59 protein-coding genes and 2 tRNA genes (1 of these 61 cut by a window edge) are annotated in these 54847 nt (G+C 66.9%); 29 read left to right on the top strand and 32 right to left on the bottom strand.

Annotated elements, in window-relative coordinates; genetic code table 11:
• The 5 genes from QZH52_RS27965 to QZH52_RS27945 all read left to right on the top strand — a co-directional run.
• Window positions 1–1352 carry the 3' portion of a PhoH family protein gene (locus tag QZH52_RS27965; RefSeq protein ID WP_301814077.1) on the top strand. 388 nt of this gene lie to the left of the window's left edge, so the window shows 1352 of its 1740 coding nt (coding positions 389–1740); its start codon lies off the left edge, out of view; it ends in the stop codon at window positions 1350–1352.
• A 216-nt stretch (window positions 1353–1568) separates the two neighbouring features.
• The gene (locus QZH52_RS27960) at window positions 1569–1943 is read left to right on the top strand and encodes a VOC family protein (RefSeq protein WP_301814076.1); all 375 of its coding nucleotides are present in this window, start codon (window positions 1569–1571) and stop codon (window positions 1941–1943) included.
• A gap of 4 nt (window positions 1944–1947) precedes the next feature.
• Window positions 1948–2412 carry an EVE domain-containing protein gene (locus QZH52_RS27955; RefSeq protein ID WP_301814075.1) on the top strand — a complete coding sequence of 155 codons (465 nt, stop codon included), beginning with the start codon at window positions 1948–1950 and terminating at the stop codon, window positions 2410–2412.
• 20 nt (window positions 2413–2432) lie between these two features.
• A complete protein-coding gene (locus QZH52_RS27950; RefSeq protein ID WP_301814074.1) occupies window positions 2433–2924 on the top strand; it encodes a GyrI-like domain-containing protein in 492 nt (163 codons plus the stop codon).
• A 49-nt stretch (window positions 2925–2973) separates the two neighbouring features.
• Window positions 2974–3657, top strand: a complete 684-nt coding sequence (locus QZH52_RS27945; protein WP_286532697.1) for a helix-turn-helix transcriptional regulator — start codon at window positions 2974–2976, stop codon at window positions 3655–3657.
• Window positions 3658–3723: 66 nt separating this feature from the next.
• On the opposite strand, the gene dnaB is transcribed toward QZH52_RS27945, so the two are convergent.
• The 7 genes from dnaB to ppsA all read right to left on the bottom strand — a co-directional run bounded on the left by dnaB (window position 3724) and on the right by ppsA (window position 9926).
• Window positions 3724–5127 (bottom strand): replicative DNA helicase, encoded by a 1404-nt coding sequence (gene dnaB / locus QZH52_RS27940; RefSeq protein WP_286507457.1) that lies wholly within the window; start codon window positions 5125–5127, stop codon window positions 3724–3726.
• Between the two features lie 171 nt (window positions 5128–5298).
• Complete coding sequence (gene rplI, locus QZH52_RS27935) at window positions 5299–5751, bottom strand: 50S ribosomal protein L9 (protein ID WP_286532695.1); 453 nt, start codon at window positions 5749–5751, stop codon at window positions 5299–5301.
• Window positions 5752–5764: 13 nt separating this feature from the next.
• The gene (gene rpsR / locus QZH52_RS27930) at window positions 5765–6046 is read right to left on the bottom strand and encodes a 30S ribosomal protein S18 (RefSeq protein WP_007830781.1); all 282 of its coding nucleotides are present in this window, start codon (window positions 6044–6046) and stop codon (window positions 5765–5767) included.
• 18 nt (window positions 6047–6064) lie between these two features.
• Window positions 6065–6367 carry a primosomal replication protein N gene (gene priB, locus QZH52_RS27925; RefSeq protein WP_286524444.1) on the bottom strand — a complete coding sequence of 101 codons (303 nt, stop codon included), beginning with the start codon at window positions 6365–6367 and terminating at the stop codon, window positions 6065–6067.
• A gap of 4 nt (window positions 6368–6371) precedes the next feature.
• On the bottom strand, window positions 6372–6746 hold the full coding sequence (gene rpsF / locus QZH52_RS27920; protein WP_286507454.1) for a 30S ribosomal protein S6: 375 nt from the start codon (window positions 6744–6746) through the stop codon (window positions 6372–6374).
• Window positions 6747–6855: 109 nt separating this feature from the next.
• Window positions 6856–7347, bottom strand: a complete 492-nt coding sequence (locus tag QZH52_RS27915; RefSeq protein WP_301814056.1) for a hypothetical protein — start codon at window positions 7345–7347, stop codon at window positions 6856–6858.
• Between the two features lie 185 nt (window positions 7348–7532).
• A complete protein-coding gene (gene ppsA, locus QZH52_RS27910) occupies window positions 7533–9926 on the bottom strand; it encodes a phosphoenolpyruvate synthase (protein WP_301814054.1) in 2394 nt (797 codons plus the stop codon).
• Window positions 9927–10114: 188 nt separating this feature from the next.
• Here ppsA and ppsR point away from each other — a divergent pair, with 188 nt between their 5' ends.
• The gene (gene ppsR, locus QZH52_RS27905) at window positions 10115–10936 is read left to right on the top strand and encodes a posphoenolpyruvate synthetase regulatory kinase/phosphorylase PpsR (RefSeq protein ID WP_301814052.1); all 822 of its coding nucleotides are present in this window, start codon (window positions 10115–10117) and stop codon (window positions 10934–10936) included.
• Between the two features lie 55 nt (window positions 10937–10991).
• On the opposite strand, the gene ahpF is transcribed toward ppsR, so the two are convergent.
• A complete protein-coding gene (gene ahpF / locus QZH52_RS27900; protein ID WP_301814051.1) occupies window positions 10992–12569 on the bottom strand; it encodes an alkyl hydroperoxide reductase subunit F in 1578 nt (525 codons plus the stop codon).
• Window positions 12570–12650: 81 nt separating this feature from the next.
• A complete protein-coding gene (gene ahpC, locus QZH52_RS27895) occupies window positions 12651–13223 on the bottom strand; it encodes an alkyl hydroperoxide reductase subunit C (protein WP_286507442.1) in 573 nt (190 codons plus the stop codon).
• Between the two features lie 214 nt (window positions 13224–13437).
• On the opposite strand from ahpC, the gene bfr reads away from it, so the two are divergent.
• The 13 genes from bfr (at window position 13438) to hemP (ending at window position 24568) form a co-directional block, all read left to right on the top strand.
• Window positions 13438–13914 (top strand): bacterioferritin, encoded by a 477-nt coding sequence (gene bfr, locus QZH52_RS27890; protein WP_301814048.1) that lies wholly within the window; start codon window positions 13438–13440, stop codon window positions 13912–13914.
• Between the two features lie 194 nt (window positions 13915–14108).
• Window positions 14109–14753, top strand: coding sequence for a PepSY-associated TM helix domain-containing protein (locus tag QZH52_RS27885; protein ID WP_301814047.1), 645 nt, complete (start codon window positions 14109–14111; stop codon window positions 14751–14753).
• 19 nt (window positions 14754–14772) lie between these two features.
• Complete coding sequence (locus QZH52_RS27880; RefSeq protein WP_286532683.1) at window positions 14773–15294, top strand: DUF2271 domain-containing protein; 522 nt, start codon at window positions 14773–14775, stop codon at window positions 15292–15294.
• A 34-nt stretch (window positions 15295–15328) separates the two neighbouring features.
• The gene (locus QZH52_RS27875; RefSeq protein WP_301814044.1) at window positions 15329–16132 is read left to right on the top strand and encodes a DUF4198 domain-containing protein; all 804 of its coding nucleotides are present in this window, start codon (window positions 15329–15331) and stop codon (window positions 16130–16132) included.
• Between the two features lie 41 nt (window positions 16133–16173).
• The gene (locus QZH52_RS27870; protein ID WP_301814042.1) at window positions 16174–17154 is read left to right on the top strand and encodes an FAD:protein FMN transferase; all 981 of its coding nucleotides are present in this window, start codon (window positions 16174–16176) and stop codon (window positions 17152–17154) included.
• Entirely contained in the window at window positions 17151–18527 is a 1377-nt protein-coding gene (locus QZH52_RS27865; protein WP_301814041.1) for a sulfite reductase subunit alpha, read from the top strand. Before QZH52_RS27870 ends, QZH52_RS27865 begins: the two co-directional genes overlap by 4 nt.
• A gap of 218 nt (window positions 18528–18745) precedes the next feature.
• The gene (locus QZH52_RS27860; RefSeq protein WP_301814040.1) at window positions 18746–21139 is read left to right on the top strand and encodes a catecholate siderophore receptor Fiu; all 2394 of its coding nucleotides are present in this window, start codon (window positions 18746–18748) and stop codon (window positions 21137–21139) included.
• An 82-nt stretch (window positions 21140–21221) separates the two neighbouring features.
• On the top strand, window positions 21222–21902 hold the full coding sequence (locus QZH52_RS27855) for a Fe2+-dependent dioxygenase (RefSeq protein ID WP_301814038.1): 681 nt from the start codon (window positions 21222–21224) through the stop codon (window positions 21900–21902).
• 115 nt (window positions 21903–22017) lie between these two features.
• Complete coding sequence (locus QZH52_RS27850) at window positions 22018–22290, top strand: (2Fe-2S)-binding protein (protein WP_301814037.1); 273 nt, start codon at window positions 22018–22020, stop codon at window positions 22288–22290.
• A 111-nt stretch (window positions 22291–22401) separates the two neighbouring features.
• The gene (locus QZH52_RS27845) at window positions 22402–23094 is read left to right on the top strand and encodes an energy transducer TonB (RefSeq protein ID WP_436411642.1); all 693 of its coding nucleotides are present in this window, start codon (window positions 22402–22404) and stop codon (window positions 23092–23094) included.
• 20 nt (window positions 23095–23114) lie between these two features.
• A complete protein-coding gene (locus tag QZH52_RS27840; RefSeq protein ID WP_286524490.1) occupies window positions 23115–23831 on the top strand; it encodes a MotA/TolQ/ExbB proton channel family protein in 717 nt (238 codons plus the stop codon).
• A gap of 5 nt (window positions 23832–23836) precedes the next feature.
• Window positions 23837–24250 carry an ExbD/TolR family protein gene (locus QZH52_RS27835; RefSeq protein ID WP_301814034.1) on the top strand — a complete coding sequence of 138 codons (414 nt, stop codon included), beginning with the start codon at window positions 23837–23839 and terminating at the stop codon, window positions 24248–24250.
• Between the two features lie 105 nt (window positions 24251–24355).
• Window positions 24356–24568, top strand: a complete 213-nt coding sequence (gene hemP / locus QZH52_RS27830; protein WP_301814033.1) for a hemin uptake protein HemP — start codon at window positions 24356–24358, stop codon at window positions 24566–24568.
• A 174-nt stretch (window positions 24569–24742) separates the two neighbouring features.
• Here the strand turns inward: hemP and QZH52_RS27825 are convergent, their stop codons facing one another.
• Window positions 24743–25150: a GlcG/HbpS family heme-binding protein gene (locus tag QZH52_RS27825; protein WP_286532665.1), complete on the bottom strand. Its 408-nt coding sequence runs from the start codon at window positions 25148–25150 to the stop codon at window positions 24743–24745.
• Window positions 25151–25316: 166 nt separating this feature from the next.
• Between QZH52_RS27825 and QZH52_RS27820 the strand changes: the two genes are divergently transcribed.
• Window positions 25317–26018: a Bax inhibitor-1/YccA family protein gene (locus QZH52_RS27820; protein WP_301814030.1), complete on the top strand. Its 702-nt coding sequence runs from the start codon at window positions 25317–25319 to the stop codon at window positions 26016–26018.
• A gap of 46 nt (window positions 26019–26064) precedes the next feature.
• Here QZH52_RS27820 and rlmD read toward each other — a convergent pair whose 3' ends face one another.
• From rlmD to surE, 5 genes are read right to left on the bottom strand one after another with little or no spacing between them, the layout of a single operon-like run.
• Window positions 26065–27498 (bottom strand): 23S rRNA (uracil(1939)-C(5))-methyltransferase RlmD, encoded by a 1434-nt coding sequence (gene rlmD, locus QZH52_RS27815; RefSeq protein WP_301814029.1) that lies wholly within the window; start codon window positions 27496–27498, stop codon window positions 26065–26067.
• Between the two features lie 43 nt (window positions 27499–27541).
• On the bottom strand, window positions 27542–28528 hold the full coding sequence (locus QZH52_RS27810) for a sigma-70 family RNA polymerase sigma factor (RefSeq protein ID WP_301814028.1): 987 nt from the start codon (window positions 28526–28528) through the stop codon (window positions 27542–27544).
• A 4-nt stretch (window positions 28529–28532) separates the two neighbouring features.
• Window positions 28533–29477 carry a peptidoglycan DD-metalloendopeptidase family protein gene (locus tag QZH52_RS27805; protein WP_301814027.1) on the bottom strand — a complete coding sequence of 315 codons (945 nt, stop codon included), beginning with the start codon at window positions 29475–29477 and terminating at the stop codon, window positions 28533–28535.
• A gap of 14 nt (window positions 29478–29491) precedes the next feature.
• Entirely contained in the window at window positions 29492–30265 is a 774-nt protein-coding gene (locus QZH52_RS27800; RefSeq protein ID WP_301814025.1) for a protein-L-isoaspartate(D-aspartate) O-methyltransferase, read from the bottom strand.
• A 2-nt stretch (window positions 30266–30267) separates the two neighbouring features.
• A complete protein-coding gene (gene surE, locus QZH52_RS27795) occupies window positions 30268–31041 on the bottom strand; it encodes a 5'/3'-nucleotidase SurE (RefSeq protein ID WP_301814024.1) in 774 nt (257 codons plus the stop codon).
• 131 nt (window positions 31042–31172) lie between these two features.
• On the opposite strand from surE, the gene QZH52_RS27790 reads away from it, so the two are divergent.
• Window positions 31173–32159, top strand: coding sequence for an NADPH:quinone oxidoreductase family protein (locus tag QZH52_RS27790; RefSeq protein WP_301814160.1), 987 nt, complete (start codon window positions 31173–31175; stop codon window positions 32157–32159).
• Window positions 32160–32260: 101 nt separating this feature from the next.
• Here the strand turns inward: QZH52_RS27790 and QZH52_RS27785 are convergent, their stop codons facing one another.
• The 7 genes from QZH52_RS27785 to QZH52_RS27755 form a co-directional block, all read right to left on the bottom strand.
• Window positions 32261–32599: an H-NS histone family protein gene (locus QZH52_RS27785; RefSeq protein ID WP_286532644.1), complete on the bottom strand. Its 339-nt coding sequence runs from the start codon at window positions 32597–32599 to the stop codon at window positions 32261–32263.
• 219 nt (window positions 32600–32818) lie between these two features.
• Window positions 32819–32894: transfer RNA gene (locus tag QZH52_RS27780), tRNA-His, on the bottom strand.
• A 31-nt stretch (window positions 32895–32925) separates the two neighbouring features.
• On the bottom strand, window positions 32926–34839 hold the full coding sequence (locus tag QZH52_RS27775) for a SurA N-terminal domain-containing protein (RefSeq protein WP_301814022.1): 1914 nt from the start codon (window positions 34837–34839) through the stop codon (window positions 32926–32928).
• Window positions 34840–34913: 74 nt separating this feature from the next.
• Window positions 34914–34989 (bottom strand) — tRNA-Val (locus QZH52_RS27770).
• A gap of 18 nt (window positions 34990–35007) precedes the next feature.
• Window positions 35008–35280 (bottom strand): HU family DNA-binding protein, encoded by a 273-nt coding sequence (locus tag QZH52_RS27765; protein ID WP_007830705.1) that lies wholly within the window; start codon window positions 35278–35280, stop codon window positions 35008–35010.
• Between the two features lie 223 nt (window positions 35281–35503).
• Window positions 35504–36589, bottom strand: a complete 1086-nt coding sequence (locus tag QZH52_RS27760) for a tartrate dehydrogenase (RefSeq protein WP_301813986.1) — start codon at window positions 36587–36589, stop codon at window positions 35504–35506.
• A complete protein-coding gene (locus QZH52_RS27755; RefSeq protein ID WP_301813984.1) occupies window positions 36586–37482 on the bottom strand; it encodes an alpha/beta fold hydrolase in 897 nt (298 codons plus the stop codon). Before QZH52_RS27755 ends, QZH52_RS27760 begins: the two co-directional genes overlap by 4 nt.
• A gap of 74 nt (window positions 37483–37556) precedes the next feature.
• On the opposite strand from QZH52_RS27755, the gene QZH52_RS27750 reads away from it, so the two are divergent.
• Complete coding sequence (locus QZH52_RS27750) at window positions 37557–38495, top strand: LysR family transcriptional regulator (RefSeq protein ID WP_301813982.1); 939 nt, start codon at window positions 37557–37559, stop codon at window positions 38493–38495.
• Here the strand turns inward: QZH52_RS27750 and QZH52_RS27745 are convergent.
• The 4 genes from QZH52_RS27745 to QZH52_RS27730 all read right to left on the bottom strand — a co-directional run bounded on the left by QZH52_RS27745 (window position 38488) and on the right by QZH52_RS27730 (window position 42613).
• Window positions 38488–39360 (bottom strand): DMT family transporter, encoded by an 873-nt coding sequence (locus QZH52_RS27745; protein ID WP_286524521.1) that lies wholly within the window; start codon window positions 39358–39360, stop codon window positions 38488–38490. The genes QZH52_RS27750 and QZH52_RS27745 overlap by 8 nt on opposite strands.
• Window positions 39357–39923 (bottom strand): CDP-diacylglycerol--glycerol-3-phosphate 3-phosphatidyltransferase, encoded by a 567-nt coding sequence (pgsA, locus tag QZH52_RS27740; RefSeq protein WP_301813979.1) that lies wholly within the window; start codon window positions 39921–39923, stop codon window positions 39357–39359. Before pgsA ends, QZH52_RS27745 begins: the two co-directional genes overlap by 4 nt.
• Before the next feature lie 234 nt (window positions 39924–40157).
• Entirely contained in the window at window positions 40158–42125 is a 1968-nt protein-coding gene (uvrC, locus tag QZH52_RS27735; RefSeq protein WP_301813977.1) for an excinuclease ABC subunit UvrC, read from the bottom strand.
• Between the two features lie 5 nt (window positions 42126–42130).
• Window positions 42131–42613 carry an OsmC family protein gene (locus tag QZH52_RS27730; RefSeq protein WP_301813975.1) on the bottom strand — a complete coding sequence of 161 codons (483 nt, stop codon included), beginning with the start codon at window positions 42611–42613 and terminating at the stop codon, window positions 42131–42133.
• 49 nt (window positions 42614–42662) lie between these two features.
• Here QZH52_RS27730 and earP point away from each other — a divergent pair, with 49 nt between their 5' ends.
• From earP to QZH52_RS27715, 3 genes are all read left to right on the top strand, one after another.
• Window positions 42663–43730, top strand: coding sequence for an elongation factor P maturation arginine rhamnosyltransferase EarP (earP, locus tag QZH52_RS27725; RefSeq protein ID WP_301813973.1), 1068 nt, complete (start codon window positions 42663–42665; stop codon window positions 43728–43730).
• Window positions 43731–43884: 154 nt separating this feature from the next.
• Window positions 43885–44439 carry an elongation factor P gene (gene efp, locus QZH52_RS27720; protein WP_286367245.1) on the top strand — a complete coding sequence of 185 codons (555 nt, stop codon included), beginning with the start codon at window positions 43885–43887 and terminating at the stop codon, window positions 44437–44439.
• Between the two features lie 126 nt (window positions 44440–44565).
• Complete coding sequence (locus QZH52_RS27715; protein WP_301813968.1) at window positions 44566–45435, top strand: LOG family protein; 870 nt, start codon at window positions 44566–44568, stop codon at window positions 45433–45435.
• Here the strand turns inward: QZH52_RS27715 and QZH52_RS27710 are convergent, their stop codons facing one another.
• The 5 genes from QZH52_RS27710 to pncB are packed head-to-tail and all read right to left on the bottom strand — an operon-like array spanning window position 45436 to window position 51580.
• Entirely contained in the window at window positions 45436–46611 is a 1176-nt protein-coding gene (locus QZH52_RS27710) for an MFS transporter (protein WP_301813967.1), read from the bottom strand.
• Window positions 46608–47942 carry a DNA recombination protein RmuC gene (locus QZH52_RS27705; protein WP_301813966.1) on the bottom strand — a complete coding sequence of 445 codons (1335 nt, stop codon included), beginning with the start codon at window positions 47940–47942 and terminating at the stop codon, window positions 46608–46610. Before QZH52_RS27705 ends, QZH52_RS27710 begins: the two co-directional genes overlap by 4 nt.
• Window positions 47943–47946: 4 nt before the next feature.
• Window positions 47947–48933 carry a 2-hydroxyacid dehydrogenase gene (locus QZH52_RS27700; RefSeq protein ID WP_301813965.1) on the bottom strand — a complete coding sequence of 329 codons (987 nt, stop codon included), beginning with the start codon at window positions 48931–48933 and terminating at the stop codon, window positions 47947–47949.
• Window positions 48934–48935: 2 nt separating this feature from the next.
• Window positions 48936–50366 (bottom strand): sodium:proton antiporter, encoded by a 1431-nt coding sequence (locus tag QZH52_RS27695; protein WP_301813964.1) that lies wholly within the window; start codon window positions 50364–50366, stop codon window positions 48936–48938.
• Window positions 50363–51580: a nicotinate phosphoribosyltransferase gene (pncB, locus tag QZH52_RS27690; RefSeq protein ID WP_286507398.1), complete on the bottom strand. Its 1218-nt coding sequence runs from the start codon at window positions 51578–51580 to the stop codon at window positions 50363–50365. Before pncB ends, QZH52_RS27695 begins: the two co-directional genes overlap by 4 nt.
• 187 nt (window positions 51581–51767) lie before the next feature.
• Between pncB and QZH52_RS27685 the strand changes: the two genes are divergently transcribed.
• Both QZH52_RS27685 and QZH52_RS27680 read left to right on the top strand, forming a co-directional pair.
• Window positions 51768–52001: a CsbD family protein gene (locus QZH52_RS27685; RefSeq protein ID WP_301813963.1), complete on the top strand. Its 234-nt coding sequence runs from the start codon at window positions 51768–51770 to the stop codon at window positions 51999–52001.
• Window positions 52002–52044: 43 nt separating this feature from the next.
• Complete coding sequence (locus QZH52_RS27680) at window positions 52045–52446, top strand: hypothetical protein (protein WP_301813962.1); 402 nt, start codon at window positions 52045–52047, stop codon at window positions 52444–52446.
• 69 nt (window positions 52447–52515) lie between these two features.
• On the opposite strand, the gene QZH52_RS27675 is transcribed toward QZH52_RS27680, so the two are convergent.
• Window positions 52516–52953 (bottom strand): acyl-CoA thioesterase, encoded by a 438-nt coding sequence (locus tag QZH52_RS27675; protein WP_301813961.1) that lies wholly within the window; start codon window positions 52951–52953, stop codon window positions 52516–52518.
• A 236-nt stretch (window positions 52954–53189) separates the two neighbouring features.
• Here QZH52_RS27675 and QZH52_RS27670 point away from each other — a divergent pair, with 236 nt between their 5' ends.
• Window positions 53190–53747 carry a phasin family protein gene (locus QZH52_RS27670; protein WP_286524543.1) on the top strand — a complete coding sequence of 186 codons (558 nt, stop codon included), beginning with the start codon at window positions 53190–53192 and terminating at the stop codon, window positions 53745–53747.
• A 142-nt stretch (window positions 53748–53889) separates the two neighbouring features.
• Window positions 53890–54648 carry a 3-hydroxyacyl-CoA dehydrogenase gene (locus QZH52_RS27665; protein ID WP_301813960.1) on the top strand — a complete coding sequence of 253 codons (759 nt, stop codon included), beginning with the start codon at window positions 53890–53892 and terminating at the stop codon, window positions 54646–54648.
• The last annotated feature ends 199 nt before the right edge of the window (window positions 54649–54847 follow it).

The raw sequence follows: 54847 nt of genomic DNA, 5'->3' as shown, positions 1-54847 counted from the left end.
TCCGCTTCGAGGAGCACGACATCTTCCTGCCGATGATCGTGCTGGAAGAGCTCGACGGCCACAAGAAGGGCACCACCGAAGTCGCGCGCAACGGCCGCCAGACCAGCCGCACGCTCGACGCGCTGGCCGGCGCGCAAGGTGCCGACATCGGCAAGGGCCTGAAACTCGACACCACCGGCCACCGCGAGGCCGGCGGCAAGCTGTTCTTCCAGACCGCGCCGCTCGACTACACGCTGCCGACCAGCCTGCCGCAGGGCAAGGCCGACAACCAGATCCTGGGCGTGGTGCAGGCGCTGCGCGACCTCTACGCCGAGGACGCGCCCAGCCGGCCGAAGCAGGAAGTGGTGCTGGTGTCGAAGGACATCAACATGCGCGTCAAGGCACGCGCGCTGGGGCTTGCCGCCGACGACTACCAGAACGACAAGACGCTCGAGGACGGCGACCTGCTCTACGCCGGCTCGCTCGCCCTGCCGGCCGACTTCTGGACCCGCCAGAGCAAGACGGTCGAGAGCTGGCAGAGCGGCAGCAGCACCTTCTACCGCATCAGCGGCCCGATCGTGCCGAACCTCTACATCAACCAGTTCGTGTATTTCGAGGCGCCCGGCGAGCCCAGCATGTATGCGCGCGTGACCGAGATCCGCGACAAGACCGCGGTGCTCAAGACTCTGAAGGACTACGGCTCGGTCAAGAACGCGGTGTGGGGCGTGAACACCCGCAACCGCGAGCAGAACTTCGCGATGAACCTGCTGATGGACCCGGACGTCGACTTCGTCACGCTGACCGGCACCGCCGGCACCGGCAAGACCCTGATGGCGCTGGCCTCGGGCCTGACGCAGGTGCTCGACGACCGCCGCTACACCGAGATCATCATGACCCGCGCCACCGTCAGCGTCGGCGAGGACATCGGCTTCCTGCCCGGCACCGAGGAAGAGAAGATGGGCCCCTGGATGGGCGCGCTCGACGACAACCTCGAGTTCCTGGCCAAGGGCGACGGCGGCGGCGCCGGCGAATGGGGCCGCGCGGCCACCAACGAGCTGATCCGCAGCCGCATCAAGATCAAGAGCATGAACTTCATGCGCGGGCGTACCTTCCTGAACAAGTACGTGATCATCGACGAGGCGCAGAACCTGACGCCCAAGCAGATGAAAACGCTGGTGACGCGGGCCGGCCCGGGCACCAAGATCATCTGCATGGGCAACCTGGCCCAGATCGATACGCCCTACCTCACCGAGGGCTCTTCCGGCCTGACCTTCGCGGTCGACAAGTTCAAGGGCTGGCCGCACAGCGGACATATCACGCTGGCGCGCGGCGAACGCTCCAGACTCGCCGACTTCGCGAGCGAAGTTCTTTAGCTCGCCCCCAGGTTGCCCGGCACTTCGTGTCCGGGCGCCCACCCCCTACCGGGGGCAACACCAGCGGCCTGGCAAAGCTAGTCCGCGGTGTTTCCCGAACGGGCCTGCGCTGCGCGCGGCCGCCCTTCTCTTCACCCTGCTGAAGCCTGCTGACACTACGTTGTCAGCAGGCGGCGCGCAGCATGAGGCCTTCAATCACTGACTGAGGAGAGCTCCATGACTGCCACCACCATCAACTGGTTCGAAATCCCCGTTGCCGACCTGGATCGCGCCCAGGCCTTCTACGAGAAGGTGCTCGGCCGCGCGCTCAAGCGCGAGGACATGGGCGGCGCGGCGATGGCGATCTTCGCCTACGAAGAACCGGCCACCGGCGGCTGCCTGGTGGCCGGCGGGCCGCGCGCCGCCGCCGCGGGCAGCGGCGTTCGGATCTATCTCGACTGCATGCCGAGCATCGACGCCGCGCTGTCGCGCGTGGCGCCGGCGGGCGGGCAGGTCGTGACGCCGAAGACGGCGCTGCCGGGCGACATGGGCTCTTTCGCGGTGCTGCGCGACACCGAGGGCAACGAAGTCGGGCTGCACGCCCTGGCCTGACGCCATGACCGCCCCCACCCGGCACAGGAACTGGATCGCCGTCGCCAGCGCGGAGCATGCGCGGCGCGGCCGCGACGATCCCGCGGGCGGCTTCATGCAGGTCGGCCACGGCAAGCTGGCGCCGCTCAAGCGCATCCGGGCTGGCGACCATGTCGCCTACTACGCGCCGACCACTACCCTGGGCCACGCCGACCGGCTGCAGAGCTTCGTGTCGATCGGCGTGGTCCACGGCGACAACCCCTACGAGGCCGACATGGGCAATGGCTTCGTTCCCTGGCGGCGCGACGTCCGCTACGCCTCGGCGGCCCGGGAAGCGCCGATCCTGCCGCTGATCGAGCAGTTCGATTTCGTCGACGACCCGAAGCACTGGGGCGGCAAGTTCCGCTTCGGCCTGTTCGAGGTCAACGACCACGATTTCGGACTGATCGCGGCCGCCATGCAGGCCGAGCTGCAAGGCCTCGGCCCTTGAAACCGATGATGGAGAAAACCATGCAATCCCAATCCCAATCCCAATCCCAATCTCAACCCCAACCCCAACGTCAACGTCTCGAACCCTTCCGCGTCGCGGGGCTGACCGCGCGCACCACCAACCGCGACGAGAGCGATCCGCAGGCCGCCCGCATCGGCACCCTGTGGGACCGCTTCTTCGGCGAGCGGGTCTACGAGAAGACGCCGCACCGCGTCGACGACATGCGGCTGTTCGGCGTCTACTCGGACTACGAGGCCGATGCCCATGGGGCCTTCGACATCACGACCGGCGTCGCCGTGGCGGACGGCCCCGCGAGCGTGCGGATCGAGGGCGGCGACTACCTCGTCTTCCACGGCCACGGCGAGATGCCGCAGATGGTGCTCGCGGTGTGGCAGGCGATCTGGCACTATTTCGATGCGCACCCCGAGATCAAGCGTCGCTACAAGACCGACTTCGAGGCCTACAGCGGCCCCGACCAGGTCGCCATCCACATCGGAATCCTGACGGAATGACATGAGCGAAGATTTCGCTACCCGAATCATCGGAGCCTGACCCCTCTTCATGCGCCGTGCCGACCGCCTGTTCCAGATCGTCCAGCTCATCCGCGGACGCCGCCTCACCACGGCCGCCTTCCTGGCGCAGCGGCTCGAGGTCTCGGAGCGCACGGTCTATCGTGATGTCGCCGACCTGCAACTCCAGGGCGTGCCGATCGAAGGTGAAGCCGGCGTCGGCTACCGGCTCGGCTCCGGCTTCGACCTGCCGCCGCTGATGTTCACGCAGGACGAGGCGGCGGCATTGGTCGCCTCGGCGCGCCTGGCGCAGAGCTGGGTCGACGCCGCGATGGCGCGCGACATCGAATCGGCGCTCGGCAAGATCCTGTCGGTGCTGCCGCCGGCGGCGCGGGTGTCGGCCGAGAGCCTGGCGCTCTACGCGCCGGCCTACGTGCTCGACGCCGGCACGCGCGATCGACTGCAGACCCTGCGCGAGGCGGTGCAGTCACGCCACAAGCTGCGCATGGATTACCGCGATGTCGCCGGCGCTCCCAGCCAGCGCACGGTGCGTCCGCTGGGCTGCTTCTATTGGGGCAAGGTCTGGACCTTCTCGGCCTGGTGCGAGCTGCGCGACGACTTCCGCGGCTTTCGGATCGACCGCATCGACCGCATCGAAGTGATGCCGGAGCGTTTCAGGGACGAGCCGGGGAAGACCCTTGCGGACATGCTGCGCCGGCTCAAAGCGGATGCCTAGTCAGTTGAGGACAGAGCAAAAACTGCTGCGCAGTTTCTTGGTCTGTCCCGCAAGGTCTCAAAATTCTCAGAAGTCGTTGCCGCCCCCGGCAAGATTCTCGAACTTGGTCAGCGGCTTCAGGAAGGCCAGCTTGACGGTGCCGGTCGGGCCGTTGCGGTGCTTGCTGATGATCACCTCGGCGACGCCCGGTTCCTTGCTGTTCTTGTCGTAGTAGTCGTCGCGGTAGATGAACATGATGATGTCGGCGTCCTGCTCGATCGCGCCGGACTCGCGCAGGTCGCTCATCATCGGGCGCTTGTCGGTGCGGCTCTCGACGCCGCGGCTCAACTGCGACAGCGCGATCACCGGGCACTTGAGCTCCTTGGCCAGCATCTTCAGGCCGCGCGAGATTTCGCCCACGGCGGTGGCGCGGTTCTCGTCGTTCATGCTGCTCGAGACGCTCATGAGCTGCAGGTAGTCGACCACGATCAGGCCGAGCTTGCCGTACTGGCGCGCCAGCCGGCGCGCGTTGGCGCGCAGCTCGCTCGTGGTGAGGCCCGGCGTCTCGTCGATGTGCAGCGACACGTTGCGCAGCTTCTCGATGGCTTCGGTCAGGCGCGGCCATTCCTCGTCGGTCAGCTTGCCGGTGCGCAAGTGGCCCTGGTCGATGCGGCCGATCGAGCCGACGATACGCACCGCCAGCTGCGAGGCACCCATTTCCATCGAGAACACCGCCACCGGCAGGCCCTCGTTGAGGGCAACGTGCTCGGCGATGTTGATGGCCAGCGAGGTCTTGCCCATCGAGGGCCGCGCCGCCAGCACGATCATGTCGCCCGGCTGCAGGCCCGAGGTCATCTTGTCGAATTCGTAGAAGCCGGTCCGCACGCCCGTGATGTCGTTCGGGTTCTCGGCCATCTCGGTCACGCGGTCGAGCAGTTCGACCACCAGGGAATCCATGCCCTGGAAGCCCTGCTTCATGCGCGAGCCTTCCTCGCCGATGTTGAAGATCTTTTGCTCGGCTTCGTCGAGGATCTTGTCGACCGCCTTGCCTTGCGTGTTGAAGGCGTTGGTGGCGATCTCGTCGCTCGCGCTCACCAGTTTGCGCAGGATCGAGCGCTCGCGCACGATTTCGGCGTAGCGACGGATGTTGCTCGCGCTCGGCACGTACTGCGCCAGCGAGTTGAGGTAGGCCAGGCCGCCGATCTCGTCGGCCTTGCCGAGGTTCTGCAACTGCTCGTAGACCGTGATCACGTCGGCCGGTTTACTGGCGTTGATCAGCGTGCCGATCGCCGCGTAGATCAGCTTGTGCTCGTGGCGGTAGAAGTCGCCGTCGACCACCACGTCGCCCATCCGGTCCCAGGCGCCGTTGTCGAGCAGCAGGCCGCCCAGCACGCTCGATTCGGCCTCGATCGAATGCGGCGGGATGCGCAGTTGCGCGATCTGGCGGTCTGACGACGGGTCGTTATCGGCGTAGGAAAAGAGTGCGGACATGAAGTTCCTTGCAACCATGCATGCTAAGCCGGGCGGGGCGCGGCGTCACGTGGACAAGGCTGTGAATAAGCAGTGATCTTCCGGTGCAGCGTGCGGGACAACCCAGGCCGCCGGAAAAAGAAAAGCCGCCCGAAGGCGGCTCTTTCACGCGCACGAAGCGCGTGGGGCGTCTTAGGCGCTCTCGCCGTAGACCGTGACCGTGATGTCGACCACCACGTCGGTGTGCAGCGCGACGCTGACGGTGCTGTCGCCGACGACCTTGATCGGGCCGTTGGGCATGCGCACTTGCGCCTTCGCGACCTTGTAGCCTTGCTTGCCGAGCTCTTCGGCGATGTCGGCGTTGGTGACCGAGCCGAACAGGCGGCCGTCGACGCCGGCCTTCTGGGTCAGCTTGACGGTGGTGCCGCCGAGCTTTTCGCCCTGGGCTTGCGATTCGGCCAGCTTGGCGGCCGCAGCCTTTTCGAGCTCGACGCGCTTGGCTTCGAATTCGGCCTTGTTGGCTTCGGTGGCGCGGCGGGCGCGGCCCGACGGGATCAGGAAGTTGCGGGCGTAACCGTCCTTGACCTTGACGATTTCGCCGAGGACGCCGAGGTTGACGACTTTGTCCAGAAGAATTACTTGCATGGTGTGTCGCTCCTTAGACGCGGTGTTGGTCGCTGTACGGCACCATCGCGAGGAAGCGGGCACGCTTGATCGCGGTGTTGAGCTGGCGCTGGTAGATCGCGCGCGTGCCGGTCAGGCGTGCGGGGATGATCTTGCCGTTTTCGCTGATGAAGTCGCGCAGGGTGTCGATGTCCTTGTAGTCGATCTCTTCGACGCCGGCGACGGTGAAGCGGCAGAAGCGCTTGCGCTTGAACAGCAGCGACTGGGTGTTGCGCTTCGGACGCTTGTCCTTGTTGAATTTCTTGAACGTGGCCATGTTTGGACCTCTAGAAAATTAATCTTGCTGAAAGTTCTGGATGTGAAGCACTGGATGCTTGCCGTTGCCCGGTGTCGCGAGGAAGCCCTGGAATCGCCAGAGACTGCCCAGCTCCTGCCTTGCGAGCCGTTCGGCCACTGCGCCGAAGGCGACGGCCTTGATGGCCGCCTTGACCTGTCGGGGCTGGGACGCTTCGGTCACTGTCGACTCGTGTTCGAGTCGCAGGTCGACGGCGGGCAGACCGGCAGGCGTGAAACGCAGGGCTCCGAGTTCGGCGACGCAGGCAGTCAGCAACAGCTGATTGACCGCGGCAACGCTCACGCCATCAGTTGTTGTTGGCGGCGTATTCGGCCTGCTGGGCCTTGCGGGCCTCTTCGCGCTCGACCGTCTTCATCATCGACGAAGGACCAGTGTCGGCCTTCTTCTTGACCACGGTCAGGTGGCGCAGGACGGCGTCGTTGAACTTGAACGCGTGCTCGAGTTCGGCCATGACGGTCTGCTCGGCTTCGATGTTCACGCACAGGTAGTGCGCCTTGTTCAGCTTGTTGATCTGGTAGGCCAGCTGACGGCGGCCCCAGTCTTCGACGCGGTGGATCTTGCCGCCGCCGGCCGTGATCAGGCCCTTGTAGCGCTCCAGCATGGCCGGAACCTGCTCGCTCTGATCCGGGTGGATCAGCAAAATGATTTCATAGTGACGCATTGGCACTCCTTGTGGTCCGTTTGGATTCCCCGATGTTGGTCGAGGAAAGGGTTGAGCCACCCGCGGCGTCAGACGTGGTGTGGCAAGGCAAAGCCGTAAATTATAGCACTCAGGCGCCGCGCAGTGCCCGTTCGAGTGCGGCGGCCTTGTCAGGCCCCACCGCCGCCTGGATCTTCGGGAACAGCTCCAGCAGCTGTTCGTAGTTGGCGGTGCCCTCGACCGACAGGTTGAGCCTGAAGCCACGCAAGCCCAGGCTGCCCGTCAGCTGGGTCGCGATCGGATAGGCGTCCTTGTAGCGCTGCTGGTCGGAGCGGCCCGCAGTCGGCGCAGCAACCACGGGCGCGGGGGCGGGCGCCGGCGACGCAGCGCCTGCGGGAGCGGCGGGAATCGCAGGCGCGCTGGCCTCGCCGACCAGCGCCAGCAGGCCCTGCGCGATCATCTGGTCGATTTCCTCGCGGCTCACGCCCATCCCGGCCTCGAGCACGTCGCCGACGCTACGCTTGCCGTCGCAGAGGATGAACGCCGTGCGCTGGCGGGGAGTGAGCGCGACCGAACGATCCTTCAGGACGCGCTGACCGGCTTCAGTCTTGACAAGAATCATGGGTTCCTCGACACCAGGGCCAGGGAGCATGCGGGGCCGCAGTGCGGCCCCGATGCAACATGGTCATGAGTTTGACAGCAAAGATGCATTTGGTTGCAAATACACCAAGCTGACACGGGGATTACACCCAAGTCCGTGAAGAAAGTCGTTGCGCGACGGTGACACCCGTCGCGCCTCGCGGCCGGTCAGCGCTTGGCGAGTTGCTGCCAGGTCTCGATGACGCTGTCGGGATTCAGCGAAATCGACTCGATTCCCTGCTCCGCCAGCCAGAGAGCGAAGTCCGGATGGTCGCTGGGGCCCTGGCCGCAGATGCCGACGTACTTGCCCTGGGCCTTGCAGGCCTTGATGACCTTCTCCAGCAGGGCCTTGACCGCGGGATCGCGCTCGTCGAAGTCGGCGGCCAGCAATTCGAGGCCGGAATCGCGGTCCAGGCCCAGCGTGAGCTGGGTCAGGTCGTTGGAGCCGATCGAAAAGCCGTCGAAGAACTTCAGGAACTCCTCGGGCAGGATCGCGTTGCTCGGCACTTCGCACATCATGATCAGCTTGAGCTCGTTCTCGCCGCGCTTCAGGCCGTGCTCACCCAGCAGTTCAGTCACGCGCCGAGCCTGGCCCAGGGTGCGCACGAAGGGCACCATGATCTGCACGTTGGTGAGGCCCATCTCGTTGCGCACGCGCTTGAGCGCCTCGCATTCCATTGCGAAGGCCTCGCCGAACTCGCCGCTCAGGTAGCGCGCGGCACCCCGGAAGCCGAGCATCGGGTTCTCTTCCTCGGGCTCGTAGCGGCTGCCGCCGATCAGCTTGCGGTATTCGTTCGACTTGAAGTCCGACAGCCGCACGATCACCGGCTTGGGCCAGAAGGCGGCGCCGATGGTGGCGATGCCCTCGGCCACCTTGTCGACGTAGAAGGCGCGCGGCGAGGCGTGGCCGCGGGCCACCGATTCGACCGCCTTCTTGAGGTCGGCATCGACATTCGGGTAGTCGAGGATCGCCTTCGGATGGACGCCGATGTTGTTGTTGATGATGAACTCGAGCCGCGCCAGGCCGACGCCGTGGTTCGGCAGCTGGGCGAAGTCGAAGGCCAGCTGCGGATTGCCGACGTTCATCATGACCTTCAGGTCGATCGGGGGCATTTCGCCGCGCTGGACCTCGGTCACCTCGGTTTCGAGCAGGCCGTCGTAGATGAAGCCGGTGTCGCCTTCGGCGCAGCTCACGGTCACCAGGGTGCCGTCCTTGAGCAGGTCGGTGGCGTCGCCGCAGCCGACCACCGCCGGGATGCCCAGTTCGCGGGCGATGATCGCCGCATGGCAGGTGCGCCCGCCGCGATTGGTCACGATCGCCGCGGCCCGCTTCATCACCGGCTCCCAGTTGGGATCGGTCATGTCGGTGACCAGCACGTCGCCGGCCTGCACCTTGTCCATCTCGCTGATGTTGTGGACGAGGCGCACCGGTCCGGTGCCGATCTTCTGGCCGATCGCACGGCCTTCGGCCAGCACCGCGCCGCGCCCCAGCAGCTTGTAGCGCTGCTCGGCCTTGCCCTGCTGCTGGCTCTTCACGGTTTCAGGGCGCGCCTGCAGGATGTAGAGCTGGCCGTCGGTGCCGTCCTTGCCCCACTCGATGTCCATCGGGCGGCCATAGTGCTCCTCGATCACGAGGGCGTACCTGGCGAGCTGCTCGACGTCGGCGTCGGTCAGCGAATAGCGGTTGCGCTGCTCGGTCGGCACGTCGGTGGTCTTGACCAGCTTGCCGCTGGCCGCCTTTTCGGCCGCGCTCGCGAACTCCATCTGGATCAGCTTGGAGCCCAGGTTGCGGCGGATGACGGCCCGCTTGCCGGCGCGCAGCGTGGGCTTGTGGACATAGAACTCGTCGGGGTTCACGGCGCCCTGCACCACCGTCTCGCCGAGGCCGTAGCTCGAGGTGATGAACACCACGTCCTCGAAGCCGGATTCGGTGTCGATCGTGAACATCACGCCGGCGGCGCCGAGGTCGCTGCGGACCATGCGCTGGACGCCCGCCGACAGTGCCACCACGTCGTGGGCGAAGCCCTTGTGGACCCGGTAGCTGATCGCGCGGTCGTTGTAGAGGGAGGCGAACACCTCCTTCATCTTGTGCAGCACGTCCTCGATGCCGACCACGTTGAGGAAGGTCTCCTGCTGGCCGGCGAAGGAGGCGTCGGGCAGGTCTTCGGCGGTGGCCGAGGAGCGGACCGCGAAGCTGGCCTGGGGATTGCCGGCCGACAGGGTGGCGAAGGCGTCCGCGATCGCCTTCTGCAGATCGGCCGGGAAAGGCTGGGCCTCGACCATGGCGCGGATTTCGCCACCCACGGTGGCCAGGGCGCGCACGTCCTCGGTGTCCAGCGCGGCCAGCTTGGCGCTGATCTTGTCGGCCAGGCCGTCATGGGCCAGGAACTGGCGGAAGGCGTGGGCCGTGGTGGCGAAGCCGGTGGGCACCCGCACGCCCTGCGGCAGCTGGGAAATCATCTCGCCGAGACTGGCGTTCTTGCCGCCGACCGACTCGACGTCGGTCATTCTCAGGTTTTCGAACGGGACGACCAGGGCGGTCGCTTCGAAGAGGTCAGACATGGGAAAGCTCCAGAAGTTGAAACTGTGGCTGCATGCAGGCGGCACGGCGCGATCGTTCTTCTTGCTCTGGGCATCGGCGGGGGGTGCATGCTGGAATTCGAAGGGGAAAAGCGCTCGGCTTTCCCGATAATGGGGCGAATTGTAGGCGCGGCGGGGTTCGGCGTGCCGCAGGACAAGGTCGCCAATCCATGCACACGCGCACAGTTTTCTTCGTTTCCGACGGCACCGGCATCACTGCCGAAACCTTCGGCAATGCCGTCCTGGCCCAGTTCGAGATGAAGCCGCGCCACGTGCGCCTGCCCTTCACCGACACGGTCGACAAGGCGCACCAGGCGGTGCGAAAGATCAACCACACGGCCGAAATCGAGGGCGTCCGGCCGATCGTCTTCACGACGCTGGCCAACATGGAAGTGCTCGAGGTCATCGAAACCGGCTGCAGGGGCATGCTGCTCGACATGTTCGGCACCTTCGTGCGCCCGCTCGAGATCGAGCTGGCCATGAAATCGAACCATCGCATCGGCCGCTTCAGCGACGTCAGCAAGAGCAAGGAATACGACGCCCGCATCCAGGCCATCGATTTCAGCTTGGCGCACGACGACGGCCAGAGCAACCGCGACCTCGACGGCGCCGACGTGATCCTGGTCGGCGTCAGCCGCAGCGGCAAGACGCCGACCTCGCTTTACCTGGCCATGCAGCATGGCCTGAAAGCGGCCAACTATCCGCTGATCCCCGAGGATTTCGAGCGCCGCCAACTGCCGCCGGCGCTGATGCCGCACCGCAAGAAGATCTTCGGGCTCACCATCCAGCCCGAGCGGCTGAGCGAGATCCGCAACGAGCGACGGCCGAATTCCCGCTACGCGAGCCTCGAGAGCTGCCGCCAGGAGGTCAGCGAGGCCGAGGCCATGATGCGGCGGGCCGGCATCCGCTGGCTGTCGACCACCACCAAGTCGATCGAGGAGATCGCGACCACGATCCTGCAGGAACTTCGTCCCGAGCGACTCACCTACTAGTCGGTTCTCTCCAGCCGGCATCCCGGCGGCTTGTGCGGCAACCGCGCCGCCCCGCTCAGGCCGCGACCGCCTCTTCCGCCGGCGCCGAGGTGCGGATCAGGTGGTCGAACGCGCTCAACGCAGCCTTCGCGCCATCGCCGGCGGCGATGATGATCTGCTTGAACGGCACCGTCGTGGCGTCGCCCGCGGCGAACACGCCCGGCACCGAGGTCTGGCCCTTGGCGTCCACCACGATCTCGCCGTGCTTCGACAGTTCGACCGTTCCCTTGAGCCAGTCGGTGTTGGGCACCAGGCCGATCTGCACGAACACCCCTTCGAGCGGCACGCGGTGGCTCTCGCCGGTCGCGCGGTCCTTGTAGACCAGGCCGTCGACCTTCTGGCTGTCGCCGGTGATCTCGGTGGTCTGCGCGTTGAGGTGCACCGTGACGTTGGCGAGGCTGCGCAGCTTGCGCTGCAGCACCGCGTCGGCGCGCAGTTGCGTGTCGTACTCGATCAAGGTCACGTGGCCGACGATGCCGGCCAGGTCGATCGCCGCCTCGACGCCAGAGTTGCCGCCGCCGATCACCGCCACCCGCTTGCCCTTGAACAGCGGACCGTCGCAGTGCGGGCAGTAGGCCACGCCCTTGTTCTTGTACTCGTGCTCGCCGGGCACGTTGATGTTGCGCCAGCGCGCACCGGTCGAGATCACGACCGACCGGCTCTTCAGCGAGGCCCCGCTCTCGAGCTTGACCTCGATGAAGTCGTCCCCCGGCACCAGGCCGGCGGCACGCTGCAGATTCATGATGTCGACGTCGTAGTCGCGCACATGCTCCTCGAGCGCGAGGGCGAACTTGGGTCCTTCGGTCTCCTTGATCGAGATGAAATTCTCGATGCCCATGGTGTCGAGCACCTGGCCGCCGAAGCGCTCCGAGGCGACACCGGTGCGAATGCCCTTGCGCGCCGCATACACCGCGGCCGCCGCACCGGCAGGGCCGCCGCCGACGATCAGCACGTCGAAGGGTTCCTTGGCGGCGATCTTCTTCGCTTCGCGCTCGACGCCGCTGGTGTCGATCTTGGCCAGGATCTCCTCGAGGCTCATGCGGCCCTGGCCGAATTCCGTGCCGTTCAGGAAGACGGTCGGCACGGCCATGATCTGGCGTTCCTTGACCTCGTCCTGGAACAGCGAGCCGTCGATCATCGTGGTCTTGATGCGCGGGTTCTGGATCGCCATCAAGTTCAGCGCCTGGACCACGTCCGGGCAGTTGTGGCAGGTCAGCGAGATGTAGATCTCGAACTCGAAGTCGCCGTCGAGCGCGCGGATCTGCTGCAGCACCGCGTCGTCGACCTTGGGCGGGTAGCCGCCGACCTGCAGCAGCGCCAGCACGAGCGAAGTGAATTCGTGACCCATCGGCAGGCCCGCGAAACGCGGACCGTGGTTTTCACTGGGCCGGTTGATGGAAAAAGACGGCTTGCGATGCTGGTCGTCCCGGCTCTCGCTGACCTTCACCAGCGCGGACGACTCGGCCACATCCTTCAGCAGCGCCTGCAGGTCGCCCGACGCCTTGCTGTCATCGAGCGAAGCGACGATCTCGATCGGCTGCGTGATGCGGTCGAGGTAGCTTTTGAGTTGCGATTTGGTGCCGGCGTCGAGCATGGTGACTTTCTTTTTCAAATGCGGTGGAAACAAAAAAGCCCGGGTGCGAACGCGCCCGGGCTGTGGCGCGAGTCAGGCAGCTTAGATCTTGCCGACCAGGTCGAACGAAGGCTTGAGCGTTTCGGCGCCTTCGGTCCACTTGGCGGGGCAGACTTCGCCCGGGTGAGCGGCGACGTACTGGGCAGCCTTCACGCGGCGCAGCAGTTCGGCGGCGTCGCGGCCGATGCCGTTGTCGTGCACTTCGATGGTCTTGATCTTGCCTTCGGGGTCGATCACGAAGGTGCCGCGGTAGGCCAGGCCGGCGTCTTCGCCTTCTTCGATCAGGACCTGGAAGGCGCGCGCCAGTTGCTGGCTCGGGTCGCCGATCAGCGGGTACTGCACCTTGCCGATGGTCTCGGACGTGTCGTGCCAGGCCTTGTGCGTGAAGTGGGTGTCGGTCGACACGCCATACACCTCGACGCCGAGCTTCTGGAATTCGGCATAGTGATCGGCCAGGTCACCCAGTTCGGTCGGGCACACGAAGGTGAAGTCGGCCGGGTAGAACACGACGACGGACCACTTGCCCTTGAAGTTGTCGTTGCTGACAGGCACGAACTTGCCGTTGTGATACGCGGTGGCTTTGAACGGGATGATTTCTGTGTTGATCAGGGACATTGAGTTTCCTTGGAGGCTGATGAAAAGTGCGAGTGATTAGTATAACTACCAATATCGGCTTTCAGATAGCCATGGGCTATTGATTGCATTGCCCACCCCTATGAATGCGAACACCTATCACCCTCACCCGCATGCAGACCATTGGCGCATGGGTTTGCTTGCGCGGCCGCCCGGCGGACTCGCACAATCGCCTCTTTAAGAACAAGGAAAAACCATGAAGGGCGACCCCCAAGTCATCGACCATCTGCAGGCGCAACTCAAGAACGAGCTGACCGCGATCAACCAGTATTTCCTGCACTACCGGATGCTCAAGCACTGGGGCCTCGACAAGCTGGCCAAGAAGGAATACGACGAGTCGATCGGCGAGATGAAGCACGCCGACCGGATCATGGACCGGATCTTCATGCTCGACGGCCTGCCCAACCTGCAGGACCTGGCCAAGCTCCAGGTCGGCGAAGACGTCCCCGAGATCCTCGAATGCGACCTGCGCTCCGAGACCGGCGCGCAGGCGACCATCAAGGCCGGCATCGCCCACTGCGAAAGCGTGCGCGACTACGTCTCGCGCGACCTGCTGCAGGAGATCCTGGACGACACCGAGGAACACATCGATTTCCTCGAGACCCAGATCGACCTGGTCGGCAAGGTCGGCCTGCAGAACTACCTGCAGTCGCAGATGGGCGAGACCGAATAAGCCGGCGGGGCTTGCGGCGAGCGGGGCGATGCCCCGCTTTTTTTTCTTTACGAAACTTCATTGCTATCGAAAAAGGAGCGGCAATGCCATATTTGACGGGACCTTCCTGCGTATCTGGCTACCGCGCCGGGTGCAGCCAAGCAACCTGCAAATAGAATTCATTCGCATTTGAGCGGCTAGAATCGCCCGCTCCGATGACCGCCGCCTCCACCGACAACCGCCGCCGCGCCTACTGGCTCAAGACCCTGCACGAATGGCACTGGGTCAGCTCGGCGCTGTGCCTGATCGGGCTGCTGCTGTTCGGCATCACGGGCTTCACGCTCAACCATGCGGCCAGCATCGAGGCCAGGCCGAAGGTGACGAGCCGGACCGCCACCGTCGACGACGTCTTGCGCGCAGCCTTGCTGAAGGAACTCCCCGCCGCCAAGGCCCGCAAGGGCAAGGCCGAACTGCCCGCCGAACTGCAGGCCTGGATACAGGCGCAGTGGGCGGTCGACACCGCCGGCCGCGACGCCGAATGGTCGGACGACGAGATCTACCTGTCGCTGCCGCGCCCGGGCGGCGATGCCTGGCTGCGGCTGAGCTTGATCGACGGCGAAGCCGAGTACGAGCGGACCGACCGCGGCTGGCTCTCCTATTTCAACGACCTGCACAAGGGGCGCAGCACCGGCGCGGCCTGGAGCTGGTTCATCGACATCTTCGCGGCCGCCACGCTGGTGTTCTCGATCACCGGACTTTTCATTCTCAAGATGCACGCCGGCAGCCGGCCCTTCACCTGGCCGATGGTCGGCATGGGCCTGGTGATCCCGGTGCTGCTCGCGCTGCTGTTCATCCACTGATCCAGGAAAGAGGTCTTTCGTGCAAGTTCGCTATTCCCTCGCGCTCGCCGCACTGTTCGGCGCACCGGCCTTCGCCGCGGGGCTCACGGTCAACGTCGAAGTGCCGCGCCTCAACGTGGCCGAGTACCACCGCCCCTACGTGGCGGCCTGGATCGAGCGGCCCGACCAGTCGGTGGCCGGCACGCTGGCGGTCTGGTATGACGTCAAGAACAAGGGCAGCGCCGAGGGCGAAGGCACCAAGTGGCTGAAGGACCTGCGCCAGTGGTGGCGCCGCACCGGCCGCGAACTGCAGATGCCGACCGATGGCGTGAGCAGCGCGACGCGGCCGGCCGGCAAGCACCAGATCGCCGTGTCCGAGGGTTCAGTGGCGCTGCCCAAGCTGGCGCCCGGCGCCTACAAGCTGTATGTCGAGGCGGCGCGCGAGGTCGGCGGCCGCGAGATCGTGAGCATTCCCTTCCAGTGGCCGCCGGCCAAGGCCGAGCAATCGCAGGTCGCCGGCAACAGCGAGCTGGGCGAGGTCTCGCTCGAACTCAAGCCCTGATTCAACTTCGTCACCAACTTCCCGGGAACCCATCATGAAGCTCTCCTTGCGCACCCTCGCTCTCGGCATCGCCCTCTGCGCCGGCACAGCGGCCGTCCAGGCCCACAACGCCTGGTTGATGCCGTCGAGCACCGTGCTGTCGAAGGCCGACTGGATCACGGTCGACGCCGCGGTGTCGAACGACCTGTTCTTCTTCAACCACAACCCGCTGAACCTCGACAGCCTGGCGGTCACGGCGCCCGACGGCAGCACGGTCAAGCCCGAGAACATGTTCAAGGGCAAGCTTCGGGCCGGCTTCGACCTGAACCTCACGCAGCCAGGCACCTACCGCCTGGCCCTGGTCAACGAAGGCGTCTTCGCACGCTGGAAGGACAAGGCGACCGGCCAGACCAGGCGCGCCCGCGGCACGCCCGAGAACATCGCCAGCCAGATCCCGGCCGATGCGACCGAGGTCGAGGTCACGCAATCGGCGGGCCGCAACGAGACCTTCGTCACCGTCGGCAAGCCCAGCGCGCTGCGTGCCAGCGGCAAGGGCCTCGAACTGGTCACGGCCAACCCGACCGACCTGGTGAAGGGCGAGAAGACCGCCTTCACGCTGCAGCTCGACGGCCAGCCCGCCAAGGACCTCGAGGTCACGGTCACGCTGGGCAACACGCGCTATCGCGACAAGCTCGACGAGCTCAAGGTCAAGACCGATGCCAAGGGCCAGTTCAGCGTGACCTGGCCGGAAGCCGGCATGTACTGGCTCGACGCCAGCACCGCCGACAAGAAGACCTCGGTGCCGCAGGCCAAGGAACGGCGCCTGAGCTACGCCGCAACCCTGGAAGTGATGCCCTGAGTCCGATCGCGAAAGTCCCGGCGCCCCGGCGAGCGTCCTTCGTGTCCTGGGCTGCCGGCGGCTACGCCAACACGCCCCGGCCGCGCCCTGCCGATCCTGCCAGCCTGCAGGCGCTGGCCGGCCGCAGCATGGGCACGACCTGGTCGCTGCGCTTCGACAACCCGCGCATGGTCGCGCTCGAAGACGTGCGAACCGCCGCCCAGGCCGCGCTCGATCGCGTGGTCGCGCAGATGAGCACGTGGGAAGCAGGCTCGGACATCCGCCGTTTCAACCATGCCGAAGCCGGCAGCCGGCACGTGCTCGAACCCGAATTCGCCAAGGTGCTGGCCTGCGCCCTCCAATGGGCCGCGGCCAGTGACGGGGCGATCGATCCGAGCATCGGCCCGCTGGTCGCGCTTTGGGGTTTCGGTGCCGACGCCTCGAACGACGGGCCACCCTCCCCCGCTGCGATCGCGCAGGCGCGTGCACGCGTGCGCTGGCAGCGCCTGGCGCTGGACCCCGAAACCCGGACCGCCATCCAGCCGGGCGGCGCGGCGCTCGACCTGTCGGGCGTCGCCAAGGGCTTCGCGGTCGACCAGGTCGCCGCTGCGCTGCAGGCACTCGGAATCGGCGATTTCCTGGTCGAGGTCGGCGGCGAGCTGCGCGCGGCTGGCCGTCGCCCCGGCGGCGATCCGTGGCAGGTGCTGGTCGACGCGCTGCCCGGCCACACGCACCGGGTGCCGCTCGACGGCCTGGCGATCGCGACCTCGGGTGACCGCTGGCATGTCCGCGAGCACCAGGGACGGCGCTGGTCGCACACGCTCGATCCGCGCACCGGCGAGCCGGTCCGACATGCGCTGGCTTCGGTGACGGTGCTGCATCCCGAGTGCATGGAGGCCGACGCGCTGGCCACCGTGCTGACCGTGCTGGGTCCCGATGACGGCCTGGCCTTTGCCCGCCGCCGCGACGTGGCGGCGCTGTTCGTGTGCCGCGCAGAACAGGGCCCGCGCGCCTTCGCCAGCCCCGCCTGGCCAATCCAGTGACCGAGCCGACCCTGCGGGCGCTCGCCGCCAGCTTCACCGTGTTCGCCTATGCCGCGCTATGCGCCGCGATCTACTGGCGGCGGCGCCGGCAACGCGTCGCCAGCAAGCGGAGGGCCTCTGCGCTGGCCGGCAGCGGGGCCGGCGCCGCCACCCTGGTGCTGTATGCCAGCCAGACCGGCCAGGCCGAGGCCCTCGCATGGCAGACCGGCGGCTGGCTGCATGCGGCCGGGACACCGGCGCGGGTGATGCCGCTCAACGAGGTCGATATCGACCTGCTGCGGCGAGCGCCGAAGGCCCTCTTCATCGCCAGCACGTATGGCGAAGGCGATGCGCCCGACGGCGCCAGCCGGTTCGCCGAGCACGTGATGGGTGCGAAGGCCGAGCTGTCTTCGCTGCGCTATGCGGTGCTCGCGCTGGGCGACCGCCAGTACGCCAACTTCTGCCGCTTCGGCCGCCTGCTCGACGAATGGCTGCACGCGGCCGGCGCGACCCGCAGCTTCGACCGCATCGAGGTCGACAATGCCGAGCCCGCCACCCTGGCCGCCTGGCAGGCGCAGTGCGGCGGCGGCGCGGCGGCCGACGACACAACAGACGCCTCGGACGCCGCAGCGGCGGCCGCCATGCCGTGGCGACTGGCGTCGCGCTCGCTCCTCAATGAAGGCAGCGCCGGCGCGCCGGTGTACCGACTGGCCTTCACGCCGATGGCCGCACCGGCCGCTGGCTGGGAATCCGGCGACATCGCGCGGCTCGCCCTCGCCAGCGATCCCGGACGGCCGCGCGACTATTCGATCGCCTCGATCCCCGCCGACGGGAGCCTCGAGTTGCTGGTGCGCCAGGAGCAGCGCCCCGATGGCAGGCTCGGCGCCGCTTCCGGCTTGCTGACCTCGGCCCTTCGCCTGGGCGACACGGTCCAGCTGCAACTGCGTCCGCACCGCAATTTCCGGCTCGGCGAAAACCTCGAGCGTCCGCTGCTGCTGATCGGCAACGGCACCGGGCTGGCCGGGCTGCGCAGCCACCTGCGCGCCCGCGCAGCGCAGGGCCGGCACGACAACTGGCTGGTCTTCGGCGAACGCAACGCGCAGCACGATTTCCTTTGCCGTGCAGAGATCGAAGCCTGGCAGCAAGCCGGGGTGCTTCGGCGACTCGACATGGTGTTCTCGCGCGACCAGGCCGAACGGCTCTACGTCCAGCACCGCCTGCTGCAACGGCTCGACGAGGCGCGTGCCTGGATCGCAGGCGGTGCCGCGATCTATGTCTGCGGCAGCCTGCAAGGCATGGCCTCCGGCGTCGATGCCGCGCTGCGCCAGATTGCAGGCGACGCGCTCATGCGCGAACTCGCGGCCGCCGGCCGTTACCGCCGCGACGTCTATTGACACCAAATCGTTGCTCGCAAGCAACGAGAAATCGCTGGGCTCTCCGAATTTCCTCTCAATGTGAACGCCGTGTTAACAAGCGTATTGAGATTCATTATCATTCAGTCACTTCGCGATTCCGCGAAACAACTCACCCAGCCAATCCCGCCGCCGCGACGCCGAGGCCGCGCGGGACCCGCCAGTCGAGTTCCCGGTTTTCATTCCTCTCGGAGAATCTCATGGCCTACATCAAGAGCCGCAAGCACGCTGTCGCGCGCGCGCTCCCACCTTTCGGCAGCGCCGCTGCCGCCGCCACGCTGATCGCCCTGGCAGCGCCTGCCATTGCGCAGACTTCCAACAACACGCTGAAGGAAGTGCGCGTCGAGGACAGCACGGCGGACGAGTTCCGGGTCGAGAACTCGGCCAACCCGAAGTTCACCGCGCCGCTGGTCGACATCCCGCAGGTGATCCAGGTGATCCCTGAAGCGCTGATGCGCGAGCAAGGCGCCACCACCTTGACCGAGGCGCTGCGCAACACCCCGGGCGCCGGCGCCTTCTTCCTGGGCGAGAACGGCAACACCAGCACCGGCGACTCGATCTTCATGCGGGGCTTCGATGCTTCGAGCAGCATCTTCGTCGACGGCGTGCGCGACCTCGGCTCGATATCGCGCGACATGTTCAACATCGAGCAGGTCGAAGTGGTCAAGGGCCCCTCGGGCACCGACGTCGGCCGCACCTCGCCGACCGGCTACATCAACCTGATCAGCAAGAAGCCGAAGCTCGAGAACAGCTTCTCGGGCTCGCTCACCTACGGCAGTGCCGACTTCGGTCGCGGCACGCTCGACTGGAACCGCGTGATCGGCGCTGCCGACGGCTCGGCCACCGCCTTCCGCATCAATGCCGTCGCCGAAGACGGCGGTGTCGCCGGCCGCGACGAAGTCAAGAACAAGCGCTGGGGCTTCGCGCCCTCGATCGCCTTCGGCCTCAACACGCCGACGCGCGTGTACCTCGACTACCTGCACGTGAAGCAGGACAACGTGCCCGACGGCGGCGTGCCGACCATCGGCCTGCCGGGCTACACCACGCCGGACGCGCTGCTGATCAATTCGCCGATCCTGCGCCGGACCTTCCTCAACTACGCGCAGCCCGTCGATTCGAAGAACTTCTACGGCACCACGTCCGACTTCAACGACGTCACGGCCGACATGTTCACCGCGCGCGTCGAGCACGACATCACGCCCGACATGACGCTGCGCAACATCACGCGCTACGGCAAGACCCAGCAGGACTACATGCTGACCTCGTTCATGCTCGGCGGCCTCACGGCCACGCGCGTGGGCCAGACCAGTACCTACCGCGGCACGGTGCCCGCGGTCACGGCCGGCTTCATCAACACGCCGAACCCGAACAACCCGCTGGGCTGGACCGTCACGCGCAACCTGCCGACCAACAAGGATCAGGAAAACACCATCATCCTGAACCAGACCAGCCTGTCGTCCAAGTTCAACACCGGCGCCTTCAGCCATACCGCGAACTTCGGTCTCGAACTGCTGCGTGAGGAACAGACGCTCGGCAACTTCTACGCCCCGGGCTTCGCCTCGGTCAACACGACCTTCGCGCCGGCCGGTTCCTGGCCGGTCGCCAACCTGTACAACCCGAACCCGAACGTGACCGGCTACAACCGGATCTCCAACGGCACGGGCTCGTTCGGCAAGACCGACACGGTCAGCCTGTACGCCTTCGACACCATGAAGATCAATGAGCAATGGCAGCTCACGGGCGGCGTGCGCTACGACCACTACGACACCAGCTACTCGGCGACCGCGCTGACGCTGCCGTCGCGTGCCATCACCCCGACCGACCTGTCGACCTCGGGCGACCTCTGGAGCGGCAAGCTCGGCGTGGTGTACAAGCCGGCCGAGAACGGCAGCATCTACGCGGCCTGGGGCACCTCCTCCCAGCCGCCGGGCGGCGCCAACTTCGCCCTGGCGGCGGGCGGCACCGGCAGCAGCGCCTCGCGCGTCGACTTCAACCCGCAGGAAGCCACCACCTACGAGGTCGGTACCAAGTGGGACGTGCTGAACAAGCACCTGTCGCTGACTGCCGCGCTCTACCGCACCGAGGTCAAGAACGAAGTGGTGCAGGATCCGACCACGCTGCTGTACTACCAGACCGGCAAGAAGCGCGTGCAGGGTATCGAGCTCGGCGCCGCCGGAGCGATCACCGACAACTGGGGTGTCAGCGCCGGCTTCACCACCATGGACACGTCGGTCCAGAGCGGCCCGGCCGTGACCGCCGACGGCAGCGACGTGCTGGCCTACACCCCCAAGAACGCCTTCACGCTGTGGACCAGCTACCAGCTGCCCTTCGGCCTGACCATCGGCGGCGGTGCACGCTACAACGGCAAGCTGCATCGCGGCACCGACGGCGCCATCGGCACGCCGGCCTACACGGACGCCTACTGGGTATTCGACGCCATGGCCTCGTACCGCCTCAGCAAGAACGTCGAACTGCAGCTGAACGTCTACAACATCTTCGACGAGCAGTACGTGGCGGCGATCAACAAGAGCGGCTACCGCTACACGCCGGGCATTCCGCGTTCGGCACGCCTGACCGCCAACTTCGCGTTCTGACGCCGATCAACCCGCGCGCATCTTCGCGGTGCGACACTCGAGCCCCGGCCTGCCGGGGCTTTTTCTTTGAGGAATCCTGAAGATGATGCTGCACGTGCCCGATGTGCTGAGCGCCGAACAGGTGCACAAGATTCGAGCCACCCTGGACGCCACCGACTGGGTCGATGGCCGCGAGACCGTCGGCGACCAGGGCGCGCAGGTGAAGCGCAACCGGCAGTTGCCGGAGCAGTCGCCGGTCGGCCGCGAGCTCGGCCGGGTCATCCTGGCGGCGCTGTCGCGCAATCCGCTGTTCTTCGCCGCCGCCCTGCCGCTGCGCTTCGTGCCGCCGCTGTTCAATCGCTACGAAGGCGGCGAGCACTACGGCTTGCACGTCGACGGTTCGGTGCGCGCCGTCCCGGGCACCGGCGAGCAACTGCGCACCGACCTGTCATGCACCCTCTTCCTGTGCAACCCGGAGGACTACGAGGGCGGCGAACTGGAGGTGGTCGACACCTACGGAACGCATGAAGTCAAGCTGCCGGCCGGTGACCTGATCCTCTACCCGTCCAGCAGCCTGCACCGGGTCCACCCGGTGACCCGGGGCGCCCGCGTCTGTTCGTTCTTCTGGCTGCAGAGCATGGTGCGCGACGAGCGCCAACGCGCCATGCTGTTCGAACTCGACCAGGTCATCCAGAAGCTGCGCGGGCGGGTCGGCGAGTGCGAGGAATCAGTGGCGCTCACCGGCCAATATCACAACCTGCTTCGGATGTGGTCGGAACTCTAGGCAAAGCGGGCAACTTCCCGACCCCGCGGGCTGGATAGTTATTGCAAATGCGAAGAATTCGTATTTATAATCGAGTCCTCTTCAATCAAGCCAGCCACAAGCCGCCTTCACCGCCATGATCGTCTGCGTCTGCCGCCGAGTCTCCGACCGTGAAATCGCGCGCCATGCACGCGCCGGAATGACCTTTGACGAAGTGCAGTTCGAACTCGGCGTAGCCACCCAATGCGGCCAGTGCGAAGGCTGCGCGCGCGAAGTGGTCGCGCAGTGCAGCGCCTCGCATCCGGTCGCCGCGCTTCACCGCGACACCGGCGCCCAGGCGATCCAGCTTGCCAATTCCATCAAGGAAAGCAACGCATGGAACTCTTCGCAGCTGTCTGCGGCAGCCTGATCCTGGTCGCCAGCTCGGTCTGGTGGATTTTTCGCAAGTAGATTTTTCAGCGTAGCGTAGCGGTTCTGCTGCAACGGGGCACTCTTTGCGCCTCTCGTATTCGAATGGTTGATCGTGTCTGACCGCTTTTCCCCGCCTCCCTCGGCCCTTGGCCTGTCGCGCAATGCCATCATCGCGGGCAGCGTGGTGCTGTTCCACGTCGCGGCGCTTTGGGCCCTGCAAAGCGGCTTGCTGCGCCGCGCCGCCGAGGTGGTGATCCCGGTCGAGATCCTGAGCGAGTTCATCGAGCCGCCGAAGCCGAAGGAACTCCCCCCGCCTCCGCCGCCACCGCCCGCCCCCAAGCCCCAGATCGCCAAGACGCCGCCACCACCGCGTCCGCAGGCGATCCGCGAGCCCAAGCCGACGCCGGCGCCGAACGCGCCCACCGGCAGCATCGAACCGCCCCCGCCGCCTGCCCCGCCGGCCCCTCCCGCGCCGCCGGCCCCTCCCGCGCCGCCGCCGGCGCCGCCCGCACCGCCCTCGGTACAGCTGCCGTCGACTGATGCCGACTACCTGCAGAACCCCAAGCCGGTCTATCCCGCCATGAGCAAGCGGCTCGGCGAGCAGGGCAAGACGATCGTGCGGGTGCTGATCGGGGTCGACGGGCTTCCCAAGGAGGCCAGCATCCGGCAGTCGAGCGGCTATGAACGCCTCGACGAAGCGGCACGGCAGGCCGTGATGAGCTGGCGCTACCTGCCGGGCAAACGCAATGGGGTCGTCGAGCCGATGGAGTTCAACGTGCCGATCAACTGGGTTCTCAAATAGTTTTCTTGGAGTAGTTTCATATGGATTCCCAATTCGGCCTGATGAATGTCTGGCAGCAAGGCGACTTCGTCACCAAGGCTGTCGCGCTGCTGCTGATCGGCATGTCGCTTGCCTCCTGGATCGTGATCCTGATCAAGGCGATCGACGTCGTCCGGTACAAGCGCCTCGCGAAGCACTCGCAGGACTTCTGGCACAGCGAAGACTTCGCCACCGCGCTCGCCAAGCTCGGCAAGGACGACGCCAACCCCTTCCGGGCGCTGGCGCTCGAAGGCCGTGAAGCTGCCGCCCACCATCGCAACACCAAGGCCCACCTGCATGACGCGCTCGATGTCAGCGACTGGATCACCCGCGCGCTGCGCAACGGCATCGACGAGTTCACGGCACGGCTGCAGACCGGCTTGGCGGTGCTCGCATCGGTGGGCTCCACGGCGCCCTTCATCGGCCTGTTCGGCACTGTCTGGGGCATCTATCACGCGCTGATGAGCATCGGCTCCGCCGGCCAGGCGACCATCGACAAGGTGGCCGGCCCGATCGGCGAGGCGCTGATCATGACGGCCCTCGGCCTGGCGGTCGCGATTCCCGCGGTGCTGGGCTACAACGCCCTGGTGCGCGGCAACAAGTTCGTGCTGACCAAGCTCAACAGCTTCGCCCACGACCTGCACGCCTACTTCGTGACCGGCGCCCGGGTCCAGAGCGGCGGCGGCGAAGCCACGGTCGTGCCCCTCAAGAAGGTCTGACCGCCATGGCTTTCGGAACCCAGGACGAACCCGACGAGGTCATGAACGAGATCAACATGACGCCGCTGGTCGACGTCATGCTGGTGCTCTTGATCATCTTCATCATCACGGTGCCCGTGATGAAGCACGCCGTGAACATCGATCTGCCGCGCGCCAGCAGCGAGCCCGAGCAGACCAAGCCGCAGAACATCGTGTTCACTGTGGCGGCCGATGGCAGCTACTTCTGGAACGAACAGAAGATCGAAGACGCCGAACTGGTCGGCCGGCTGGCCGCCGAGGCGGCCAAGCAGCCGCAGCCCGAGCTCCACATCCGCGGCGACAAGGCGGTGCGTTACGAGCGCGTGGCGAAGGCGATGTCGGCGGCCCGGGAAGCCGGAGTGCGCAAGATCGGCTTCATCACCGAGCCCGATCCCAAGTAAGGGCGAACAAGCGCGGCGTGCAAGTCAAAAAAACCGATCGCCGCGATTGACTTTTAATTGAGAATGGTTATCATTAACAAACCGATTCGAAACAGGAGTCATCGAATGTCCGCAACACCCAACGCCTTCACCGTGCTGAACCATCCCTCGCTGGATCAGGCGGGCGGCGGTCGTGCTGCTGCCGAAACGGCCCGCCCCGCTCCCCTGCTCGAGAGCGCCGATCTCCTCAAGGGCGGCAAGGCCGTCGGGATCCTTCACAACGGCTCGCTTTACCGCCTGCAAGCCACCAAACTCGGCAAGCTGATCCTGACCAAATAGGATCGGCCTCGCCCCTCGCGCAAGTTTCATCGTGGGGCGACTCGAGGAGATTCTTCTCCGAAGGGTCGTTTTTTGCTAGCCAACGGTTCGCCGACCAGCCAAGCTTTTTTTTCACGTTGAGCCATGAAAAACGCCGTCCAAAAGGACGGCGTTTCTGTTTGGCGCGACGCCGTGTCAGAGGCCCAGCGCGGCGATGCCGGCCTTGGCGATCTGCGCATCCTCGTTCGACTTGACGCCGCTGACGCCGACGGCGCCGATGACCTGGCCGTCCTTGACGATCGGCACGCCGCCTTCGAGCAAGCCCTGCACGCCCGGCGCGGTCAGGAACGAAGTGCGGCCCCCGTTGATCATGTCCTCGTAGGTCTTGCTCTCGCGCCGCCCCATGGCCGCCGTATGGGCCTTGGCCGGCGCGATGTGGGACGACAAGGCCGCTGCGCCATCGAGGCGCTGCAGCCACAGCAGGTTGCCGCCGTCGTCGGCGATCGCGATCGTCACGGCCCAGTTGTTCTTGAGCGCCTCGGCCTCGGCTGCGGCGGCGATCGCCTTGAGGTCGGACAGTTCGAGAAAGGATTTGGTCTTCATGGTCTTGCAGGAAAGTTGAGCAACCCGCAAGCATAGCGTTCAGGATGGGGGCCGACCCCGGCGAAGGCAGGAATGTTCGATGTCGGGGTTTTTCTGCCGGCCCGGCCTTGCAGCCCCCTAGAATGCGCCCACCTGCAGCGTTGCAGCCAACCCAGGAGCTTCAGCAATGAACGACCGCCTCAACACCCTCGACACCTCCGTCGGCTACGGCCAGACGCTGCCGCAGGCGGAGCGCCAGCGCGTCCTGCGCAACACCTACTGGCTGCTGGCACTGAGCCTGCTGCCCACCGTGCTGGGCGCCTGGCTGGGCGTCGCCACCGGCATCACCCGCTCGCTGACCGGCGGCCTGGGCCTGATCGTCTTCATGGGCGGCGCCTTCGGCTTCATGTTCGCGATCGAGAAGACCAAGAATTCGGCGGCCGGCGTTCCTGTGCTGCTGGGCTTCACCTTCTTCATGGGCCTGATGCTGTCGCGCCTGATCGCGATGGTGCTGGGCTTCAAGAATGGCTCCGAGCTCATCATGACGGCCTTCGGCGGCACCGCCGGAGTGTTCTTCGTCATGGCCTCGCTCGCCACCGTGATCAAGCGCGACCTGTCGGGCATGGGCAAGTGGCTCTTCGTCGGCGCCCTGGTGCTGATGTTCGGCGCCATCATCAACATCTTCGTCGGCTCGAGCGCCGGCATGCTGGCCATCTCGGTGGCGGCCATCGGCATCTTCTCGGCCTACATGCTGTACGACCTGAAGCAGATCATCGACGGTGGCGAGACCAACTACATCAGTGCCACGCTGGCGCTGTACCTCGACGTCTTCAACGTGTTCCAGAGCCTGCTGGCCCTGCTCGGCATCTTCGGCGGCGAAAGGGACTGAGCCACTTTCTGCCGTCATCACAAAAGGGCCCCGAGGGGCCCTTTTTTCATGCCCGCTCGAAGACCGCGATGGACTCGACGTGCGCCGTGTGCGGGAACATGTTCACCACGCCCGCATGGGTGCAGCGGTAGCCAGCCTGGTGCACCAGCAGGCCGGCATCGCGCGCCAGCGTCGAGGGGTTGCAGCTGACATAGACGATGCGCTTCGGCGGCGTCCAGCCGCCGTCGTGCGGCTCGACCTGCTGGTGCAGGTCGGCGAGCGCCTTGGCCAGCGCGAAGGCGCCCTCGCGCGGCGGATCGACCAGCCATTTGTCGGCGGCACCGTCGGCCACCAGCATCGCCGGCGTCATGTCGAACAGGTTGCGGGCGACGAAGGTCGTCGGCGACAGCGCGCGGCGGCCGGGCACGGCGGCGCGGTTGCGCTCGTAGTTGGCGCCGGCGCGCCCCACCAGCGTGTCGCTGCCCTCGATGCCGAGCACCTCGCGGGCCCGGCTGGCGAGCGGCAGCGTGAAGTTGCCGAGGCCGCAGAACCAGTCGATCACGCGTTCGTCGGGCCGGACGTCGAGCAGGCGCAGCGCGCGCCCGACCAGCACCCGGTTGATGTGCGGATTGACCTGGGTGAAATCGGTCGGCTTGAAAGGCATCGTGACGCCGAACTCGGGCAGCGTGTAGGCCAGGGCCGGTCCGCCTTCTTCGAGCAGCTTGACGGTCTCGGGCCCCTTCGACTGCAGCCACCACTGCACGCCCTCGTTGCCCGCGGCGAAGTCCTTGAGGCGCGCCACGTCGGCCGCGGACAGCGGCTCAAGGTGTCGCAGCACCAGGGCGATCACGCCGAGGCCGGTCCCGCCCGGCGAATCGCCGCAGGCCAGCTCGATCTGCGGACAGGTCTCGCGCGCATCCATCGAGCCGATCAGCGCACGCAGCGGCATCAGCATGGCGCTGACCTGCGCCGGCAGCACCGGACACACCTGCATGTCGGCCAGGTAGCGGCTCTTGCGCTCGTGGAAGCCGATCAGCACGGTGCCCTTCTTGACCACGTGGCGCACCGACAGCCGGGCCCGGTAGCGGTAGTGCCAGGCCGGCCCCTCGAGCGGCCGCAGCACGTTCTCGGGCCGCACCTTGCCGAGATGCCAGAGGTTGTCCTCGAGCGAACGCTGCTTTACGGCGACCTGCGCGGCCGCATCGAGGTGCTGCATCTTGCAGCCGCCGCAGGCGCCCGCATGCAGGCCGAAATGCGGGCAGCCGGGGCGCACGCGCTGGGAGGACTCCTTGCGGATCGCGGTGACCGTGCCCTGGGCCCAGTTGTTCTTCTTGCGGTGCACGTTGAGGCGCACCTCCTCGAACGGCAAGGCGCCCTCGATGAACACCACCATGCCGTCGGCCTTGTGCGCCACGCCCTGGGCATCGAGGTCGAGCGACTCGACCCGCAGCCATTCATCGTACGCAGCGGGCGCTTCCTTTTTGTCTGTAGCTTCCGTCATCCCCGGATTGTCTCAGGGCGGCGGCGGACCTCCGGCCCCGCCCCTACAGAAGGGCATCGCGCTGCACGCCGGCGCGCGCCAGCTGCCGGCGCATCTTGGCCAGCGCCTCGTTCTGGATCTGCCGCACGCGTTCGCGCGTGAGGCCGAGGCGCAGGCTGAGCACCTCGAGCGTCTCGGGATCGCGGTCATGCAGCCCGAAGCGGCCTTCGAGCACTTCGCGTTCGCGCTCGCTCAACGCCAGGATCCAGCGACCCAGCAGCTGCTCGACCTCGTGCGTCTGCGTCACACCCGTGGGGTCGCCGCCCTCGTCGTCCGATGCCACGGTATCGGCCAGCGTGAAACTGTCGTCGCCGCGCTCGCTGCCGGCATCGAGCGAACGCGGCGCCTCCGCCAGCGCCAGCAGGTCGGCGACCTCCTGGACTTCGCGCCCCAGCAGTGCGGCCAGGTCTTCGACCCGCACGCCATCGGGCCGGCGGGACAGGAACTCGGCATCGCCCTCGAGCGTGCGGCGCGCCCGCATGACCTGGTGCAGTTCGCGCACCACGTGCACCGGCAGGCGGATGGCGCGGGCCTGCATCATGGCGGCACGCTCGATCGATTGCCGGATCCACCAGGTCGCGTAGGTGGAGAACCGGAAGCCTCGCTCGGGCTCGAACTTGTTGATCGCGTGCATCAGCCCGAGGTTGCCCTCCTCGATCAGGTCGGCCATCGGCACGCCACGGCCCAGGTAGCCCTTGGCGATGTTGACCACCAGGCGCAGGTTGTGCTCGATCATCGACTGCCGCGCCGCGAAGTCGCCGCTGCGCGCGGCGCAGGCGGTGCGGTATTCCTCGTCGGGCGTGAACAGCTCGGTGCGGCGGATCTCGCGCAGGTAGAGCGTCAGCGAGTCGCTGGCGCCCAGTTCGCCGGGCAGCGCCTCGCCGACCCTGTCGTCCGGATCGGATTCGGCGATCCGCGCCAGGGGAAGAACGCCGCCGTTGCCCGCCGCTCGCCGCACGTCCGCGGTGCGATGAGGGCGAGTGGCGGCCATGGCATCAGCGCACCGGCAGATAGCGGGCCGGATCGACCGGCTTGCCCTGGCGGCGGATCTCGAAGTGCAGCTTCACGCGATCGGCGTCGCTGTTGCCCATCTCGGCAATCTTCTGGCCCTTCTGCACCGACTGGTCTTCCTTCACGAGCAGGGTGCGGTTGTGCGCATACGCCGTGAGGTAGGTGTTGTTGTGCTTGAGGATGATCAGGTTGCCATAGCCGCGCAAGCCCGCGCCGGCATAGACGACGCGACCGTCCGCTGCCGCCAGCACCGAGTCGCCCGCCTTGCCGCTGATGTCGAGGCCCTTGTTCTTGGCTTCGTCGAAGCCGGCGATCAAGGAACCCTGCGCAGGCCAGATCCAGCCCACGTCCTCGTCCCCCGACGCCGCTGCCGGCGGCGTCGGCGATGCCGTGACGGTCGCTGGGGGCTTGGTGGCCGCGCCGGCGGCAGGGGCGGGTGTCGTGGCACCGGCCGGCGTCGACGACGCCGCCGCGGCCGCGGCCGCGGCCGACGTGGCCGGGGCGACGATTGGCTGGGTCACAGGCCGCGTGGTGGCATCAGTGGCCGACGCGCCGGTCGGCGGGATCACGCGCAGCACTTGGCCGACTTCGATCAGGTCCGGATTGTCGAGATTGTTCCAGCGCGCGATGTTCTGCCAAGTCTGACCGGTCTCGATGCCGATGCGGCGGATGGTGTCACCCGGGCGCACTGCGTAGTAGCCGGGCTTGCCGTAGTTCTCGATGCCCGGCAGCGGCTTGCCGGACGCATCGGTGGTGATCGGGGGCCCGCCCGGCACGCCCGAGCCGGGGGCCGCGGCACCCGGCGCCTGCGACATGGTGCCGCGGTCTTCGACCGGCACCGGACCGCGCGGTGCGCCACACCCCGCAATCACGAGCGCACCCGCCAGCATCACGCCGGCGAGCCAGCTCCGATTGCCAATACCCTGCATTGTGTTATTTCCCTTCAAGCAATTCCCGATTTTAGGGGGACAAAGTGGACCGCCTCAAGAATGCGGCGCTCGAGGCCGCGAGCGGTTTTGTCGATCACGACCAGCGCCTGGCCGCCGCTCGCGGAGTGGGTCGGCGCGACGATCCGGCCGCCGACCGCCAACTGCGCGACCCAGGCCTCGGGCACCGCCTCGCCACCCGCAGCGGCGATGATGCCGGCATAGGGCGCGCCCTTCGCATAGCCCACCATGCCATCGCCCAGCATCAGGTGGACCGTCGCCAGCCGGAACGGGCGCAGGTTGACCCGCGCCCTCTCGTGCAGGCCGCGCAGCCGCTCGATGCTGTAGACCTCGGCCGCGACGTGGCTCAGCACCGCCGCCTGGTAGCCGCAGCCGGTGCCGATCTCGAGCACGCGACCGAGGCGATCGACGGGCTTGTGGGCCAGCGCCGGGGCGCCCAGCAGCAGTTCGATCATTCGCGCCACCACGTTCGGCTTCGAGATTGTCTGGCCCAGCCCGATCGGCAGGCTGGTGTCTTCGTAGGCCTGGTTGACCAGCGCGCTGTCGACGAACAGGTGGCGCTCGACGGTGCCCATGGCGCGCAGCACGCGGGCGTCGGCGATGCCCTGGGCCGCGAGCCGCTGGACCATCCGCGCGCGCACCGCATCGGACGCCATCGAGGGCGTGGTCGGAACGAGCGGCTTGACCGGCACCGACGGCATTCGTCCGCGCGTTGCCGCGGAGGCCGTAGGCGTCAGGCGTACCGGAAAACCTGGCCGTTGACTTGCCAAGGTCAGCCTCCCGCCGCGCTGCGCGCGACACGCGCCATGGTGTCGCTCCAGTCCCCGAGATTCGCGTGGTCGGTGAGGTCGATCTGCAGCGGCGTCAGGGCCACATGGCCGGCCGCGGTGGCATGGAAATCGGTGCCTTCGCCGCTGTCCTTGGCACCGCCGGCGCCCGCGATCCAGTACATGGTCTCGCCGCGCGGGCTGTCCTGCGTGATGACCTTCTCGGCCGCATGGCGGCGGCCCAGCCGGCAGACCTTGACCGGCTTCAATTCAGCGAAGGGCAGGTTCGGTACGTTCACGTTGAGCAGGAACGGGTTGCCGCCGATCAGCTGCTCGCGTTCGATCTGCTGGACCAGGCGGCGTGCCACTTGCGCCGCGGCATCGACGTGCGCCCAGCCCTTCTCGATCTGCGAGAAGGCGATCGCCGGAATGCCGAAGAGATAGGCCTCCATGGCGGCCCCGACGGTGCCCGAATAGATGGTGTCGTCGCCCATGTTGGCGCCGTTGTTGATGCCGGACACCACCAGATCGGGCCGGTAGTCGAGCAGCCCCTTGAGCGCGATGTGCACGCAATCGGCGGGCGTGCCGGTCACGTAGCGAAAGCCGTTGTGCGCCTTGTGCACGTACAGCGGCGCCGCCAATGTCAACGCATTCGACTTGGCGCTGTTGTTGTGCTCGGGGGCCACGACCTCGACCTCGGCGATGTCCTTCAGCGCGTCGTGCAGGGCGACGAGGCCGGGCGCCTGGAAACCGTCGTCGTTCGAAATAAGTATCTTCATGGCGTCAGTCTGTGGCGGCGATTGTAGGCGGGGGGGTGGGGTCACGGCAGGGACATGCGGCGACCGGGACAGCCGCCTATCATGGCCCGGATTTTCCGTTGCCCCAAGACTCAATCACAGGAGAGACGAGCATGCACGCATGGCTCTGCGAGAACCCCGTCGGCGTCGAGGCGCTGACCTGGAAAGAACTGCCCACGCCCAGCCCGGGCCCGGGACAGGTGCTGATCGAAATCAAGGCCGCGAGCCTCAATTTCCCGGACCTGCTCATCGTGCAGAACAAATACCAGATGAAGCCGCCCCTGCCCTTCGTCCCCGGATCCGAATATGCCGGCGTGATCGCCGCGGTCGGCGAAGGCGTGACGCACCTGAAGGTAGGCCAGAACGTCGCCTGCCTGTCCGGCACCGGCGGTTTCGCCACCCACACGCTGGCCCCCGCAGCGCTGTGCATGCCATTGCCGGAAGGCTTCGGCCATGTCGACGCCGCCGCGTTCATCATGATCTACGCGACTTCGTGGCATGCATTGATGGACCGCGCCCAATTGAAGGTCGGCGAAACCGTATTGGTGCTGGGAGCCGCCGGCGGCGTCGGCACCGCGGCCATCCAAATTGCAAAGGCCGCTGGCGCCCGCGTCATTGCAGCCGCATCGACCGACGAGAAATGCGAGCTTTGCAAGTCGATTGGCGCCGATGCCACGATCAACTACACCACGCATGCGCTGCCCAATGCCTTCCGCGATGCCGTCAAGGCAGCGACGGACGGCAAGGGCCCGGATGTGATTTACGACCCGGTCGGCGGTGAATTCGCCGAGCCCGCATTCCGCTCCATCGGCTGGCGCGGCCGCTATCTGGTCGTCGGTTTCGCGGCCGGCCCGATTCCTTCGCTGCCGCTGAATTTGACGCTGCTCAAGGGCGCCTCGCTGGTCGGCGTGTTCTGGGGTGATTTCGCCCGTCGCGAGCCCAAGGCCAATGCGCAGATGATGGCCGAATTGGCCACCTGGTACGGCCAAGGCAAGATCAAGCCCGTGATCGACCAGACCATGCCGATGTCGGAACTCAAGGCGGCCTATGCGCACATGGGCTCAAGGGGCGTCAAGGGCAAGCTGGTCATGGTGAATTGAGCTCGCTCCGACCAACGGGCCGGCGCAGGCCGGCCCCTGGAAGCAAAAAGCCCCGCGACGCGGGGCTTTTTGATGGGCCTGGTGGGGAGGACCCGCCGGGCTTACTTGATCTCGAAATCGGACAGGGACTTGCCGGCAGTCAGAGCTTCGGTGATCCAGCGCGGCTTGCGGCCACGGCCGCCGGACCAGGTCTCGCCGGTCGGGCTGCGGTATTTGGCGGCGCTCTTGGGCGCCGCCGTAGTGGCACTGCGCTTGCCGGCGCGCGCGCCGAGCTTGAGATCGCTGGCGGTCAGGCCGTATTCAGCGATCTTCTTGCGCAGCTCTTCGATAACGCCAGCCCGCTCCTGATTCCGCAGATCTTCGGCTTGCTTGCGCAATTGCGCGATCTGCTCGTCGTGCTTCTTGATCTGGGAATTGATGTCGGCAAGGGTTGAAGCCATCTGTGCTTATCCTCTAATTGGAAAGCCAAAATTTTAATTCAGATTCCAATTGCCGCAAGCCGGGCTGCAGAAAAAAACACCCCCGTCTCGACTACGGGTTTGTGTCAATGGCAGGCATGTTTGGGGCTTGAATGGGGCGCCAATCTCGCGCGGCGGGTCGTCGAGCAGGCGCACAAAGCAAAACAGGCACCGAAGTGCCTGTTTGCTGACGAATGTCTTTGGGGTGGCTGATGGGACTCGAACCCACGACGACCAGAATCACAATCTGGGACTCTACCAGCTGAGCTACAGCCACCACTAAGCCATCAATTGTAGCGTGAAAAAAGCTAGCGTCCGGCGGCGACCGTCGAATCTGCAGGCTTCGGCACCAGAATCTCGGCCTTGAAGCGGTTCTTGAGCAGGTTGTAGTAGGCGGCAGTCTCGGCCCCGCCCACCGCTTGGGCGTACTGTTCGGTCTCCTGTTTGACCATCTCGGGTGCCGGCGGCGTGCGCGGCACGCTCTTGATCACCCGCACCACGGCATAGCCCTGGGTGCCCAGATCGGCGCCGACCAGTGCCGGCAGCTTGCCGGTGTCGGCCCGCAGCGCGACCTCGATCACCGGCAGCGGCTGCGACTGGGTCTCGAGCCGCGACACGGTGACCGGAGCGCCGAAGCTGGCGCCGGCCGGATCGGTCTTCCAGGCCGCCAGTTTCGCCTCGCCCTCGGCCCGCGCCAGCGCCGCCGCACGCTCGGCGACCAACTGGGTGCGCACCTTGTCCTTGACTTCGTCGAGCGGCAATGCGCGCGCCGGTTCGTACTGCACCACCCGGCCCGAGGCCAGTTGATTGGCGCCAATCTCGATCGCCTCCGTGTTGTGCTTGCGCTCCAACGTGTCGGGCGCGAACAGCGCATTCAGGAAATTGCGGCTGGCCAGCGCGCCGGTGGCGCCGGGCTGGGGCGTGCGGGCGACATTGCTCGCAGTCTGGATCGTCAGCTTGAGCTTTTCAGCCGCCGGCTGCAGGCTGTCGGGCTGCTGGTAGACGATGTCGGTGAAGGCTTCGGCAGCCTTGGCGAATTCCGCCGTCGCCTGCTGGCTGCGCACTTCGTTCTCGATGGTCGCGCGCACCTTGTCGAACGGCGGCACCACGGCCGGCTTGATGTCGTTGACCTGGATGATGTGATAGCCGAACTCGGTCTCCACCACGTTGCTGATCTCGCCCTTCTTGAGCGCGAACAGCGCGTCCTCGAAGGGCTTGACCATCGCGCCGCGGGTCACGACGTCGAGGTCGCCGCCCTTCTCCGCCGACCCCGGGTCCTGCGAATTTTTGCGCGCCACTTCGGCGAAGGTGTTGGGTGCCTTGCGCAGGTCGGCCAGCAGCTGTTCGGCTTTCTTGCGGGCCTGCTCGCGCTCGGCGGCCGGCGCGCCCTGCGGCACCGCGATCAGGATGTGGCTCGCGCGCCGCTCTTCCTTGGAGCCGAAGCGGGCGGCGTTCTGGTCGTAGTAGCTGCGCAGGTCGGCCTCGCTCACGGCGATGTTCTTCTTCGCGGCTTCGAGATCGAGCACCAGGTACTCGACCTTCGCGCGTTCGGGCTGCTGGAACTGCGCCGTATGGGCCTTGTAGAAGGCCTCGAGATCGGCGTCGCTGACGCTGACCTTGGACGCGAAGTCGGCCGGCTTGAAGAGCGCGACCTGGATCTCGCGGCGGTCGTAGAAGGCATTGAGCGTGACTGCGGCCTGGGCCGGCGTGGCAAAGGCCGTGCCCGAGACCCCGAGCGACACCTGCTGCGTCGCCAGGTCGGCGCGCACCGAGGCTTCGTACTGTTCGGGCGTGCGTCCGGTCGCCCGCATGAAGGTCTCGCGATCGAACTTGCCGTCGGCGGTGCGGAAGCTCGCCAGGCCCGGATCGGCCGCGAACAGCCGCGCCAGCCGCTCCTCGGACACCGACATGTTCGACTTCGACGCTGCCGCCGCGAGCACCCGCTCGCGCACCATGCGCTCCAGCGTGGCGTAGCGCGCCGCATCAGAGTCGAGCATCGCCGGGTCGATGGTGGGTGCCTGCTGGCGAATCCGGTCGACCTCGTTGCGATGCTGGGCATCCCACTCGGGCCGCGTGATGTCGGTGCCGGCCACGCGTGCGACCTTCTCGCCCTGGCCGCCGCCTTGGTAGCGATCGACGCCGAACAGCACGAACGAGGGAATGATCAGCAAGAACAAGAACACCATGATGATCTTGTTGTACTTGCGGAAGGAATCAAACATGCTTGAGCACTCTCTAGGACGAAAATTGACGCAGCAAGAAAAAAGGCGAACGATCCGTTCGCCTTTGCATCGGGTGGTGGGTGCTGAGGGGCTCGAACCCCCGACCTACGCCGTGTAAGAGCGCCGCTCTACCAACTGAGCTAAGCACCCCACCTTCAATCGATGGTCTCAGTTCAGCGCGTCTTTGAGCGCCTTGCCGGGACGGAACTTGGGAATCTTGGCGGCCTTGATTTTAATCGCGTCGCCGGTGCGCGGATTCCGGCCGGTCCGGGCGGCGCGCTTGCCGACTGCAAAGGTGCCGAAACCGACGAGCGAGACGGAGCCGCCCTTCTTGAGCGTGGTACGAATGGCGCCGATCGTGGATTCGAGTGCCCGCGTGGCAGCGGCTTTGGAGATGTCGGCGTTCTTTGCGATGTGCTCAATCAGTTCGGTTTTGTTCACAAGGGCCCCTTGCAGAAAATTGTTGATCAGGGTCGTCAGAAGCGGCGCCAGCCCCGTGGCGACGCCACGGGGGTGGGTACAGCAGGTGGGTGGCAGCTCTGACGCGCCGGCAGCGCGCTGCCGACAGGGATTACAACCACTGGTCTCGGGGGTGTCAATACGACGCAGCCCCGTGAAACGCAGCGAGGACCGCAATTTTAGTGGCGTTTTGGCGAACCGATTTTCAAAGCGCCTCGGCGATGGCCTGGCCCAGATCGGTGGTTCCCGCGGTTCCGCCGATGTCCGGTGTGCGCGGGGCGCCGCTGCCGGGCGCGAGCACCTTCTCGATCGCGGCCAGGATGGCGTCGTGCGCCGCCTTGTGGCCCAGGAACTCCAGCATCATGGCGCCGCACCAGATCTGGCCGATCGGATTGGCGATGCCCCGCCCGGCGATGTCGGGCGCCGACCCGTGCACCGGCTCGAACAGCGACGGCGTGGTGCGTTCGGGGTTGAGGTTGGCGCTGGGCGCGATGCCGATGGTGCCGGTGCAGGCCGGGCCGAGATCGGAGAGGATGTCGCCGAACAGGTTGCTCGCCACCACCACATCGAAGAAGTCGGGCCGCTGCACGAAGTGCGCGGTCAGGATGTCAATGTGGAACTTGTCGAGCGCGACGCCCGGATAGTGCTTCGCCATCGCCGCCACGCGCTCATCCCAGTAGGGCATGGTGATCGAGATGCCGTTGGACTTGGTCGCGCTCGTGAGGTGTTTCTTCGGCCGCGACGCAGCCAGCTCGAAGGCGAACTTCAGCACCCGGTCGACGCCGACGCGCGACATCACGGTTTCCTGGATCACGATCTCGCGAGCCGAGCCTTCGAACATGCGCCCGCCGATGCTCGAGTATTCGCCCTCGGTGTTCTCGCGCACGATGTACATGTCAATCTCGCCGGGTTCGCGCGGCGTGCCGTCGCGCCGCACCACCGGCGCCACGATGCCGGGCATCAGGCGGGCCGGCCGCAGGTTGATGTACTGGTCGAACTCGCGCCGGAACAACAGCAAGGACCCCCAGAGGGACACATGGTCGGCGATCTTCTCGGGCCAGCCGACGGCACCGAAGTAGATCGCGTCGTGGCCGCCGATCTGGTCCTTCCAGTCGTCGGGAAGCATCTTGCCGTGCTTCTCGAAATAGTCCCAGCTCGAGAAATCGAAATGGTCGAACTTGAGGTCGATGCCGAACTTGCGGCTGGCGGCATCGAGCACGCGCAGGCCCTCGGGCATGGTCTCCTTGCCGATGCCGTCGCCGGCGATGACTGCGATGCGTTGGGTGCTCATGTCTCGATCCTTGGGTTCGCGTTGAAGAAAGCAAGCGCCTCGGCCAGCAACTCGGCCGGCGCTTCCTCGGGAATGTAGTGGCCGCACGGCAGCGCGCCGCCGGCGACGTCGTCGGCCCGCTCGCGCCACAGCGACAGCACGTCGAACGAGCGCCCGACGGCGCCGTGGGCGCCCCACAGCACGCGCAGCGGCTGTGCCAGCCTGCGGCCGGCGGCGATGTCAACACGGTCGTGGTCGAGGTCGATGCCGGCCGACGCACGGTAGTCCTCGCAGATCGCCTGCGCACTGCCGGGGATCGCGGCGCAGCGTTCGTATTCGGCCAGCGCCTCGGGCGTGAAAGGCGCGAGACCCGCGTGCCGTCCACCCATCACGCTGCGGATATAGCGGACCGGATCGCTGTCGATCAGCGCTTCCGGCAGCGGCGGCGGCTGGATCAGGAAGAACCAGTGCCAGTAGGCCCGGGCGAAGGCCTCCGAGGTGTTCTCGTACATCGCGAGCGTCGGCGCGATGTCGAGCAGCATCAGCCGCTCGACCGCTTGCGGGTGATCGGCCGCCAGCCGGTGGGCCACGCGCGCGCCGCGGTCGTGCGCCAGCACGCCGAAGCGTTCGAAGCCATGCGCGCGCATGGCGTGCAGCGCATCGAGCGCCATCTCGCGCTTGCTGAAGTTCGAATGGGCCTCGTCGGCGGGCGGCCGGCCCGAGTCGCCGTAGCCGCGCAGGTCGACCAGGACGACCGTGAACTGCTCAGCCAGGCGAGGTGCCACCCGATGCCAGTTGGCGTGCGTCTGCGGATGGCCGTGGAGCAGCAGCAGGGGCGCCCCGCGGCCACCGATGCGGCCATGCACCTTGACGCCATTGCGCGTCAGGTCGAAGGAGGTGAAGGCATCGAACATGGGTCGATTGTGCGTTGCGCCACTCGTGGCATCAAGCAACAATGGGCCAATTGATAATTTCTGAAATGGCATGAATGGAACGCAGTGACCTGGAGCTTGTGCTGGCGATCCGCAGCCGCGGCAGCCTGGCCGGCGCCGCGCTCGCGCTCAACGTGGTCCCGTCGGTGGTGACCAAGCGCCTTGGCGCGCTGGAGGCCCGGCTCGGCCAGCGGCTGTTCGAGCGCACCACGCGCCGCCTCAGCGCCACCGCCGAGGGCGAAACCGTGTGCCAGCATGCCAAGGGCCTGCTCGAAGGCTTCGCAGCGCTCGAGAACGAGCTCGGCGAACGCCAGAGCGAACTCAGCGGGACGGTGCGGCTGGCCGGCACCTTCGGCTTCGGCCGCCGCTGGCTGGGCCCGGCGCTGGCGAGCTTCAACCAGCGCCACCCCGGGCTCGAAATCCAGCTGCAGCTGGTCGAGGCCCTGCCCGACCTCGGCGCCGAGGGCTTCGACGGCGCGGTCTGGCTCTGGGCGCCGCAGCATCGCCGGGCCGGCGACTGGGTCAGCCGGCGCATCGCGCGCAACCAGCGGGTGCTGGCCGCGAGCCCGGACTACCTCGCGCGCCGCGGCATGCCGGCCGACGTGGCGGCGCTGGCGGCGCACGACTGCCTGGTGGCGCGCGAGAACAGCGTCGGCGGCGAGCGCGAGTTCGCCCTGTGGACGCTGCGCCAGGCCAGGGACGGCAGCACCGCGCGGGTGCGGGTGCGCGGCCCGCTGTCCAGCAACTCGGGCGAGATGGTGCGCGACTGGTGCCTGTCGGGCCACGGCATCATGCTGCGCAGCCTGTGGGACATCGCGCCACAGCTTGCGTCCGGCGAACTGGTGCGCGTGCTGCCGCAGCATGCGATGCCGGATGCGGACATCCAGTGGATCGCACCCTGGCGTCCCAAGACGCCGCGCCGGGTGCGGCTGCTGATCGATTTCCTGGTCGAGAGTTTTCGGGCCGAGCCGTGGAAGGCCGTCGGGCCTACTTGACGACCAGGCTGACGCCCACCGCGGTGATCGCGATGCCGGCCAGGGTCAGGGCGGTGATCGGTTCCGCGAACAGCAGCCAGGCCATCACGGCCGTGCACGGCGGCACCAGGTAGAGCAGGCTGGTCACCGCGGTGGCGGTGCCGCGCTGGATCAGCATGTAGAGCAGCGAACTGCCGCCCAGCGACAGCGCGAGCACCGACCACGCCATGGCGCCGCCCGAGGCCAGGTTCCAGTGAATGCTGTCGGGCTCGAGCGCCGCGAACGGCAAGGTGACGATCAAGGCTGCGGCCATCTGGATCGCGCTGGCGCTGCGGACGTCGCAGGGCGCGAGAAAGCGCTTCTGGTACAGCGTGCCGGCGGTGATCGACAACAGCGCCAGCAAGGCCAGCCCCATGGTCAGTGCGCTGACCTCCCCGCCCTGCCCGAGCTTGCGCGACACGACCAGCACCAGGCCGCCGAAACCGAGCAGCAGCCCGGTCCATTGGCGCCGCGTGATCCGGCCGCCGAACATGCTGAGCCAGACGGCGGTCAGCACCGGCTGGATACCGACCAGCAGCGCGACCAGCCCGGACCCCATGCCGGCCCGCACCGCGGCCCAGACGCCGCCGAGGTAGCCGGCCTGCATCAGCACGCCGACGACCGCGAGATGGCCCCATTGCGTGCGATCGCGCGGCCACGCAACGCGGGCCCAGCGGACCCAGACCAGGAAGCAGACCATCGAGAGCGCATAGCGCACGGCGAGGAATTTGAGCGGCGGCGCATGGGGCATGCCGAAGCGCGCCACGATGAAGCCGGTGCTCCAGATCAGCACGAACACCGCCGGCATGGCCCGCAGCCAGCCCGTCGACCGGGCCGCAGCGGTCATTTCGCGCGGGCCCGGATTTCGGGGATCGCCTTCTGCAGGTAATAGACCATCGACCAGACGGTGAGGACGGCCGAGAGCCAGATCAGCCATTGGCCCCAGGTGCCGGTGTCGATGCGGCCGAACAGGACGCCGTCGAACAGCAGGAACGGGATCGCGACCATCTGCACCACGGTCTTCACCTTGCCCACCATGTGGACCGCCACGCTCTTGCTGGCGCCGATCTGCGCCATCCATTCGCGCAAGGCGGAGATCGCGATCTCGCGGCCGATGATGATCAGCGCCACGAAGACGTCGGCGCGGTTCAGGTGGACCAGCACCAGGAGCGAGGCGCAGACCAGGAATTTGTCGGCCACCGGATCGAGGAAGGCGCCGAAGGCCGAGGTCTGCTTGAGCCGGCGCGCCAGGAAACCGTCGAGCCAGTCGGTGGCCGCGAAGACGATGAACATCACCGTGGCGATCCAGTTGCGCATCGGCTCGGCCAGCGGCAGGTAGAACACGCCCACGATCAGGGGGATCGCGACGATGCGCGTCCAGGTCATGATCGTTGGCAAGGTCCAGAACATTGCGCTGGAGTATAGGGGCCGGGAGGAATCGCCCCCACGCTCCCCCACTGCGTGTGGGTCGCTGCCCCCCGAGGGGGCCGCAGGCCGCCTTGGGGCGGCCCGGCGCCGGCCTGAATCGCCCCCACGCTCCCCCACTGCGTGTGGGTCGCTGCCCCCCGAGGGGGCCGCAGGCCGCCTTGGGGCGGCCCGGCGCCGGCCTGAATCGCCCCGACGCTCCCCAAGGGGGCCGCAGGCCTAGTGCAATGCGCGGTAGATCTCTTCGGCCAGGTCGAAGGCGATGCCATCGACCGACGCGATGTCCTCCACGCTCGCCGCCGCCACGCCGCGGATGCCGCCGAAGCGCTGCAGCAGGCGCGCGCGCCGCTTCGGGCCGATGCCCGGGATGTCCTCGAGCTGGCTGCCGCCGACCCGCACCTTGGCGCGCTTGGCGCGCATGCCGGTGATGGCGAAGCGATGCGCCTCGTCGCGGATCTGCGCCACCAGCATCAGCGCCGCGGAGTCGCGGCCCAGGTAGACCTTCTCGCGGCCATCCGCGAACACCAGTTCCTCGAGGCCGACCTTGCGGCCCTCGCCCTTCTCGACGCCGACGATCAGCGACAGCGGCAAACCCAGTTCGCTGAACACCTCGCGCGCCATCGACACCTGGCCCTTGCCGCCATCGACCAGCACCAGCTCCGGCATCCGCGCGGTCCGCGTGCCCGGCTTGGCGTCGGTGCCGACGCCCGCGGCATCGCCGGCCGGCGGTGCCTCGGTCTCGGCCGCCATCGCCTCGGCCAGCTTGCCGTAGCGCCGGTGCAGCACCTGGCGCATCGCGGCGTAGTCGTCGCCCGGCGTGATGCCTTCGATGTTGTAGCGCCGGTATTCGCGGTTCTGCATGGCGTGGTGCTCGAACACCACGCACGAGGCCTGGGTCGCCTCGCCCGCGGTGTGCGAGATGTCGAAGCACTCGACGCGGAAATTGTCGAGGTCGTCCGGCGCCAGTTCGAGCGCATCGACCAGCGCCCGCGTGCGGGCCTGCTGCGAGCCTTCTTCGGCCAGCAGGCGGGCCAGTTGCAGCCCGGCGTTCTTGGTCGCCATCTCGAGCCAGTGGCGGCGCTGCTCGCGCGGCTGGAAGACCGCCGTCACACGGGTGCCCGACTGCTGCGACACGGCCTCGATCAGCGCGCGGCTCACGAGCTCGCTGAGCACCAGCGTGGCCGGCACCGGGACGTCGATGTAGTGCTGGGCGATGAAGGCCTCGAGCACCTGCACCTCGACCGCGTCGGCCGGCGGCGGCGGGCCGTCGTCGCCCTCGCCCTCGGCGTGCTGCATCTGCGCGGCATCCTCGACATGCACCGGGAAGTAGGCCCGGTCGCCCAGATGCCGCCCGCCCCGCACCATGGCGAGGTTCACGCAGGCCTTGCCGCCCTGCACCTTGACCGCCAGGATGTCGACGTCCTTGTCGGAAGCGATCTCGATCGACTGCTGGTGCAGCACGCGCGACAGGGCCGACATCTGGTTGCGCAGCTCGGCCGCCTGCTCGAACTCGAGCTTCTCGGCATGCGCCATCATGCGCGCCTCGAGCTGGGTCAGCACGGCCTGCGTGTCGCCCATCAGGAAGGCCTCGGCGTTGGCCACGTCCTGGGCATAGGCCTCGGGCGTGATGTGGCCGACGCAGGGAGCGGTGCAGCGCTTGATCTGGTAGAGCAGGCACGGCCGGGCGCGGTTGGCGTAGACCGTGTCTTCGCAGGTGCGCAGCTTGAAGACCTTCTGCAGCAGCTGGATCGATTCTTTCACCGCCCATGCGCTGGGGTACGGGCCGAAATAGCGGTGCTTGCGATCGACCGAGCCCCGGTAGTAGGCCAGCCTGGGGAACTGGTGCGACGCGATCTTGAGATAAGGGTAGCTCTTGTCGTCGCGAAAAAGAATGTTGTAGCGCGGCTTGAGCGACTTGATGAGGTTGTTCTCGAGCAGCAGCGCCTCGGCCTCGGAGCGCACCACGGTGGTCTCCATGCGGGCGATCTTCGAGATCATGTGGCCGATGCGCGTGCCGCCGTGGCTCTTCTGGAAATAGTTCGCGACCCGCTTCTTGAGGTTGCGCGCCTTGCCGACGTAGAGCACGCCGCCCTGGGCGTCGAAGTAGCGGTAGACGCCCGGCAGCTGCGGCAGGGCCGCCACTTCGCTGAGCAGTTGGTCGGAATGGACGGAAGGGGTCTCAGGCATCGTTCTCAGGGTTGCGAGGAGGCCGCGATCACCGGCTCGCAGCGCACGTCCGTCTTGACCGAGTTGGCGATGAAGCACTGGTCATGTGCCGAGTGGTGCATCGCCTCGTGTTGTTCCGTCGACGGCTGACTCTGGCCCGAGAACTGCACCTCGGGACGCAAGGTGACGACGGTCATCGCGATCTTGCCTTCGGCATTGCGGCCCATCTTGCCGCTGGCGTGATCGGCGTAGCGCTCGACGCAGAAGCCGCGCGAGGCCGCGATAGACAGGAACCACAGCATGTGGCAACTCGACAGCGAGGCGACGAAGGCTTCTTCGGGATCGACCGCGGCGGCGTCCGACAGCGGCAGCGGCACCACGTGCGGCGAGGACGAGCCCAGCCATTCGGCACCGCCGTCGAAACGGATGGCGTGGCGGCGGCTGTAGCGGTTGCCGAGAAAATCCTGGTCGCCGCGCTGCCAAAGGATGTCGGCCGAGTGTTGTGACATGGGGGCTGTCTCCGGTGTCTTCGTGTGGAGGGCTGTAGAGTATCCCGCGATGCGCTGGGACATTTTCTGCAAGGTGATCGACAACCATGGCGACGTAGGCGTCTGCTGGCGGCTGGCCACATCGCTGGCCGGTCCGGACGACACCGTCCGCCTGTGGATCGACGACCCGTCGGCGCTGGCCTGGATGGCACCCGGCGGCTGCGATGGCGTCACGGTCGTTCCCTGGACCCCGACCCACGCGGCGCGGGCCGCTTCGGAGGCGGCGCCGGACGTGCTGATCGAGGCCTTCGGCTGCGATCCCGCCCCCGAGGTCATTGCCCGCTTCGCCGAGCATGCGGACCATGAGGGCGCCCGCCGCCACTGGATCAACCTCGAATACCTGTCCGCAGAGCCCTACGTCGAACGCCTGCACGGCCTGCCCTCCCCCGTATTCCGGGCCCCCGGCGCGGGCCTGACCAAGTATTTTTTCTACCCGGGGTTCACCGAGCGCACGGGCGGGCTGCTGCGCGGGCCGGACCTCATGGGGCGACGCGCCCGCTTCGACCGCGCCGCCTGGTTCCGACGCCAGGGCATCGACTGGCAGGGCGAGCGGGTGGTCTCGCTGTTCTGCTACGAACCGCCGGCCCTCGAGGCGCTGCTGGCGCAATTCGAGCATGCGGCCGAGCCGACCCGCCTGCTGGTCACCGCCGGGCGCGCCGCTGCCGCCTTGCCGCCCGGCCCGCCCCGGCGCGGCGCCCTCGCCATCAGCTGGCTGCCCACCCTGCCCCAGCCGGAGTTCGACCACCTGCTGTGGGCCTGCAACCTGAATTTCGTGCGCGGCGAGGATTCTCTGGTGCGGGCGCTCTGGGCCGGCGCGCCCTTCGTCTGGCAGATCTATCCGCAGGACGACGATGCCCACCACGAGAAACTGAACGCCTTCCTGGACTGGCTGGAGGCGCCGCCGACGCTGCGCGGCTTTCATCACCTGTGGAGCGGCATCAAGGACGGCGACCTGCCTTTCCTGGACCGCTCCACCTTGGCCTCCTGGGCCGAGGTCGCAGGGGCGGCACGCGCCCGGCTGCTCGCACAAGACGACCTTTTGACCCGACTTCGGCGATTCGTCGCCCAAAAAAGCTAAAATTGCGGGCTTTGCGGAATTCCGACGGCGCTTCCGACCCAGGTGTCCCCTGGACCGAACGCCGATCGAAGCTTCCGCTGAACCCGCCGCGGTGAATGCGCCAGAGGGCCGAGCCCTACAGTGCACGAGCGGCCAACATCCAGAGACCCTGATTATGAAAATCGCTCAAGAAATCCGCGCTGGCAACGTGATCATGCATGGCAAGGACCCGATGGTCGTCCTGAAGACCGAATACAGCCGTGGCGGCCGCAATTCCGCCACCGTGCGCATGAAGCTCAAGAGCCTGATCGCCAACTTCAACACCGAAGTCGTGTTCAAGGCCGACGACAAGATCGACCAGATCGTGCTCGACAAGAAGGAGTGCACCTACTCTTACTTCGCCGACCCGATGTACGTCTGCATGGACACCGAGTACAACCAGTACGAAGTCGAAGCCGAGAACATGGGCGACTCGCTCAACTACCTCGAAGACGGCATGCCGGTCGAAGTGGTCTTCTACGACGGCAAGGCGATCTCGGTCGAACTGCCGACCAGCGTCGAGCGCGAAATCACCTGGACCGAGCCGGCCGTCAAGGGCGACACCTCGGGCAAGGTCATGAAGCCGGCCAAGATCTCGACCGGCTTCGAGATCGGCGTGCCGCTGTTCGTCGCCCAGGGCGACAAGATCGAAATCGACACCCGCACCGGCGAATACCGCAAGCGCGTCTGACCGACCGCCACCCCACAAAAAGGCTCCCGCGGGAGCCTTTTTTGCATCCCGGTCCCTGATGCGCGGCCGCAACGGGCCCGAAACCTGCAACGCGCACAATCCAGAACCCGCCTTCCCCGCACGACCATGGACAACCACAGCACTCACGACCTTCACGACAAGCGGCTCGCCGATGCCTGGGCCACCCTGCAGGCCCATTCGGACAAGGGACTGCCGCTGCACACCGATCCTTCGCGGCTGGCCTTCGCCGATCCCGAATTCCTGCTGCGGCGTGAAACCCGCGGCCTGCGCATGCAGCTCGAGCTCATGAAACCCGACCTCGAGATGCGCGCCCACGGCATCGAGAACACGGTGGTGGTGTTCGGCAGCGCGCGCTTCCGCAGCGAAGAGGAATCGGGCGCGCTGATCGCCCAGGCCGAGGCCGCCGGCGACAGCGTGGCAGCCGACCGCTGGCGCAAGCTGGCGCGCAGCTCGCACTACTACGAGAAGGCGCGCGCCTTCGGCAAGATGGTGGCGCAGTACAGCAACGACCGCGAACCGCAGGACAAGCTCTTCGTCTGCACCGGCGGCGGGCCCGGCATCATGCAGGCCGCCAACCGCGGCGCCTACGAGGGCGGCGGCCTGTCGGTCGGGCTGGCGATCGCGCTGCCGATGGAAGAAGAAGCCAATCCCTACGTGACGCCGGCGCTGAGCTTCAAGTTCCACTACTTCGCGATCCGCAAGATGCATTTCATGATGCGGGCGAAGGCGCTGGTGGCCTTCCCGGGCGGCTTCGGCACGCTCGACGAGCTGTTCGAGGTCATCACGCTGGTGCAGACCAAGAAGGCCAAGCCGGTGCCGATCGTGCTGTTCGGCTCGGACTACTGGAAACAGCTCATCAACTTCGAGTTCCTGGCCGAGGAAGGCGTGATCTCGCCCAACGACGTGAAGCTGATCGAGTACGTCGACGCGCCCCAGGACGCCTGGGCTTACATCAAGACCTTCTACAAGCTGTAGCTACTCGCCGCGCGGCGGCACCTGCAGGCCCCACACCGAGCGGGTGCCCGCGGCCACCACGCCGCCGACGATCCAGAACACGCCGGCGACGCCGATCAGCGCGCCGGCGGCGCCGAACAGCATCGGCATCGCCACGCTCGAAGCGTTGAGAGTCATCACGCGCAGGCCGAGCGCCTCGCCGTGGCGCGCATGCGGCGTGATCTGGTGCAGCATGCTCATCACCATCGGCTGCACGGCGCCGAGGGCGATGCCGAGCACCACCGAGCAAGCGCCCATGCCGAGCGCGCTGGTCATCAGCGGATAGACCGCGAAGACCAACGCCGTGACCACGTTCGAAGCCGCGATCACGCTGCGCTCGCTGAAGCGCGATGCGACCAGCGGCAGCACCACGCGGATGGCGGCCGCCGCGACCGCGAAGGCGCCGAGGATCGATCCGATCACCGACGCGCTCAGGCCGCGCTCATGGCCGAGCAGCGGCAGCACGAAGGTATGGACATCCCAGGCCGCCGATTGCATCCAGTTGACGAACAGCAGCCGCCTGAACATCGGCTGGGCCAGCAGGTCCCAGGCGCGCGGCCTGGGCGCGCCCGCCGGCAGGCTGATGTGCGGAAGCTCGACGGTGCCGCGCGCCAGCAGCCAGCAGGCGACGGGCAGCAGCGCCAGCAGGGCGAAGGCCACGCGAAAACCGATCATGTCGCCAGGCACCGGGCCGGCGTGGTCGATCAGCAGCCCGGTGGCGAAGGGGCCGACGAAGTTGGCCGCGGCCGGCGCGATCGCCAGCCAGCTGAACACCTGCTTCAGCTCGGTCGGGTTGGTGGCCGCGCGGCCGACATGGCGCTGCAGCGCGATCACGGCGATGCCGGTGGCGCCGCCGGTCAGCAGCGCGGCCAGGCAGAGCACCGGGAACACCGGAAAAGCCCCGGCCAGCGCCGCACCCGTAGTCGCCGCCACCACGGCGATCGTGAGCGGCAGCCGCAGCCCGTGCCGGTCGGCGAAGCGGCCGGCGGGCAGCGCCAGGAACACCTGGGTCAGCGCGAACAGCGCCAGCAGCATGCCGACGGCCGCCGGACTGTAGCCGTCGCGCAAGGCGAGCAGCGGGGCCGCCAGCCGGGTGCCCGTCATCGCGGCATGCAGGCAGACCTGCGCGAGGATCAGGCGAAGCAATCCAGGGTTCACGGGGCGGCGGCGTCCTCGTCGTCGACCTGCGGCAGTAAGGCCTGGGTCTGCGCCTCGGGCAGCGCCTCGACCTTGCGCAGCGCCAGCCGCATCTGCCGGGCCCGGGTGTCGGCCTTGTCGAGCGTGTCGGAAGCCTTGGCCACCTGCTCCTTGATGCGCGACACCCATTCGCCGTAGCGCTCGAATTCGGTCTTGACCGCGCCCAGCACCTTCCAGACCTCGGACGCCTGGTGCTCCAGCGCCAGCGTGCGAAAGCCCATGTGCAGGCTGTTGAGCATGGCCAACAGCGTGGTCGGGCCGGCCAGCGTCACGCGATGCTGGCGCTGGATGGCATCCATCAGGCCCGGCCGGCGCAGCACCTCGGCGTAGAGGCTCTCGACCGGCAGGAACAGGATCGCGAAATCGGTGGTGTGCGGCGCCGCCAGGTAGTTGTCGGCGATCGACTTGGCCTCGCTGCGGATGCGCGCCTCGAGCGCCTTGGCGGCCAGCTCGGCGGCCGCTGCGTCGGCCCGCTCGTGGGCGTCGATCAGGCGCTCGTAGTCGTCGCGCGGAAACTTGGCGTCGATCGGCAGCCAGACCGGCGCGCCGTCGCCGCCGCGGCCCGGGAAGCGGACCGCGAAATCGACCCGCTGGCCGCTGCGCGGCTTGGTCTCGACCTGGCGGGCGAACTGCTCGGCCGTCAGCACCTGCTCGAGCAACGCCTCGAGCTGCACTTCGCCGAACACGCCGCGGGTCTTGACGTTGGTCAGCACCCGCTGGAGGCTCCCGACGCCCACCGCCAGCGACTGCATCTCGCCCAGCCCCTTGTGCACCTGCTCGAGCCGCTCGGCCACCTGCTTGAAGCTCTCGCCGAGCCGCGCCTCGAGCGTGCTCTGCAGCTTCTCGTCGACGGTCTGGCGCATCTCGTCGAGCTTGGCGGTGTTGCTCTGCTGCAGCTGCGCGAGCTGGGTTTCCATCGTCGCGCGCACTTCGGCGAGCCGGCGGGCATTGGACTCGGACAGCCCCTGGAGCTGGGTGTGGAGGGTGTCGGCGAGCGTCTTCTGCAACAGCGCGAGCTGCTGCGCGAAGGCGTCGATCTGGGCGTTCTGGGTGCGCGTGGACTCCGCCCCCTGGTGCAGCAAGGCGCGCTGGAAGGTGGCGAAGGCCTGCGCGCTTTCCTGGCGCGCGCCGCGCGACGATTCGCCGATCTCATGGCGCAGTTCGCGCTCGATGCGCTCGTTGCTGGCCAGAAGCGCCGAATGGTCGGAAGGCGGTGCGGGCCGCAGCAGCAGCCACAGCAGGAGGACGATATTCAAGGCCGCGAGGGCCAGCAGGATCCAGGTCTCGGTCACGGGCTCAGCGTGCCCCCAGCACCGCGGGGTTCAGCGGCGTCACCGGCTTGCCGTCGACCAGGAAGCCGATCAGGTTGTCGACCGCGAGATCGGCCATGGCCCGGCGGGTCGGCACGGTGGCGCTCGCGATGTGGGGCGTCAGCACCACATTGGGAACGGTCAGCAGGTCGGGGTGCACCTTGGGTTCGCCCTCGAAGACGTCGAGGCCGGCGGCGGCGATGCGGCGCTCGCGCAGCGCAACGGCCAGCGCGGCGTCGTCGACGATGCCGCCGCGCGCGATGTTGACCAAGGTCGCGGTCGGCTTCATCAGCGCCAGTTCGGCGGCGCCGATGGTGTGGTGGGAAGCCGGCGTGTAGGGCACCACCAGGACGACGTGGTCAGCAGTCTTGAGGAGCTCTTCCTTGCCGACGTAGCTGGCCTTGCACTCGGCTTCGAGCGCGGCATCGAGCCGCGAACGGTTGTGATAGATCACCTTCATGCCGAAGCCGAGCGCACCGCGCTTCGCGATGCCCTGCCCGATGCGTCCCATGCCGATGATGCCGAGCGTGGAGCCATGGATGTCGGAGCCCGAGAACATGTCGTAGCGCCACTTCTTCCACTGGCCTGCGCGCAGGAAATGCTCGCTTTCGGCAATCCGCCGCGCCGTGGCCATCAGCAGCGCGAAGCCGAAGTCAGCCGTGGTCTCGGTCAGCACGTCGGGCGCATTGGTGCCCAGCACGCCGCGCGCGGTCATGGCGTCGAGGTCGAAGTTGTTGTAGCCCACGGCCATGTTGGCGCAGATCTTCAGGTCGGGGCAGGCCGCGAGCAGCGCGGCGTCGATGCGCTCGCTGCCGGTGGTGAAGACGCCCTGCTTGCCCTGCAGCTTCTCGATCAGCTGGGCCGCGCTCCAGTCGTCGTCGGCCTGGTTGGCCTCGACGTCGAAGTGGGCCTGGAGCCGGGCGATGGTCTCGGGGAAGATCGAGCGGGCGACGAGGACTTTGGCTTGGGTCATGGTCAGCGGAAGAAGATGAAGGTGGTGAGGATGAACAGCGGGATCAGGATCGCGCCCGACCACAGCATGTAGCCGAAGAAGCTCGGCATGCGCACGCCGCGGCTCTCCGCGATGGCCTTGACCATCAGGTTGGGCGCGTTGCCGATGTAGGTGTTGGCGCCCATGAACACGGCACCGGCCGAGATCGCCGCCAGTGTCGTCGCATAGGTGGTCATCAGCGCCTGCGGGTCGCCGCCCGCGGTGTTGAAGAACACCAGGTAGGTCGGCGCATTGTCGAGGAAGGAGCTCAGGATGCCGGTGGCCCAGAAGTACATCGCCGGGTCGGGTTGGCCGTCGGGCCGGGTGACGGCCGAGACGATGGCGCCGAACGGGCCATGGAGGCCGGCCTTCAGCATCGCGATCACCGGCACGATGGTCAGGAAGATGCCCGCGAACAGCTTGGCCACCTCGGCCATCGGGCCCCAGCCGAACTGGTTGTCGGCATGGACCTTGGGCGCGGTGAGCTTGAGCGACAGCAAGGTCAGCGCCACCAGCCCGACATCGCGCACCAGGCCCGGCAGGCCGACCCTGGTGCCGTGGATGTCGAAGCCGAGCGGCGACTTCCAGACGCCGCTCAGCAGCACCAGGAAGAGCACGCCGCCCAGCAGCCAGAAGTTGACGGCGCCGTCGAAGCCGATGCCGCCGGTGTCGGGGGTCGGGTCGAAGGGCGTGACGCCTTCGTGGCGGAAGTACCAGCGGTCGAGCGCATAGAACAGGGCCAGCAGCGCGCCGACCACGAACAGCGTGTCGGGAAAGATGTTCTTCGCGGTCCAGAAGAAATCGACGCCCTTGAGGAAGCCGAGGAACAGCGGCGGATCGCCCAGCGGCGTCAGCGAGCCGCCGACGTTCGAGACGATGAAGATGAAGAACACGACCACGTGCACCTTGTGCTTGCGGTCGTCGTTGGCACGGATCAGCGGCCGGATCAGCAGCATCGAGGCGCCGGTGGTCCCCATCAGGCTGGCGAGCACCGCGCCGATCGCGAGGATCGCGGTGTTCAGGCCGGCCGAGCCGCGCAGGTTGCCGCGGATGTGGATGCCGCCGGCGACCGCGAACAGGGCCGCGAGCAGGATGATGAACGGGATGTACTCGGCCACCAGCGCATGGACCAGCTGGGCCCCGGCCTGCGGGGCGCCGTAAATCAGCCCGAAGGGCAGCAGGAAGGCCAGCGACCAGGCGGCCGACACCTTGCCGTAGTGGTGGTGCCAGAACGACGGCGCCAGCAGCGGCAGCAGCGCGATCGACAACAGGATGCCGGCGAAGGGCAGGCCCCACAGCGGCGACAGGCTGCCGCCGTCGAACTCGGCGGCGGCGGCAAGCGCCGGAAACGCCAGGGTCGACGCACCGGCCACCCCGATTCGCAGCCAGCGGCCGCAGCGGATCGGCGCCCTCATGCCGCAGGCTGCTCGATCTCGAAGACCTGCCGCAGGTAGGCCAGGTAGCGTTCGTCCTCGCACATGTTCTTGGACGGCGTGTCGGACAACTTGGCCACCGGCTGGTCGTTGCAGCGGATCATCTTGATGACGATCTGCAGCGGCTCGTAGCCGAGGTCGTTGGTCAGGTTGGTGCCGATGCCGAAGGCCAGCTGGCAGCGGCCGCGGAACTGCTGGTACAGCTCGATGGTCTTGGGCACCGTGAGGCCGTCGCTGAAGATCAGGGTCTTGGTCAGGGGGTCGACCCGGCTCGCGAGGTAGTGGGCCAGCATGCGCTCGCCCCACTGGAATGGGTCACCGCTGTCGTGGCGCGCACCGTCGAAGAGCTTGCAGAAATAGAGGTCGAAGTCGCGCAGGAAGGCGCTCATGCCGTAGACGTCCGACAGCGCGATGCCGAGGTCGCCGCGGTATTCCCGGGCCCACGATTCGAAGCCGAAGACCTGGCTGTCGCGCAGCCGGGGGCCGAGCGCCTGGCAGGCCTGCAGGTATTCGTGCGCCATGGTGCCGAGCGGAATCAGGCCGAGCTTCATGGCGTACAGCACGTTGCTGGTGCCAGCGAGCTGCGGCAGCTTCGACATCGCGTGCAGCGGCGCCGGCGCCGTGACCGCGCCAAGCCGGCTGACCAGCGTGCGCAGCACCTCTTCGTGCCAGTCCTTCGAGAAGCGCCGGCGGGTGCCGTAGTCGGCGATCTTGAGGTCGGCCAGCCGGTCGTCCTGGAGCTGGGCGATCTTGGTTTCGAGCCGGCGCCGGCCCTCGGCCAGGTCGGGCTGGGGCTGGGTATTGCGGAAGTACACCTCGTTGACGATCGCCAGCACCGGGATCTCGAACAGGATGGTGTGCAGCCACGGCCCCTTGATGCTGATCTCGAGCTCGCCCGAGGGCTGGGGAACGATGTCGATGTACTTCTCGTTGAGCCTGAACAGCCCGAGGAAGTCGACGAAGTCGCTCTTGATGAAGCGCATCGAGCGCAGGTAGCTCAGCTCGGGTTCGCGGAACTGCAGCGAGCAGAGATGCCGCACCTCTTCGCGGATCTGGACGGCGAAGCGCGCCAGGTCGATGCCGGGGTTGCGGCACTTGAAGCGGTACTCAACCCGCGCGCCCGGGAAATGGTGCAGGACCACCTGCATCATCGTGAACTTGTAGAGGTCGGTATCGAGCAGGCTGTGAATGATCATGGTGCGGCGCGCTGGTCTCCGGATTTCGGTGTGCGTTCGATTATCACGGGCGGCGTCGGCAAGTGCCTACGGCCCCTTCCCCGGGCGTCCTACCGGGGCGACGGCGGCCCCACGCGACAGTGTCTCCACGCCGGCCAGCGAGCGATGCGACCGGCGAGCAACCATCTGAAGCTGAAGGAGATACGTCATGAACAAAGACACCGTCGAAGGCAACTGGAAGCAGTTCAAGGGCAAGATCAAAGAGCAATGGGGCAAGCTGACCGACGACGATTTCGACGTCATCGCCGGCAAGCGCGACCAGCTGCTCGGTCGCATCCAGGAACGCCACGGCATCAGCCGCGACGAGGCCGAAAAGCAGGTTTCCGACTGGGAAAGCCGCGATGGCCGCACCCCCGCTGCGATCTGGATGGAACGCGTCTGACGCCCCACCCGATCCCACCCCATCACAACTCTGGAGAATCCAAATGAAAAAACATCTGCTCATGCTCGCGATCGCGTCCACCTGTTTCGTCGCCGGCCAGGCCAGCGCGATGACGCAGGACGAATACAAGGTCGCCAAGGAGAAGATCGAGGCCGACTACAAGGTCGCCAAGGCGAAGTGCGACACCTTGAAGGACAACGCCAAGGACGTCTGCGAGAAGGAAGCCAAGGGCCAGGAGAACGTCGCCAAGGCCGAACTCGAACAGCAATACAAGCCGAGCCCGGCGCACGCCCGCAACGTGGCTGAAGAGAAGGTCAAGGCCAACTACGAAGTCGCCAAGGAAAAGTGCGACGACCTGAAGAGCGATGCCAAGAGCGCTTGCGAGAAGCAGGCCAAGGCCGATGAAGCCAAGGGCAAGGCCGAAATCAAGGCCATGAAGATGTAACGCGCCCCTGGGCTGGCTGATTTTTCGTCGCCATCTACCCCCTGCCGGGAACCCTGGCAGGGGGTTTCGTTATTTGAGCTCGTCCACCACGGCTCTAAGGGCGGCCGGCAGCTTCACCGGCCGCTGAGATTCGCGGTCGACGTACACATGGACGAAATGGCCTTGCGCCGCGGCTGTCTCGGCGCCCTCGGCGAACAACGCAATCTCGTAGCGCACGCTCGAAGTGCCGGCATGCGCCACCCGGATCCCAGCCTCGACGGTCTGCGGGAAAGCCAGCGGGGCGAAATAGTGGCACTGGGTCTCGACCACGAAGCCGATCGTCGCGCCCTGGTGGATGTCGAGCGCCCCGCGCTCGATCAGCAGCGTATTCACCGCCGTGTCGAACCAGGCGTAGTAGACGACGTTGTTGACGTGGCCGTACATGTCGTTGTCGGCCCAGCGCGTCTGGATGCGCCGAAAGCAGCGGTAGCCGCTGCGGGATTGAGGGGTCGGTCGAACAGCGCTCATGGCGCGGCATTCTGCCAGCGCCGTCTCGGCGATCCTGGCGGAAATCGAATGCAACGCCTTCGGAACATTCCCATGGACAAGTTTTTAGAAAACACGTTCTAAATTGCTGCAGCGCAATAAAAACCCCTTGTCCAGAACGCGTGGCTGCTTATACTTGAGGCCATGCTGCACCGCAACATAAGTGAAGGGGCAGCTCAAGCGTGAATCAACATTTTCAATTCAACCGGAGCACCACCATGGCCCTCACCGCCGACCAAATCATTTCTTCGCAAAAAGCCAACCTCGAAACCCTGTTCGGCCTGACCACCAAGGCCTTCGAAGGCGTCGAAAAGCTGGTCGAACTCAACGTCACCGCTTCCAAGGCCGCCCTGACCGAAGCCGCCGGCACCAGCCAGGCCCTGCTGAGCGTCAAGGATGCGCAAGAGCTGCTGACGCTGCAAGCCAGCCTGTTCCAGCCCCTGGCTGAAAAGACCGCTGCCTACAGCCGTCACCTGTACGACATCGCCCAAGGCACCAGCGCCGAGTTCACCAAGGCTTTCGAAGTCAAGGCCGCTGAAGCCCAGCAAGCCTTCGTCGGCCTGGTCGACAGCGCCGCCAAGAACGCCCCGGCCGGCTCGGAAACCGCCGTCGCCGTCATGAAGAGCGCCGTGGCTGCCGCCAACAACGCCTTCGAATCGGTGCAAAAGGCTGTCAAGCAAGCCTCCGACGTCGCCGAAGCCAACTTCCAGGCCGTGCAGACCACCGCCGTGAACGCTGCCAAGAGCACCGCCCAGACCGCCACGCGCAAGCGCTAAGCATTTCAGGCCCGCTCGAGCGGGCCGCGATTGTCTCCTTGGGTCCTTCGGGATCCAATTCAGGGCCCCGTCTCCGGACGGGGCCTTTTTTTGTGGCCGATCGGGTCTTCGATAATGGCTGCCACACCATTTGGAGATCGGCATGCAAATCAACGGCAAGGTTTTTATCGTGACGGGCGGCGCTTCGGGCCTGGGCGAAGGCACGGCGCGGATGCTGGCGGCGAACGGCGGCAAGGTGGTCGTGGCCGACATGCAGGCGGACAAGGGCGAAGCGGTCGCCAAGGACATCGGCGGCGTCTTCGTCAAGTGCGATGTCAGCCAGGAAGCCGACGGCCAGGCCGCGGTTGCGGCCGCGCTGCAACTCGGCAAGCTGGTCGGCCTGGTCAACTGCGCCGGCATCGCGCCGGCCGAGAAGACCGTCGGCAAGAATGGCCCGCACGCGCTGGCGGTGTTCAGCAAGACCGTCACCGTGAACCTGATCGGCAGCTTCAACATGATCCGCCTGGCGGCCGACGCGATGGCCAGGAACGAGCCCGAGGCCACCGGCGAGCGCGGCGTGCTGATCTCGACCGCCTCGGTGGCGGCCTACGACGGCCAGATCGGCCAGGCCGCCTACAGCGCGTCGAAGGGCGGCGTGGTCGGCATGACCCTGCCGATAGCCCGCGACCTGGCGCGCAGCGGCATCCGCAACATGACGATCGCCCCCGGCATCTTCGGCACGCCGATGCTGTTCGGCATGCCGCAGGAGGTGCAGGACGCGCTGGCCGCCAGCGTGCCCTTCCCCTCGCGCCTGGGCACGCCCGAGGACTACGCCAAGCTGGCCAAGCACATCATCGAGAACGACATGCTCAACGGCGAGGTGATCCGCCTCGATGGCGCGATCCGCTTGGCGCCCCGCTGAACTGACCCCCACGCTCCCTCACTTCGTGTAGTCGCTGCCCCCCGAGGGGGCCGCAGGCCGCCTTGGGGCGGCCCGGCGCCGGCCTGGGTGACCCCCACGCTCCCTCACTTCGTGTAGTCGCTGCCCCCCGAGGGGGCCGCAGGCCGCCTTGGGGCGGCCCGGCGCCGGCCTGGGTGACCCCCACGCTCCCTCACTTCGT

The sequence above is a fragment of the Variovorax ginsengisoli genome (genome assembly GCF_030486595.1).
Taxonomy (GTDB): Bacteria; Pseudomonadota; Gammaproteobacteria; order Burkholderiales; family Burkholderiaceae_C; genus Variovorax; species Variovorax ginsengisoli_B.
Note: the sequence above shows the minus strand (reverse complement) of the source record. Positions and strands in the feature narration are given on the sequence as shown.

Bases quoted from the DNA above. Each gene is read 5' to 3' on its own strand.
- QZH52_RS27825 (WP_286532665.1), bottom strand. From the start codon at position 25,150: ATGAAGACCAAATCCTTTCTCGAACTGTCCGACCTCAAGGCGATCGCC.
- QZH52_RS27855 (WP_301814038.1), top strand. From the start codon at position 21,222: ATGATGCTGCACGTGCCCGATGTGCTGAGCGCCGAACAGGTGCACAAG.
- QZH52_RS27750 (WP_301813982.1), top strand. From the start codon at position 37,557: ATGGAACGCAGTGACCTGGAGCTTGTGCTGGCGATCCGCAGCCGCGGC.
- QZH52_RS27675 (WP_301813961.1), bottom strand. From the start codon at position 52,953: ATGAGCGCTGTTCGACCGACCCCTCAATCCCGCAGCGGCTACCGCTGC.
- QZH52_RS27835 (WP_301814034.1), top strand. From the start codon at position 23,837: ATGGCTTTCGGAACCCAGGACGAACCCGACGAGGTCATGAACGAGATC.
- QZH52_RS27715 (WP_301813968.1), top strand. From the start codon at position 44,566: ATGGACAACCACAGCACTCACGACCTTCACGACAAGCGGCTCGCCGAT.
- QZH52_RS27680 (WP_301813962.1), top strand. From the start codon at position 52,045: ATGAAAAAACATCTGCTCATGCTCGCGATCGCGTCCACCTGTTTCGTC.
- uvrC (WP_301813977.1), bottom strand. From the start codon at position 42,125: ATGCCTGAGACCCCTTCCGTCCATTCCGACCAACTGCTCAGCGAAGTG.
- QZH52_RS27875 (WP_301814044.1), top strand. From the start codon at position 15,329: ATGAAGCTCTCCTTGCGCACCCTCGCTCTCGGCATCGCCCTCTGCGCC.
- ppsA (WP_301814054.1), bottom strand. From the start codon at position 9,926: ATGTCTGACCTCTTCGAAGCGACCGCCCTGGTCGTCCCGTTCGAAAAC.
- QZH52_RS27755 (WP_301813984.1), bottom strand. From the start codon at position 37,482: ATGTTCGATGCCTTCACCTCCTTCGACCTGACGCGCAATGGCGTCAAG.
- QZH52_RS27695 (WP_301813964.1), bottom strand. From the start codon at position 50,366: ATGAGGGCGCCGATCCGCTGCGGCCGCTGGCTGCGAATCGGGGTGGCC.
- pgsA (WP_301813979.1), bottom strand. From the start codon at position 39,923: ATGTTCTGGACCTTGCCAACGATCATGACCTGGACGCGCATCGTCGCG.
- QZH52_RS27685 (WP_301813963.1), top strand. From the start codon at position 51,768: ATGAACAAAGACACCGTCGAAGGCAACTGGAAGCAGTTCAAGGGCAAG.
- QZH52_RS27955 (WP_301814075.1), top strand. From the start codon at position 1,948: ATGACCGCCCCCACCCGGCACAGGAACTGGATCGCCGTCGCCAGCGCG.
- QZH52_RS27730 (WP_301813975.1), bottom strand. From the start codon at position 42,613: ATGTCACAACACTCGGCCGACATCCTTTGGCAGCGCGGCGACCAGGAT.
- ppsR (WP_301814052.1), top strand. From the start codon at position 10,115: ATGCACACGCGCACAGTTTTCTTCGTTTCCGACGGCACCGGCATCACT.
- QZH52_RS27885 (WP_301814047.1), top strand. From the start codon at position 14,109: ATGACCGCCGCCTCCACCGACAACCGCCGCCGCGCCTACTGGCTCAAG.
- rlmD (WP_301814029.1), bottom strand. From the start codon at position 27,498: ATGACGGAAGCTACAGACAAAAAGGAAGCGCCCGCTGCGTACGATGAA.
- QZH52_RS27760 (WP_301813986.1), bottom strand. From the start codon at position 36,589: ATGAGCACCCAACGCATCGCAGTCATCGCCGGCGACGGCATCGGCAAG.
- QZH52_RS27745 (WP_286524521.1), bottom strand. From the start codon at position 39,360: ATGACCGCTGCGGCCCGGTCGACGGGCTGGCTGCGGGCCATGCCGGCG.
- QZH52_RS27850 (WP_301814037.1), top strand. From the start codon at position 22,018: ATGATCGTCTGCGTCTGCCGCCGAGTCTCCGACCGTGAAATCGCGCGC.
- rpsF (WP_286507454.1), bottom strand. From the start codon at position 6,746: ATGCGTCACTATGAAATCATTTTGCTGATCCACCCGGATCAGAGCGAG.
- QZH52_RS27700 (WP_301813965.1), bottom strand. From the start codon at position 48,933: ATGACCCAAGCCAAAGTCCTCGTCGCCCGCTCGATCTTCCCCGAGACC.
- earP (WP_301813973.1), top strand. From the start codon at position 42,663: ATGCGCTGGGACATTTTCTGCAAGGTGATCGACAACCATGGCGACGTA.
- QZH52_RS27950 (WP_301814074.1), top strand. From the start codon at position 2,433: ATGCAATCCCAATCCCAATCCCAATCCCAATCTCAACCCCAACCCCAA.
- QZH52_RS27805 (WP_301814027.1), bottom strand. From the start codon at position 29,477: ATGCAGGGTATTGGCAATCGGAGCTGGCTCGCCGGCGTGATGCTGGCG.
- QZH52_RS27790 (WP_301814160.1), top strand. From the start codon at position 31,173: ATGCACGCATGGCTCTGCGAGAACCCCGTCGGCGTCGAGGCGCTGACC.
- dnaB (WP_286507457.1), bottom strand. From the start codon at position 5,127: ATGTCCGCACTCTTTTCCTACGCCGATAACGACCCGTCGTCAGACCGC.
- efp (WP_286367245.1), top strand. From the start codon at position 43,885: ATGAAAATCGCTCAAGAAATCCGCGCTGGCAACGTGATCATGCATGGC.
- QZH52_RS27860 (WP_301814040.1), top strand. From the start codon at position 18,746: ATGGCCTACATCAAGAGCCGCAAGCACGCTGTCGCGCGCGCGCTCCCA.
- ahpC (WP_286507442.1), bottom strand. From the start codon at position 13,223: ATGTCCCTGATCAACACAGAAATCATCCCGTTCAAAGCCACCGCGTAT.
- QZH52_RS27915 (WP_301814056.1), bottom strand. From the start codon at position 7,347: ATGATTCTTGTCAAGACTGAAGCCGGTCAGCGCGTCCTGAAGGATCGT.
- hemP (WP_301814033.1), top strand. From the start codon at position 24,356: ATGTCCGCAACACCCAACGCCTTCACCGTGCTGAACCATCCCTCGCTG.
- QZH52_RS27775 (WP_301814022.1), bottom strand. From the start codon at position 34,839: ATGTTTGATTCCTTCCGCAAGTACAACAAGATCATCATGGTGTTCTTG.
- QZH52_RS27840 (WP_286524490.1), top strand. From the start codon at position 23,115: ATGGATTCCCAATTCGGCCTGATGAATGTCTGGCAGCAAGGCGACTTC.
- bfr (WP_301814048.1), top strand. From the start codon at position 13,438: ATGAAGGGCGACCCCCAAGTCATCGACCATCTGCAGGCGCAACTCAAG.
- surE (WP_301814024.1), bottom strand. From the start codon at position 31,041: ATGAAGATACTTATTTCGAACGACGACGGTTTCCAGGCGCCCGGCCTC.
- QZH52_RS27665 (WP_301813960.1), top strand. From the start codon at position 53,890: ATGCAAATCAACGGCAAGGTTTTTATCGTGACGGGCGGCGCTTCGGGC.
- QZH52_RS27785 (WP_286532644.1), bottom strand. From the start codon at position 32,599: ATGGCTTCAACCCTTGCCGACATCAATTCCCAGATCAAGAAGCACGAC.
- QZH52_RS27670 (WP_286524543.1), top strand. From the start codon at position 53,190: ATGGCCCTCACCGCCGACCAAATCATTTCTTCGCAAAAAGCCAACCTC.
- rpsR (WP_007830781.1), bottom strand. From the start codon at position 6,046: ATGGCCACGTTCAAGAAATTCAACAAGGACAAGCGTCCGAAGCGCAAC.
- ahpF (WP_301814051.1), bottom strand. From the start codon at position 12,569: ATGCTCGACGCCGGCACCAAATCGCAACTCAAAAGCTACCTCGACCGC.
- rplI (WP_286532695.1), bottom strand. From the start codon at position 5,751: ATGCAAGTAATTCTTCTGGACAAAGTCGTCAACCTCGGCGTCCTCGGC.
- QZH52_RS27945 (WP_286532697.1), top strand. From the start codon at position 2,974: ATGCGCCGTGCCGACCGCCTGTTCCAGATCGTCCAGCTCATCCGCGGA.
- QZH52_RS27820 (WP_301814030.1), top strand. From the start codon at position 25,317: ATGAACGACCGCCTCAACACCCTCGACACCTCCGTCGGCTACGGCCAG.
- QZH52_RS27960 (WP_301814076.1), top strand. From the start codon at position 1,569: ATGACTGCCACCACCATCAACTGGTTCGAAATCCCCGTTGCCGACCTG.
- QZH52_RS27810 (WP_301814028.1), bottom strand. From the start codon at position 28,528: ATGGCCGCCACTCGCCCTCATCGCACCGCGGACGTGCGGCGAGCGGCG.
- pncB (WP_286507398.1), bottom strand. From the start codon at position 51,580: ATGATCATTCACAGCCTGCTCGATACCGACCTCTACAAGTTCACGATG.